This is a genomic window from Streptococcus sp. SM5, from assembly GCF_027497975.1.
Map to the genome: position 1 here is coordinate 57,672 of NZ_JAJNSC010000006.1, position 57,332 is coordinate 115,003.

60 protein-coding genes and 1 pseudogene (2 of these 61 cut by a window edge) are annotated in these 57,332 nt (G+C 40.5%); 47 read left to right on the plus strand and 14 right to left on the minus strand.

Annotated elements, in window-relative coordinates; all coding sequences use genetic code 11:
* From PAN07_RS06080 to PAN07_RS06135, 12 genes are all read left to right on the plus strand, one after another.
* Positions 1–33, plus strand: the final stretch of a protein-coding gene (locus PAN07_RS06080; RefSeq protein WP_020902151.1) for an MIP/aquaporin family protein. 672 nt of this gene lie to the left of the window's left edge; the window shows 33 of its 705 coding nt (coding positions 673–705); its start codon lies off the left edge, out of view; the stop codon is at positions 31–33.
* Positions 34–273: 240 nt separating this feature from the next.
* Positions 274–1,452: a ryptide export MFS transporter gene (locus PAN07_RS06085; RefSeq protein ID WP_269797492.1), complete on the plus strand. Its 1,179-nt coding sequence runs from the start codon at positions 274–276 to the stop codon at positions 1,450–1,452.
* A gap of 309 nt (positions 1,453–1,761) precedes the next feature.
* Positions 1,762–1,893 (plus strand): teichoic acid D-Ala incorporation-associated protein DltX, encoded by a 132-nt coding sequence (locus PAN07_RS06090; protein ID WP_000813667.1) that lies wholly within the window; start codon positions 1,762–1,764, stop codon positions 1,891–1,893.
* A gap of 20 nt (positions 1,894–1,913) precedes the next feature.
* Positions 1,914–3,464, plus strand: coding sequence for a D-alanine--poly(phosphoribitol) ligase subunit DltA (gene dltA, locus PAN07_RS06095; protein ID WP_269797493.1), 1,551 nt, complete (start codon positions 1,914–1,916; stop codon positions 3,462–3,464).
* Positions 3,461–4,705 carry a D-alanyl-lipoteichoic acid biosynthesis protein DltB gene (dltB, locus tag PAN07_RS06100; RefSeq protein WP_269797494.1) on the plus strand — a complete coding sequence of 415 codons (1,245 nt, stop codon included), beginning with the start codon at positions 3,461–3,463 and terminating at the stop codon, positions 4,703–4,705. Before dltA ends, dltB begins: the two co-directional genes overlap by 4 nt.
* A gap of 13 nt (positions 4,706–4,718) precedes the next feature.
* Positions 4,719–4,958, plus strand: coding sequence for a D-alanine--poly(phosphoribitol) ligase subunit DltC (dltC, locus tag PAN07_RS06105; protein WP_000351967.1), 240 nt, complete (start codon positions 4,719–4,721; stop codon positions 4,956–4,958).
* Positions 4,951–6,219, plus strand: a complete 1,269-nt coding sequence (gene dltD / locus PAN07_RS06110; protein ID WP_084862648.1) for a D-alanyl-lipoteichoic acid biosynthesis protein DltD — start codon at positions 4,951–4,953, stop codon at positions 6,217–6,219. Before dltC ends, dltD begins: the two co-directional genes overlap by 8 nt.
* Positions 6,220–6,370: 151 nt before the next feature.
* Positions 6,371–6,811, plus strand: coding sequence for a zinc-dependent transcriptional regulator AdcR (adcR, locus tag PAN07_RS06115; RefSeq protein ID WP_001249308.1), 441 nt, complete (start codon positions 6,371–6,373; stop codon positions 6,809–6,811).
* Positions 6,811–7,515 carry a metal ABC transporter ATP-binding protein gene (locus PAN07_RS06120; RefSeq protein ID WP_001269496.1) on the plus strand — a complete coding sequence of 235 codons (705 nt, stop codon included), beginning with the start codon at positions 6,811–6,813 and terminating at the stop codon, positions 7,513–7,515. Before adcR ends, PAN07_RS06120 begins: the two co-directional genes overlap by 1 nt.
* Positions 7,508–8,314 (plus strand): metal ABC transporter permease, encoded by an 807-nt coding sequence (locus PAN07_RS06125; protein ID WP_084862649.1) that lies wholly within the window; start codon positions 7,508–7,510, stop codon positions 8,312–8,314. The genes PAN07_RS06120 and PAN07_RS06125 overlap by 8 nt, the downstream gene beginning before the upstream one ends.
* Before the next feature lie 9 nt (positions 8,315–8,323).
* Positions 8,324–9,829, plus strand: a complete 1,506-nt coding sequence (adcA, locus tag PAN07_RS06130; RefSeq protein ID WP_084862651.1) for a zinc ABC transporter substrate-binding lipoprotein AdcA — start codon at positions 8,324–8,326, stop codon at positions 9,827–9,829.
* A 477-nt stretch (positions 9,830–10,306) separates the two neighbouring features.
* Entirely contained in the window at positions 10,307–11,191 is an 885-nt protein-coding gene (locus PAN07_RS06135) for an SPFH domain-containing protein (protein ID WP_004235732.1), read from the plus strand.
* A 262-nt stretch (positions 11,192–11,453) separates the two neighbouring features.
* Here the strand turns inward: PAN07_RS06135 and PAN07_RS06140 are convergent, their stop codons facing one another.
* The 4 genes from PAN07_RS06140 to PAN07_RS06155 all read right to left on the minus strand — a co-directional run bounded on the left by PAN07_RS06140 (position 11,454) and on the right by PAN07_RS06155 (position 16,885).
* Positions 11,454–13,541, minus strand: a complete 2,088-nt coding sequence (locus tag PAN07_RS06140; protein WP_084862653.1) for a GH92 family glycosyl hydrolase — start codon at positions 13,539–13,541, stop codon at positions 11,454–11,456.
* 191 nt (positions 13,542–13,732) lie between these two features.
* On the minus strand, positions 13,733–14,899 hold the full coding sequence (locus PAN07_RS06145; RefSeq protein WP_084862654.1) for a site-specific integrase: 1,167 nt from the start codon (positions 14,897–14,899) through the stop codon (positions 13,733–13,735).
* A 434-nt stretch (positions 14,900–15,333) separates the two neighbouring features.
* Positions 15,334–16,311, minus strand: coding sequence for an Abi family protein (locus PAN07_RS06150; protein WP_084862656.1), 978 nt, complete (start codon positions 16,309–16,311; stop codon positions 15,334–15,336).
* A 124-nt stretch (positions 16,312–16,435) separates the two neighbouring features.
* Positions 16,436–16,885 (minus strand): helix-turn-helix transcriptional regulator, encoded by a 450-nt coding sequence (locus PAN07_RS06155; RefSeq protein WP_001080845.1) that lies wholly within the window; start codon positions 16,883–16,885, stop codon positions 16,436–16,438.
* Positions 16,886–17,094: 209 nt separating this feature from the next.
* On the opposite strand from PAN07_RS06155, the gene PAN07_RS06160 reads away from it, so the two are divergent.
* The 27 genes from PAN07_RS06160 (at position 17,095) to PAN07_RS06290 (ending at position 40,617) form a co-directional block, all read left to right on the plus strand.
* Positions 17,095–17,295 carry a helix-turn-helix domain-containing protein gene (locus PAN07_RS06160; RefSeq protein WP_000040966.1) on the plus strand — a complete coding sequence of 67 codons (201 nt, stop codon included), beginning with the start codon at positions 17,095–17,097 and terminating at the stop codon, positions 17,293–17,295.
* 121 nt (positions 17,296–17,416) lie between these two features.
* Positions 17,417–17,725, plus strand: coding sequence for a hypothetical protein (locus PAN07_RS06165; RefSeq protein ID WP_084862658.1), 309 nt, complete (start codon positions 17,417–17,419; stop codon positions 17,723–17,725).
* 21 nt (positions 17,726–17,746) lie between these two features.
* Complete coding sequence (locus PAN07_RS06170; RefSeq protein ID WP_084862659.1) at positions 17,747–18,373, plus strand: Rha family transcriptional regulator; 627 nt, start codon at positions 17,747–17,749, stop codon at positions 18,371–18,373.
* Positions 18,374–18,707: 334 nt separating this feature from the next.
* Positions 18,708–19,208, plus strand: coding sequence for a hypothetical protein (locus PAN07_RS06175; RefSeq protein WP_084862661.1), 501 nt, complete (start codon positions 18,708–18,710; stop codon positions 19,206–19,208).
* A gap of 11 nt (positions 19,209–19,219) precedes the next feature.
* Complete coding sequence (locus tag PAN07_RS06180; protein ID WP_084862665.1) at positions 19,220–19,420, plus strand: hypothetical protein; 201 nt, start codon at positions 19,220–19,222, stop codon at positions 19,418–19,420.
* Position 19,421: 1 nt separating this feature from the next.
* Positions 19,422–19,637 carry a hypothetical protein gene (locus PAN07_RS06185; protein WP_084862667.1) on the plus strand — a complete coding sequence of 72 codons (216 nt, stop codon included), beginning with the start codon at positions 19,422–19,424 and terminating at the stop codon, positions 19,635–19,637.
* Positions 19,634–19,975, plus strand: coding sequence for a DNA-binding protein (locus tag PAN07_RS06190; RefSeq protein ID WP_084862668.1), 342 nt, complete (start codon positions 19,634–19,636; stop codon positions 19,973–19,975). The genes PAN07_RS06185 and PAN07_RS06190 overlap by 4 nt, the downstream gene beginning before the upstream one ends.
* A complete protein-coding gene (locus tag PAN07_RS06195) occupies positions 19,968–20,249 on the plus strand; it encodes a transcriptional regulator (RefSeq protein ID WP_084862670.1) in 282 nt (93 codons plus the stop codon). The genes PAN07_RS06190 and PAN07_RS06195 overlap by 8 nt, the downstream gene beginning before the upstream one ends.
* On the plus strand, positions 20,236–21,102 hold the full coding sequence (locus PAN07_RS06200; RefSeq protein ID WP_084862672.1) for a primase alpha helix C-terminal domain-containing protein: 867 nt from the start codon (positions 20,236–20,238) through the stop codon (positions 21,100–21,102). The genes PAN07_RS06195 and PAN07_RS06200 overlap by 14 nt, the downstream gene beginning before the upstream one ends.
* A 79-nt stretch (positions 21,103–21,181) precedes the next feature.
* On the plus strand, positions 21,182–22,618 hold the full coding sequence (locus PAN07_RS06205; RefSeq protein WP_084862674.1) for a DNA primase family protein: 1,437 nt from the start codon (positions 21,182–21,184) through the stop codon (positions 22,616–22,618).
* Between the two features lie 331 nt (positions 22,619–22,949).
* A complete protein-coding gene (locus PAN07_RS06210) occupies positions 22,950–23,114 on the plus strand; it encodes a hypothetical protein (protein ID WP_084862676.1) in 165 nt (54 codons plus the stop codon).
* Positions 23,115–23,134: 20 nt separating this feature from the next.
* Positions 23,135–23,668 (plus strand): hypothetical protein, encoded by a 534-nt coding sequence (locus PAN07_RS06215; protein ID WP_084862678.1) that lies wholly within the window; start codon positions 23,135–23,137, stop codon positions 23,666–23,668.
* A gap of 101 nt (positions 23,669–23,769) precedes the next feature.
* Complete coding sequence (locus PAN07_RS06220; RefSeq protein ID WP_192856293.1) at positions 23,770–24,279, plus strand: hypothetical protein; 510 nt, start codon at positions 23,770–23,772, stop codon at positions 24,277–24,279.
* 748 nt (positions 24,280–25,027) lie between these two features.
* Positions 25,028–25,450, plus strand: coding sequence for a DUF1492 domain-containing protein (locus tag PAN07_RS06225; protein WP_084862681.1), 423 nt, complete (start codon positions 25,028–25,030; stop codon positions 25,448–25,450).
* Positions 25,437–25,775, plus strand: coding sequence for a hypothetical protein (locus PAN07_RS06230; RefSeq protein ID WP_084862683.1), 339 nt, complete (start codon positions 25,437–25,439; stop codon positions 25,773–25,775). Before PAN07_RS06225 ends, PAN07_RS06230 begins: the two co-directional genes overlap by 14 nt.
* 697 nt (positions 25,776–26,472) lie before the next feature.
* Positions 26,473–27,753: a glycoside hydrolase family 125 protein gene (locus PAN07_RS06235; protein ID WP_084862686.1), complete on the plus strand. Its 1,281-nt coding sequence runs from the start codon at positions 26,473–26,475 to the stop codon at positions 27,751–27,753.
* Between the two features lie 196 nt (positions 27,754–27,949).
* Positions 27,950–30,595: an alpha-mannosidase gene (locus PAN07_RS06240; protein ID WP_084862688.1), complete on the plus strand. Its 2,646-nt coding sequence runs from the start codon at positions 27,950–27,952 to the stop codon at positions 30,593–30,595.
* Between the two features lie 83 nt (positions 30,596–30,678).
* The gene (locus tag PAN07_RS06245) at positions 30,679–31,548 is read left to right on the plus strand and encodes an ROK family protein (protein ID WP_192856294.1); all 870 of its coding nucleotides are present in this window, start codon (positions 30,679–30,681) and stop codon (positions 31,546–31,548) included.
* Positions 31,542–33,422, plus strand: coding sequence for a beta-N-acetylhexosaminidase (locus PAN07_RS06250; protein ID WP_084862691.1), 1,881 nt, complete (start codon positions 31,542–31,544; stop codon positions 33,420–33,422). The genes PAN07_RS06245 and PAN07_RS06250 overlap by 7 nt, the downstream gene beginning before the upstream one ends.
* Positions 33,423–33,631: 209 nt before the next feature.
* On the plus strand, positions 33,632–34,561 hold the full coding sequence (locus PAN07_RS06255) for a sugar ABC transporter permease (protein WP_049515574.1): 930 nt from the start codon (positions 33,632–33,634) through the stop codon (positions 34,559–34,561).
* A 13-nt stretch (positions 34,562–34,574) separates the two neighbouring features.
* Positions 34,575–35,498 carry a carbohydrate ABC transporter permease gene (locus PAN07_RS06260; protein ID WP_000818353.1) on the plus strand — a complete coding sequence of 308 codons (924 nt, stop codon included), beginning with the start codon at positions 34,575–34,577 and terminating at the stop codon, positions 35,496–35,498.
* Between the two features lie 104 nt (positions 35,499–35,602).
* Positions 35,603–37,087, plus strand: coding sequence for an ABC transporter substrate-binding protein (locus tag PAN07_RS06265; protein ID WP_269797495.1), 1,485 nt, complete (start codon positions 35,603–35,605; stop codon positions 37,085–37,087).
* Positions 37,088–37,247: 160 nt separating this feature from the next.
* Positions 37,248–37,937, plus strand: coding sequence for a CPBP family intramembrane glutamic endopeptidase (locus PAN07_RS06270; RefSeq protein WP_268721068.1), 690 nt, complete (start codon positions 37,248–37,250; stop codon positions 37,935–37,937).
* 56 nt (positions 37,938–37,993) lie between these two features.
* Positions 37,994–38,290 (plus strand): bacteriocin immunity protein, encoded by a 297-nt coding sequence (locus PAN07_RS06275; RefSeq protein ID WP_269797496.1) that lies wholly within the window; start codon positions 37,994–37,996, stop codon positions 38,288–38,290.
* Positions 38,291–38,421: 131 nt separating this feature from the next.
* Positions 38,422–39,408 carry a rhodanese-related sulfurtransferase gene (locus PAN07_RS06280; protein WP_084862700.1) on the plus strand — a complete coding sequence of 329 codons (987 nt, stop codon included), beginning with the start codon at positions 38,422–38,424 and terminating at the stop codon, positions 39,406–39,408.
* A 121-nt stretch (positions 39,409–39,529) separates the two neighbouring features.
* Entirely contained in the window at positions 39,530–40,390 is an 861-nt protein-coding gene (locus PAN07_RS06285; RefSeq protein WP_084862702.1) for a DUF4299 family protein, read from the plus strand.
* 74 nt (positions 40,391–40,464) lie between these two features.
* A complete protein-coding gene (locus PAN07_RS06290) occupies positions 40,465–40,617 on the plus strand; it encodes a hypothetical protein (RefSeq protein WP_084862703.1) in 153 nt (50 codons plus the stop codon).
* Here the strand turns inward: PAN07_RS06290 and PAN07_RS06295 are convergent.
* The 5 genes from PAN07_RS06295 to PAN07_RS06315 all read right to left on the minus strand — a co-directional run bounded on the left by PAN07_RS06295 (position 40,614) and on the right by PAN07_RS06315 (position 44,895).
* Complete coding sequence (locus PAN07_RS06295) at positions 40,614–41,678, minus strand: DUF6574 domain-containing protein (RefSeq protein ID WP_084862705.1); 1,065 nt, start codon at positions 41,676–41,678, stop codon at positions 40,614–40,616. The two genes, PAN07_RS06290 and PAN07_RS06295, sit on opposite strands and share 4 nt — an antisense overlap.
* Positions 41,679–41,740: 62 nt before the next feature.
* Positions 41,741–42,691, minus strand: a complete 951-nt coding sequence (locus PAN07_RS06300) for a DUF4097 family beta strand repeat-containing protein (protein WP_084862707.1) — start codon at positions 42,689–42,691, stop codon at positions 41,741–41,743.
* Positions 42,684–43,277: a DUF1700 domain-containing protein gene (locus PAN07_RS06305; RefSeq protein WP_084862708.1), complete on the minus strand. Its 594-nt coding sequence runs from the start codon at positions 43,275–43,277 to the stop codon at positions 42,684–42,686. Before PAN07_RS06305 ends, PAN07_RS06300 begins: the two co-directional genes overlap by 8 nt.
* Entirely contained in the window at positions 43,264–43,590 is a 327-nt protein-coding gene (locus tag PAN07_RS06310) for a PadR family transcriptional regulator (RefSeq protein WP_000273858.1), read from the minus strand. Before PAN07_RS06310 ends, PAN07_RS06305 begins: the two co-directional genes overlap by 14 nt.
* Positions 43,591–43,728: 138 nt before the next feature.
* A complete protein-coding gene (locus tag PAN07_RS06315; protein WP_084862711.1) occupies positions 43,729–44,895 on the minus strand; it encodes an MFS transporter in 1,167 nt (388 codons plus the stop codon).
* A 150-nt stretch (positions 44,896–45,045) separates the two neighbouring features.
* Here PAN07_RS06315 and PAN07_RS06320 point away from each other — a divergent pair.
* Positions 45,046–46,097, plus strand: a pseudogene (locus PAN07_RS06320) (glycosyltransferase family 2 protein).
* A gap of 53 nt (positions 46,098–46,150) precedes the next feature.
* Entirely contained in the window at positions 46,151–48,001 is a 1,851-nt protein-coding gene (locus PAN07_RS06325; RefSeq protein WP_084862713.1) for a nucleoside-diphosphate sugar epimerase/dehydratase, read from the plus strand.
* A 216-nt stretch (positions 48,002–48,217) separates the two neighbouring features.
* Here PAN07_RS06325 and PAN07_RS06330 read toward each other — a convergent pair whose 3' ends face one another.
* The 3 genes from PAN07_RS06330 to sdaAB are packed head-to-tail and all read right to left on the minus strand — an operon-like array spanning position 48,218 to position 50,424.
* Positions 48,218–48,850 (minus strand): HAD hydrolase-like protein, encoded by a 633-nt coding sequence (locus tag PAN07_RS06330; RefSeq protein ID WP_078238069.1) that lies wholly within the window; start codon positions 48,848–48,850, stop codon positions 48,218–48,220.
* Positions 48,851–48,871: 21 nt separating this feature from the next.
* A complete protein-coding gene (gene sdaAA, locus PAN07_RS06335) occupies positions 48,872–49,744 on the minus strand; it encodes an L-serine ammonia-lyase, iron-sulfur-dependent, subunit alpha (protein ID WP_000500041.1) in 873 nt (290 codons plus the stop codon).
* Positions 49,745–49,752: 8 nt separating this feature from the next.
* Positions 49,753–50,424 (minus strand): L-serine ammonia-lyase, iron-sulfur-dependent subunit beta, encoded by a 672-nt coding sequence (gene sdaAB / locus PAN07_RS06340; protein WP_000838909.1) that lies wholly within the window; start codon positions 50,422–50,424, stop codon positions 49,753–49,755.
* A 239-nt stretch (positions 50,425–50,663) separates the two neighbouring features.
* Between sdaAB and PAN07_RS06345 the strand changes: the two genes are divergently transcribed.
* The gene (locus PAN07_RS06345) at positions 50,664–51,314 is read left to right on the plus strand and encodes a LysM domain-containing protein (protein WP_000843470.1); all 651 of its coding nucleotides are present in this window, start codon (positions 50,664–50,666) and stop codon (positions 51,312–51,314) included.
* Between the two features lie 51 nt (positions 51,315–51,365).
* Here the strand turns inward: PAN07_RS06345 and PAN07_RS06350 are convergent, their stop codons facing one another.
* A complete protein-coding gene (locus PAN07_RS06350; protein ID WP_269797497.1) occupies positions 51,366–52,229 on the minus strand; it encodes a helix-turn-helix transcriptional regulator in 864 nt (287 codons plus the stop codon).
* Positions 52,230–52,551: 322 nt separating this feature from the next.
* On the opposite strand from PAN07_RS06350, the gene PAN07_RS06355 reads away from it, so the two are divergent.
* Positions 52,552–53,139, plus strand: coding sequence for a hypothetical protein (locus PAN07_RS06355; protein ID WP_269797498.1), 588 nt, complete (start codon positions 52,552–52,554; stop codon positions 53,137–53,139).
* 185 nt (positions 53,140–53,324) lie between these two features.
* Here the strand turns inward: PAN07_RS06355 and PAN07_RS06360 are convergent, their stop codons facing one another.
* A complete protein-coding gene (locus PAN07_RS06360; protein WP_261012769.1) occupies positions 53,325–54,197 on the minus strand; it encodes a hypothetical protein in 873 nt (290 codons plus the stop codon).
* Positions 54,198–54,498: 301 nt separating this feature from the next.
* On the opposite strand from PAN07_RS06360, the gene mnmA reads away from it, so the two are divergent.
* The 4 genes from mnmA to mnmG all read left to right on the plus strand — a co-directional run.
* Complete coding sequence (gene mnmA, locus PAN07_RS06365; RefSeq protein ID WP_269797499.1) at positions 54,499–55,620, plus strand: tRNA 2-thiouridine(34) synthase MnmA; 1,122 nt, start codon at positions 54,499–54,501, stop codon at positions 55,618–55,620.
* 140 nt (positions 55,621–55,760) lie between these two features.
* The gene (locus PAN07_RS06370) at positions 55,761–56,216 is read left to right on the plus strand and encodes an NUDIX hydrolase (RefSeq protein ID WP_261069045.1); all 456 of its coding nucleotides are present in this window, start codon (positions 55,761–55,763) and stop codon (positions 56,214–56,216) included.
* 8 nt (positions 56,217–56,224) lie between these two features.
* Positions 56,225–56,656 carry an NUDIX hydrolase gene (locus PAN07_RS06375; RefSeq protein WP_261069044.1) on the plus strand — a complete coding sequence of 144 codons (432 nt, stop codon included), beginning with the start codon at positions 56,225–56,227 and terminating at the stop codon, positions 56,654–56,656.
* A protein-coding gene (gene mnmG / locus PAN07_RS06380) for a tRNA uridine-5-carboxymethylaminomethyl(34) synthesis enzyme MnmG (protein WP_269797500.1) crosses the window boundary here: on the plus strand, positions 56,646–57,332 show its start. It continues 1,227 nt past the right edge of the window; 687 of the gene's 1,914 nt are visible here — the first part of the coding sequence; its start codon is at positions 56,646–56,648; the stop codon falls past the right edge of the window. The genes PAN07_RS06375 and mnmG overlap by 11 nt, the downstream gene beginning before the upstream one ends.

Consider the following 57,332-nt stretch of genomic DNA (forward strand, 5'->3'; position numbering starts at 1 on the left):
GCCTTGGCCGTGCTTGTATTCTCGCTTTTCTAATCTAGAAAACAATTATGTTGAAAAGCTTGAGATGAAAATCTCAGGCTTTTTTTCATTGAGTATAACTAATTAGTACTATCCAATCAACGATAATAATTCCTTCAAAAAATAGGAATAATAAAGGCAATAGTTTTTGCTTTTTTATGTGAAAAATCTCACTTTTGTTTTCTGCTATTTTATGCTAAAATATTAAAAATCAAATTTTAATTCCAAAGTTGGCAACTAAGATAGGAGAGCTATATGTCTAATTCATTTATCAAATTGTTAGTCTCTCAATTGTTTGCAAATTTAGCAGATATTTTCTTTAGAGTAACAATCATTGCTAACATATACATTATTTCAAAATCAGTAATTGCCACATCATTAGTTCCTATTTTAATAGGGATATCCTCTTTTGTTGCTAGTCTTTTAGTTCCTTTAGTTACTAAAAGACTAGCGTTAAATAGGGTTTTATCTTTATCCCAATTTGGAAAGACTATATTATTGTCGATGCTGGTAGGAATGTTTATACTAATGCAATCAGTAGCGCCTTTGGTGACCTATCTATTTGTTGTTGCAATTTCCATATTGGATGGTTTTGCAGCACCTGTTTCCTATGCTATTGTGCCGCGCTATGCGACCGATTTGGGTAAGGCTAATTCAGCCTTATCAATGAGTGGTGAAGCTGTTCAATTGGTGGGTTGGGGATTAGGTGGACTCTTATTTGCAACAATTGGTCTGTTACCTACCACGTTTATCATTTTAATCTTGTATATCATTTCTAGCTTTCTGATGTTATTTCTGCCTAACGCTGAAGTGGAGGTGTTAGAGTCAGAAACTAATCTTGAAATTTTGCTCAAAGGTTGGAAGTTAGTTGCTAGAGATCCTAGATTAAGACTTTTTGTATCAGCAAATTTATTTGAAATTTTCTCAAATACGATTTGGGTTTCGTCTATCATACTTGTCTTTGTAACTGAGTTATTAAATGAAACGGAAAGTTACTGGGGATATTCTAATACAGCATATTCTATCGGGATTATAATTAGTGGCTTAATTGCTTTTAGGCTATCTGAAAAGTTCCTCGCTGCTAAATGGGAAAGTATTCTTTTTTCTCTGGTAGCTATGGCAATAGTGACACTGACTATTCTACTTTTTCCAAATGCACAGGTGTTTTTAGTATTTTCGGCTTTAGTTGGTATGTTATCGCAGCTAAAAGAAGTTCCTGAAAGTGTATTTCTTCAGGAAACAGTAGAGGAAAATAACTTGGTTAATGTCTATTCCGTTCTGGAAGTGATTTCGACATTAGCATTTTCAGTATTTGTTTTGCTAATGAGCTATATTACTGAGAATTTTGGTATTAGCATCAGTTTTTGGCTATCAGCAATTTGTCTGATGATAGAAGCTATTTTAATTTATATCAGACGAGATTATTTTAAATGAGAGACTAGTTAAAAAGTCTTGAAAAATTAGAAAAGCGCATAATATCGGGTGTTGAAACTTGATATTGTGCATTTTATTATGGAAAGATTTACTTCATTTTCTTCTAAAATTGAGTTTTTGCCCAGGGACACTCTATTTGAAATATTCATAGAAAAACCGCATAATCTTTAAAATTAGCTTAAATGTAGTGAAAATGTACGGTAAACAATTGAAAAAATACTATATAAAGTGGTACAATGGTAGAAAAATAAGCTAGTAAGAATCACTCTTATTTTAGCGAAAAATTACAGAAATGAATGGTTTTTCTTGATGAAACAGAGAAAAGAATTGTACCTCTTTCTTGGTCGGACAGCCTTGTATTTTCTTATCTTTCTGGGGCTGCTTTACTTCTTTAGCTATCTTGGTCAGGGTCAAGGAAGCTTTATCTATAATGAATTTTAACTTGAAGGAGAATTCCTATTGTGTCAAATAAACCAATAGTAGATATGATTGAAACCATTGAGCATTTTGCTCAGACACAGCCTAGCTATCCTGTTTACAATGTTTTGGGGCAGGAACACACTTATGGAGATTTAAAGGCTGATTCGGATAGTTTGGCTGCAGCCATTGATCAACTGGATTTGCCAGAGAAGTCTCCTGTGGTTGTTTTTGGTGGCCAAGAATATGAAATGTTGGCAACTTTTGTAGCGCTGACTAAGTCAGGTCATGCCTACATTCCAATTGACAGCCATTCGGCCTTGGAGCGAGTTTCAGCTATTTTAGAAGTAGCGGAGCCAAGTTTGATTATTGCCGTTTCAGACTTCCCATTGGAGCAGGTTTCTACGCCGATGATGACTCTAGCTCAGGTTCAAGAAGCCTTTGCTCAAGGGTCTAGATATGAGATCACGCATCCAGTCAAGGGAGATGATAACTACTACATTATCTTTACTTCTGGTACGACTGGTAAGCCAAAGGGAGTACAGATTTCACATGATAATCTCCTCAGCTTTACCAACTGGATGATTACGGACAAGGAATTTGCGACGCCAAGTCGTCCGCAAATGCTGGCTCAGCCCCCTTATTCTTTTGACCTGTCCGTCATGTACTGGGCGCCGACCTTGGCACTGGGAGGTACGCTTTTTGCCCTTCCTTCAGCTATTACTCAGGACTTTAAGCAACTCTTTGCGACCATTTTTTCATTGCCAATCGCTATCTGGACTTCAACGCCTTCTTTTGCGGATATGGCTATGTTGTCAGAAGACTTTAATAGCGAGAAAATGCCTGGCATCACGCATTTCTACTTTGATGGTGAAGAATTGACGGTTAAAACGGCTCAAAAACTGCGCGAACGTTTCCCAAATGCCCGTATTATCAATGCTTACGGCCCAACAGAAGCGACAGTGGCCCTGTCAGCAGTTGCCGTGACAGATGAGATGCTAGCGAATCTCAAACGTCTACCAATTGGCTATACCAAGGCTGATTCTCCAACCTTTATCATTGACGAGGAAGGAAATAAACTGCCAAATGGCGAACAGGGAGAAATCATTGTTTCTGGACCAGCTGTTTCAAAAGGATATATGAACAATCCTGAAAAAACAGCAGAAGCCTTCTTTGAGTTTGAAGGTCTGCCAGCCTATCACACAGGTGATGTGGGAACCATGACAGATGAAGGCTTGCTTCTCTACGGCGGACGCATGGACTTCCAGATTAAGTTCAACGGTTACCGCATTGAGTTAGAAGATGTCTCTCAAAACCTCAATAAGTCTCGCTTTATCGAGTCTGCTGTTGCAGTACCGCGCTATAATAAAGACCACAAGGTGCAAAATCTTCTAGCCTATGTCATCTTAAAAGATGGTGTTCGTGAGCAGTTTGAGCGTGATATCGATATTACCAAGGCCATTAAGGAAGACTTGACAGATATTATGATGTCTTATATGATGCCGTCCAAATTCCTTTATCGAGACAGTTTGCCACTGACTCCAAATGGAAAAATTGATATCAAAGGATTGATTAATGAGGTAAATAGGAGATGATGGAGTTTTTTAAACAGCTTCCTCATTTAGAGCCATACGGCAATCCTCAGTATTTTGTCTATGTGATTGCTGCAACCTTGCCCATCTTTATCGGCCTCTTTTTCAAGAAACGCTTTGCCTGGTACGAGGTATTGGTTAGTCTCTTCTTTATCGTTACCATGCTGGTAGGTGGGAAGACTAATCAATTGGCTGCCTTGGGCATTTATCTGTGCTGGGAAATATTGCTCTTGCTTTTCTATAAGCACTATCGAAAAAGTAAGGATGGTAAGTGGGTTTTCTACCTAGTTAGTTTTCTGTCCCTACTGCCGATTATCTTTGTCAAGGTGCAGCCAGCTATCAATGGAACGCAGTCTTTGCTTGGATTTTTGGGAATTTCTTACCTGACCTTTCGTTCGGTTGGGATTATCATCGAGCTGAGAGATGGAGTGATTAAGGATTTTAGCCTCTGGGAATTCCTCCGCTTCCTACTCTTCATGCCGACTTTTTCAAGCGGGCCAATCGATCGCTTTAAGCGGTTTAATGAAAATTATCAGACCATTCCTGAGCGAGATGAGTTGATGGATATGCTGGATGAATCTGTTCGCTATATCATGTGGGGATTTTTGTATAAGTTTATCCTAGCTCATGTTTTAGGAGAAACCTTACTCCCTCCTCTAAAGAATCTAGCCTTACAGTCAGGTGGTTTCTTTAACCACTATGCCTTGGCAGTCATGTATACCTTTGGTCTGGAGCTATTCTTTGACTTTGCAGGGTACTCTATGTTTGCCTTGGCCATTTCAAATTTGATGGGAATTCGTAGCCCTATCAACTTTAATAAGCCTTTTTTATCAAGGGATTTAAAGGAATTTTGGAATCGCTGGCACATGAGTCTCTCTTTCTGGTTCCGTGACTTTGTCTTTATGCGAATGGTGATGGTACTGACTAGAAAGAAGGTCTTTAAAAATCGCAATGTAACCTCAAGCGTGGCCTATATTGTAAATATGCTGATTATGGGATTTTGGCACGGTGTGACCTGGTACTATATCGCCTATGGACTCTTTCATGGGATTGGACTGGTTATCAATGACGCTTGGATTCGCAAGAAAAAAACGCTCAATAAGGAACGGAAAAAAGCAGGGAAGCCTACTCTACCTGAGAATCGCTGGATTCAGTTGCTTGGCATGGTTGTTACCTTCCATGTCGTCATGCTGTCATTCTTAATCTTTTCTGGATTTTTGAATGATTTATGGTTTAAAAAATAAAAGGAAATAAAATATGGATATCAAATCAGAAGTTATCGAAATTATTGATGAGTTGTTTATGGAAGATGTTTCTGACATGATGGATGAAGATCTTTTTGACGCAGGTGTCTTGGATAGTATGGGAACGGTTGAATTGATTGTGGAGATTGAAAACCGTTTTGACATTCGTGTCCCTGTAACAGAATTTGGTCGTGATGACTGGAATACAGCCAATAAAATCATAGCTGGCATTGTGGAGCTACAAAATGCTTAAACGCTTATGGATGATCTTCGGACCGGTCTTGATAGCTGGCTTGTTGGTTTTTCTGCTCATTTTCTTTTATCCTACTGAGATGCATCATAATCTAGGAGCTGAAAAGCGTTCAGCGGTGGCTACTACTATCGATAGTTTTAAGGAGCGAAGTCAAAAGGTCAGAGCCCTATCTGATCCAAATATGCGTTTTGTTCCCTTCTTTGGCTCCAGTGAATGGCTTCGTTTTGATGGTGCTCATCCTGCAGTTTTGGCTGAGAAGTACAATCGCTCCTACCGTCCCTATCTTTTAGGACAGAGAGGAGCTGCATCACTCAATCAGTATTTTGGGATGCAACAGATGTTGCCACAGCTAGAGAATAAACAAGTTGTGTATGTTATCTCACCACAGTGGTTCAGTAAAAATGGTTATGAACCAGCAGCTTTCCAGGAATATTTTAATGGAGACCAGTTGACCAGTTTTCTGGAAAATCAATCTGGAGATCAGGCTAGTCAATATGCAGCGACTCGCTTACTACAGCAGTTTCCCAACGTAGCTATGAAGGAACTGGTTCAGAAGTTGGCAAGCAAAGAAGAATTGTCGAATGAAGACAATGAAATGATTGAATTATTGGCTCGGTTTAATGAACGCCAAGCTTCCTTTTTTGGTCAGTTTTCTGTTAGGGGCTATGTCAATTATGATAAGCATGTGGGTAGATATTTAAAAACCTTGCCGGACCAGTTTTCTTATCAAGCCATAGAAGATATTGTTAAAGCAGATGCCGAAAAGAATACTTCTAATAATGATTTAGGAATGGAAAATTATTTCTATACTACTCAGATTAAAAAGGATTTGAAGAAATTAAAAGGTTCTCAGAAAACACATACCTATCTCAAGTCGCCAGAATATAATGATTTGCAGTTGGTGTTGACACAGTTTTCTAAATCCAAGGTAAACCCGATTTTTATCATTCCACCTGTTAATAAAAAATGGATGGACTATGCTGGTCTACGAGAGGATATGTACCAACAAACGGTACAGAAGATTCGCTACCAGTTAGAAAGTCAAGGTTTTACTAATATAGCAGATTTTTCTAAGGATGGAGGGGAGCCTTTTTTTATGAAGGATACCATTCATATTGGTTGGTTGGGTTGGTTGGCTTTTGACAAGGCAGTTGATCCTTTCCTATCCAATCCCACCCCAGCTCCGACGTACCATTTGAATGAGCGCTTCTTCAGTAAAGACTGGGCAACTTATGATGGAGATGTCAAGGCATTTCAATAGATAATAGTATAGAAGAGTTCAAGGATGAAACTAGTTTTCACGTTTTTTCTTGACTCTTTTTTTGCTTGTGATATAATTAACTGGTAAATAAAATTCCAAAGAATAGTATTTTTCTCATAAAAAGAGAAGTCCAAAAGGAAAGGAGTCAGATATGAGACAGCTAGCGAAGGATATCGATGCCTTTTTGAATGAGGTGATTTTACAGGCGGAAAACCAACATGAAATCCTAATAGGTCATTGTACTAGCGAGGTAGCTCTGACCAATACTCAGGAGCATATCCTCATGCTTTTGTCAGAGGAATCTTTAACAAATTCAGAGTTGGCTCGTCGTCTCAATGTCAGTCAGGCGGCAGTTACCAAGGCCATTAAGTCTTTGGTCAAGGAAGGAATGTTGGAAACGTCTAAAGATCCTAAGGATGCGCGTGTGATTTTTTATCAGTTGACTGACTTGGCTCGTCCAATTGCTGAGGAGCACCATCATCACCATGAGCATACGCTTTTAACCTATGAACAAGTGGCGACTCAGTTTACTCCAAATGAACAAAAAGTGATTCAGCGGTTTTTGACTGCTTTAGTAGGAGAAATCAAATAATGAGATATATTACGGTAGAGGATTTGTCCTTCTATTATGATAAGGAGCCTGTTCTTGAGCATATCAATTATAGTGTTGATAGTGGGGAATTTGTTACCTTGACGGGGGAGAATGGAGCAGCTAAGACGACACTCATCAAAGCCAGTCTTGGGATTCTCCAACCACGCATTGGTAAGGTGACTATTTCAAAGACAAATACTCAGGGAAAAAAATTGAGAATAGCCTATCTTCCTCAACAGATTGCCAGTTTTAATGCTGGTTTTCCAAGTACGGTTTATGAATTTGTCAAGTCGGGCCGCTATCCGCGAAAGGGTTGGTTCCGTCGCTTGAATGCTCATGATGAGGAGCATATTAAGGCTAGTCTAGACTCAGTTGGCATGTGGGAACACCGAGATAAACGCTTGGGGTCTCTCTCTGGGGGGCAAAAGCAGAGAGCGGTGATTGCGCGTATGTTTGCCTCTGATCCAGATGTGTTTATCCTAGATGAGCCGACAACGGGGATGGATGCAGGAAGTAAAAATGAATTTTACGAACTGATGCACCACAGCGCCCATCATCATGGCAAGGCTGTTTTGATGATTACTCATGACCCTGAAGAAGTTAAGGACTATGCGGACCGCAATATTCATCTAGTCCGTAACCAAGACTCGCCATGGCGTTGTTTCAACGTTCATGAGAATGACCAGGAGGTGGGCCATGCTTAGTTTATTATCTTATGACTTTATGCAGCGTGCCTTTATAGCCGTCATTGCTATGAGTCTTTTCTCGCCAGTTCTTGGAACATTCCTGATCTTGCGTCGTCAGAGTTTGATGAGTGATACTCTTAGCCACGTCTCACTTTCAGGTGTAGCCTTTGGTTTGGTTCTAGGGATTTCTCCGACTGTTTCTACGATTGCCATTGTCTTGATTGCGGCGGTCTTTTTGGAGTATCTCCGTACGGTTTACAAGAGCTTTATGGAAATCGGGACAGCTATCCTCATGTCGACAGGTCTGGCTGTTTCTCTGATTGTCATGAGCAAGGGTAAAAGCTCGAGTTCTATGAGTTTGGACCAGTATCTTTTTGGTTCAATCGTGACTATCAGCGAAGAGCAGGTTATTTCCCTTTTTGTCATTGCGGCGGTTGTTTTGATTTTGACCTTCCTCTTCCTTCGTCCGATGTACATTTTGACCTTTGATGAGGATACGGCCTTTGTGGATGGCTTGCCAGTTCGTACCATGTCTATTCTTTTTAACATGGTGACAGGGGTGGCTATTGCTCTGATGATTCCTGCAGCAGGAGCTCTGCTGGTGTCGACCATTATGGTCTTGCCAGCTAGTATTGCCCTGCGTCTGGGGAAAAACTTTAAATCGGTTATGTTGCTTGCCAGTGCGATTGGGTTTTTGGGAATGGTAGCAGGACTTTACATTTCCTATTATGCAGAAACACCTGCAAGTGCAAGTATTACCATTATTTTTGTAACTGTCTTTTTACTCATTAGTTTAGTAAGACGTTTTATCAAATAGGAGACTAACGTGAAAAAAATTAGCTTATTGTTCGCCAGTCTATGTGCCCTGTTTTTAGTGGCTTGTTCCAATCAAAAGCAGGCGGATGGCAAACTCAATATCGTGACAACCTTTTACCCTGTCTATGAATTTACCAAGCAAGTCGCAGGAGATACTGCTAATGTAGAACTCCTTATCGGTGCTGGTACAGAACCCCATGAATATGAACCATCTGCCAAGGCAGTTGCCAAAATCCAAGATGCAGATACTTTCGTTTATGAAAATGAAAACATGGAAACATGGGTCCCTAAATTGCTAGATACTTTGGATAAGAAAAAAGTGAAAACCATAAAGGCAACAGGCGATATGTTGCTCTTGCCAGGTGGCGAGGAAGAAGAGGGAGACCATGACCATGGAGAAGAAGGTCATCATCACGAGTATGATCCCCATGTTTGGTTGTCACCAGTCCGTGCTATCAAACTGGTAGAGCACATCCGTGATAGCTTGTCAGCAGATTATCCTGATAAAAAAGAGACCTTTGAGAAGAATGCTGCTGCCTATATCGAAAAATTGCAAGCCTTGGATAAGGCTTATGCAGAAGGCTTATCTCAAGCTAAACAAAAGAGCTTTGTGACTCAGCACGCAGCCTTTAACTACCTTGCTTTGGACTATGGACTCAAGCAGGTCGCAATCTCAGGCCTCTCTCCAGATGCCGAGCCATCAGCTGCTCGTTTGGCAGAATTGACAGAATACGTCAAGAAAAATAAAATCGCCTATATCTACTTTGAAGAAAATGCTTCACAAGCTCTTGCTAACACACTTTCAAAAGAAGCAGGTGTCAAAACAGATGTCCTTAATCCTTTAGAAAGTTTGACAGAAGAGGATACCAAGGCTGGAGAAAATTACATCTCTATCATGGAGAAAAACCTCAAGGCTCTAAAACAAACAACAGACCAAGAAGGCCCAGCAATTGAGCCTGAAAAGGCAGAGGATACCAAGACAGTTCAAAATGGTTACTTTGAGGATGCAGATGTCAAGGACCGCACCTTGAGTGACTATGCAGGTAACTGGCAATCAGTTTATCCTTTCCTTGAAGATGGTACGTTTGATCAAGTCTTTGACTACAAGGCTAAGTTGACTGGTAAGATGACCCAGGCTGAGTACAAGGCTTACTATACAAAAGGCTATCAGACAGATGTGACTAAGATTAACATTACTGATAACACTATGGAATTTGTTCAAGGTGGACAAAGTAAGAAATATACTTACAAGTATGTCGGCAAGAAAATCTTGACTTATAAGAAAGGCAATCGTGGCGTGCGCTTCCTCTTTGAAGCCACAGATGCTGACGCTGGACAATTCAAGTATGTTCAGTTTAGTGACCACAATATCGCCCCAGTTAAGGCAGAACATTTCCATATCTTCTTTGGAGGTACAAGCCAAGAAGCTCTCTTTGAAGAGATGGATAACTGGCCAACCTACTACCCAGATAACCTATCTGGACAAGAAATCGCCCAAGAAATGTTGGCGCATTGATGAGAAAACCGACTAGTTCATAGGAGCTAGTCGGTTTTTGGATACCAGATGGTGACTTCATTATAGACCTTTCAGATACCTAAGGAACGTAATTGGTAACCGATGACAAAAATAGTATACACATCAAATTTAGATCATCAACCTTACTTGATGCTTGAACTATTGGAGTGCGGTTCACTTCAATGATGTTTTTTGTGAGTCTTTTAAAGGGATTAACCGTTACTTGTTTCGTTTCTTTGTCCACGACTTGTAAAGCTCAGATAGTATGTTGATAATCAACGGAGTTAGAGAGAACTAGCATGGTGCACCTAATTCTTTACCAGTTGGTTTAGCAAGAAATCAGACGACAATGTGACAATTCACCTCTAATTATTGACATTTCAGGAAAAATCGCAGTAAAAACTGCACAGCCTTCTTTAAATGTGCTATAATACAGGAAAAATAATGATGGAGGTCACGATAATGGCAACATTTTTGATGATTTTTGTGGTGGTTTGTGTGCTCCTATTGGTGATAGTCACACTGAGTACAGTTTATGTAGTTCGTCAGCAGTCGGTGGCGATTATTGAACGCTTTGGGAAATACCAAAAGGTTGCCAATAGCGGTATTCATATTCGCTTGCCTTTTGGGATTGACTCGATTGCAGCGCGGATTCAGTTGCGTTTGTTGCAAAGTGATATTGTGGTTGAGACTAAGACCAAGGATAATGTGTTCGTTATGATGAATGTGGCGACTCAGTACCGTGTCAATGAGCAGAGCGTGACAGATGCCTACTATAAACTCATGCGTCCAGAATCTCAGATTAAATCTTATATCGAAGATGCTCTTCGCTCTTCTGTTCCCAAATTAACCTTAGATGAATTGTTTGAGAAAAAAGATGAGATTGCCCTCGAAGTTCAACACCAAGTGGCGGAAGAAATGACTACTTACGGTTATATTATTGTGAAAACCTTGATTACTAAGGTCGAACCAGATGCAGAAGTCAAGCAATCCATGAATGAAATCAATGCGGCGCAACGCAAACGGGTCGCAGCGCAAGAATTGGCGGAAGCCGACAAGATTAAAATCGTCACTGCAGCTGAAGCCGAAGCAGAAAAAGACCGCCTCCATGGTGTGGGGATTGCCCAACAACGTAAGGCGATTGTGGATGGATTGGCAGAGTCTATCACAGAACTCAAGGAAGCCAATGTTGGTATGACAGAAGAGCAAATCATGTCTATCCTCTTGACCAACCAGTATTTGGATACCTTAAATACCTTTGCCTCTAAAGGAAATCAGACTATCTTTTTACCAAATACGCCAAATGGTGTGGATGATATCCGTACACAAATCTTGTCAGCCCTTCGCGCTGAGAAGAAATAATAGACTAAAGAGCCTGGAGTCAGGCTCTTTTTAGTGTTCGTGAGAGATAAGTCTTAGCTATTCATAAAAGTTACTAACAGGTTGTGGATAAGTGTGGATAACTTCTGATTATTTTAGTGATATTTCTTATTTGTGTGACCAATTTAGTAACTTTTGAGGATTATAAAGTAGTTTTAATTGCTGCAACTCAAGAGTTAAGCACAGCTTGGGATAGTTATTCACAGATTGTGGATAACCTTGGGGATTGCAGATTTTTTATTATTTAGCGATGACTTGGTAACCAGCTAAGTGTGAAGGTTAGTTGTTCAGCTTTTAAGAGGTTTTGGTGTTGAATAGTTGATACGAGTGTTTTATCCAGTCGGCATTCTTTTACAAAGTTAAAATGGCTGTGGTTTTGCTCAGCATGAATATCTAGCCATTTATCTTCTTTGGCAAGATAGACTCGGAGATGGTCAAAGAGAGGAATTCCGAGATCATAGCTTGGTTTTCCTGGACAGGTCGGATAAAATCCGAGAGCTGACCAGATGTACCAGGCTGAGAGACTGCCATTGTCTTCATCGCCAGGATAGGCTTCCCAACTTGGGTGAAAAGCTTTCTGACGGAGCGTCTTGATGAGAAGGGCAGTGTAGTAAGGGTAATCGCTGTAGCGGAAGAGATAAGGAATGTGGAAGCTTGGCTGGTTGGAAATGGCGAGTTGCCCAAAAGGAGCAGTAGACATTTCGCTCATTTCGTGAATCTCGTAGCCATAGCCTATTGTCTCAAAGAGGGGAGCATCTTGACAGGTTTTCAAAAGATAGTTGCTGAAGGTTTCTTTTCCACCCATAAGTTGGATTAAGTCTGGGATGTCGTGAAGGACGCCTAAAGTTGCTTGGATGGCTGAACATTCGGCATAATCACGTCCCCAACTATAAGGAGAGAAGTCAAGGCGGAAGTTGCCTTGACTATCACGCGCTCGCATGTAACCTGTCTCAGCGTCAAATAGATGTCGGTAATTGTGTGAAGTAGTCTTATAAGTCTCAGCAATCTCTATTTGCCCCAGTTTTTCGGCACAGCTTGCGATACAAAAGTCACTATAGGCATAGTCTAGGGTGTGGCTGACGCTTTCGTGGTGGTCGGTAGATAGGTAGCCTAGTTCTTGGTATTGGGCTAGTCCGTGGCGGCCATTGATGCCAAGAGGGTCGGACTTGCTGGCTGTTTCAAGCATGGCTTGAAGGAGTTCTTCTTCCAAGTCGGGAGCCATGTCCTTGCAGGCGCTATCTGCGATAATGCCATCTAGCAGGGTACCCGGCATCATGCCACGTTCATCTGGGGCCAGCCATTTTGGAAGAAATCCGGTATCGCGGTAGCTATTGAGGAAACCTTCTAAAAAGAGACGATAATGCTCTGGTATGATAAGGGCAAAGAGGGGGAAGGTGGTGCGGAAGGTATCCCAGAAACCATTGTTGCTAAAGAGGACACCGGGCTTGACAGTTCCAGTAGCCAGATCTTTGTGGATTGCTTGCCCTGATTCATCAACCTCATAAAAAGTCTGTGGGAAGAGGAAGAGTCTGTAAAGGCAGTGGTCAAAGAAGGTTCGGTCAGCCTCTCCTGTCTCGATAACGTCAAAACGATGGAGGAGATTTTCCCAGTTCGCTTGGGCACTTGCTTTACTGCTATCAAAATCTTCTTGAGGTAGATTGACTAGAGCTTGAGAAGGGGAGATGAAAGAAGTGCCTAGTTGAATCTCAGCATGGCTGCTTGCTAAGTCAATTCGCCAGTCTCCACCTTCTTGGCTGATAGCAAGAATATCCGTATTCGACTGTAGAGCAGTGAACATCGTTAGCGAATTTTTATTGGTTTCAGTTTTACCTTCTTGTCGCAGGGCAAGAGTCCGCTTATTTACTTGTTCTACTGTCAGTTCATCTGCTGCGTGAAGATAGAGGGAGAGGGCTTTACCTTGCTTTTGCTCCAAACGAATAGAAGCTCCGTAGCAAGTCGGTGTGAGCTGGCTTTCAATCTGATAGCGCAGGGAGAAAATCTTCAGATAATGAGGCTGGAAAGTAGCCTTATTCATATCATAGGAAGATTGGCGGTGGAAGAGACTGTCTCCACCTAGTTGACCTGTGACAGGTGTCAGGAGGAGCCAAGAGTAGTCCCCAATCCAAGGACTGGGTTGGTGGGTTAGTCGAATCCCCTGAAAGATAGGCAGATGCGGATCGAAAAACCAAGAGCCCTCCTGGTCACTGGTCTGGGGCACAAAGTAATTCATCCCAAAAGGAAGGCCTGTATAAGGCAGGGTATTTCCTCGGGAAAAGGCATGCTTGCTGGCAGTTCCAAAGCGAGTATCGATGGTTTCAAGTAGTGGTTTCATAGTCTTTCCTTTAGCTGTTTTTCTACATTATATCAGAAAAAGAAGGCCTTTAGAAAAGGAGTTTCAAAGATAACTATTTTGTAGAAAAATGAGCCTTTTTTAAAATAAATCTAACAAAAACCCTGTTGCTATTGGCTTTTTGCTTTGTCTTGAATTGTTAATTTTTGAATTTGCTCCCCTTTTTGCTCCCCTTATAGTGCTTTTAGTGCAGTTTCGTAGAATGATACTGCTTTTTTTGCGTTCTCTTTTGAGAGGTGGCTATATGTGTCCATGGTCATGCTGATTTGAGAGTGACCTAGACGGTGTTGGAGTTCTTTGTATGGTATTCCAGAGTTAAGCAAGAGACTAGCGTGAGTGTGCCGGAATCCGTGAAAGCCAATGTTAGGAACGTCAGCACGCTTAAAATGTGTTAGTAATCTTTTTTTAAGTTTTACAATGCTAGTATATTCATGAATGAAGTCAGAAAATACGACACTTTCACGTTGCCCTATCTTCCAAGCTTCTTTAGTTTGGCGTAGTTTGTACTGCTTCAGCATGCTAACAGTCTCTTGATCTATATCTATATCCCGATAACTAGACTTCGACTTTGGGCTATTGATTTCTAAATACCGATTTAGTGTTTTGGTGACATGCACGATAGCATTATCTAAATCTATATCAGACCAAGAAAGGGCTAAAGCTTCATTGATACGACAACCAGTTGCCAGTAGGAACTTATAGAGCGTTACATCATAGTAATAACGATATTTACAACTATCTAAATTATCAAGATAAACAAGAAACTTTTTTAACTCTTGATTATCAAAGTGCTTTAGCTTTTGTCGCTTTGCTTTCTGAGTGTTGCGAGGTAAAACCACATCACGCGCAGGATTGGACGGTATAGCTTGCATGGTTACGCCATACTGTAAGATACGTTTGTTTAAAGCGTGTATCTTGTCATAATGTAGAAAAGCCCCTTTTTCCCCTCTATTAGTCTTATCAGCAAGTTCGTTGATAATGGACTGGATAAGTGGAGTAGTGAGCTTATCGAGCTTATACTCCCCGAATGTAGGCAATATGTGATTATCTATTAGCGCTCTAACGTTTCCTTGAGTGTTTGGCTTAACTGTATTCTTATAGCTTTCCCACCAGAGAGTTGCCAATTCTTGATAGTTTTTTATGGTAACAGCCTTTTGTCTGGTAGATCCTGCTTTTTGAAAAGCTATTTTTTCTTTAGTGGCCTTTTGCTTTACCTCTTTATGTGTCCGACCTGTTACTTTGGTTTTTACTTTCTTTCCTGTTACCTGGTCAACTCCTAGATATATATTAGCACGATAGACTTTACTACCGTCTTTTTTTATAACTTCAGTTATTTTCATGATGATAAACCTTTCTAAAATACATCAGCAGGCAAGCCATTATCAAAAAGGTTTTATATCATGCTAGGGGATTCACAGTTTGCCCTGTATTCAATTTTAAGCAGTCAGACGGTAAATAATACCAGAGTTGGAAACAAGGCGGATATGGGGCTTATATGGGCAATAGAAAAAGTGTACCGACTAAAAAGCTGATACACTTAATTTCTTGTTGTAACCCTGACCTATATAGAGATACAGGTATAGAGCAGTGTAACCCATAGGGTTTCTTTTACGATTAAGAATTACGGTATCACTTTTTAGAAAGTTTTACAAAATAAAAAAACACCGGTGTTTTAAGTCCGATGTTTTTAGATAAGTTCCGAAAAACGTTATCGCGATTAATAGTTACTATTCTATCAATAAGTTACATTTTTTGCAACAAAAACATCGAAAATTTATAGATTTTTTAAAAATAGCTTTATTTTTGCGAAACTATCTACTCCAAGGATTAAATGGACATCGTGGGGGTTTTTGATAGTTTGAGAATACTCTTTAATTATTTTTTCATAACGAGTAATGAAACTCCGTATTTCTATCTTACTAAAACGTAGTAGTTTTAAATAATAAGCAATCAAAATTACATAATCAGTAATTGTTTTGAAGTTTATATTTTTAACTTTAGTATGTTTCTCAAGGTGTTTAATGATCATGCCCTTAATTTTAAAAGTATTAAAACGACAATCAAAAACAACGTTATTATGAGCGATTGCATTGCGTAAATCTTTAATAATGAAGATGTGTTTGGATAGTAATTCAAGATTGGTATCTAGACTAGTGTCTAAACAACCTAAATCTTCTTGAATTTTACGGCGGGTGTGATTATTTAGTCTCTCAATAATACTCCCTAAGTCTCCCATTGTAGTATGCTCAAAAATTGCCCAGAATGGTATTGATTTATTTTGATGGACATAATGCTGAATGATGGAACTTTTAGTGTAATTATTTGCTATTGTGCCTTCCATATTACGACGTAGATTTAGAAATTTACCCATTTCTTTCTTATACTCTTTTGAGTTTTTTGGAAAATCATCGAAGTGATTCAATTTTTGTTTAAAGATAGAATCCATGTAAATATCGGAATCTGTTACAAGAACTTCGAGCGTGTAATTGTTGATTGCTGTTTCAACTTTCATAACTTCAGGATATAATAGCGCCTTTAATGTATTATCGAAATTATAAGTTTTTTTGATTTCATCAAAAGTTGTAAAACTAAGCAAATTATTCTTTTTACGAACAAATCTGTAAGCCTTGTAACCGTGGTAATATCCTATGTTTCTGAGAGTTCTTTTTTGAGAACTCCCCTTTATTTTAATTTTATGACTTTTTCTAATATGACGCATCAGGCCGTCGATGCTTTTTCCTTTTTCGCTCATGATTCTCCTTTCTATTTGTAAAATTCGCTCAATTTTGCGCTTTAGTCTGTAAAATCGGCTTTCTATTCTTCAATTTCCCCCGTTTTTGCACTTTAGAGAGTGGAAAGTGGAAATTTATTTGCTATTAATCGTTGTCTTTTTTAAATGATACTGCATCTTTCTTTGCAAATTTTTTTGCAATAGTTCTAAGTAGTTCTCTCTCATCATCTGTGCAGAAAAAGTAGTTAAGCATCAATTCTAGGGCGAATGGTTCAAGATGCTTTCTTAATTTTTCATAGTCATAAAAATCTAAATCGGTTTTTGATAATTGCATATAGTCAAATTCTTGCCATGAACGATACTCTCTTGGTGTTGGAATGTAACCATCAAATGGGTCTTTTTTACTATTTGTGTAATTTAGTAAGTATCCAACACTTACCCCAAAGTAATCAGCTAATTGTTTTGCTTTTTCTGGTTTGATTTGGCTTTCTCCGTTTTCCCAATTTTGAAGAGTCCGATAATGAACCCCAATATTCTCAGCTAACTCTTTTTGAGATAGCTTTTTTTCTTGTCTTAATTCTTTCAATCTATTCATGCTTTATCACACCTTTCACAGATGATTATATACTATATCTTAAAAAAAGTACAATTTTTTTGTGCAAAAAATTAAAAAAACAGTTGACAATAGAAAAAATATTGTGTATCATACAAATCAAGCATAGAAAAATTGTGCATAACCTCCTCCAACCTTTCACACTTTCAATCTATTCATGGAGGGGGATTTTTTTAGAAAGGGGGAAACCTATGAGCAAACTACGAGGCTATCGAGTTATGTTAGGGCTAACTCAACAACAGATGGCGGACAAGCTAAAAATTTCTTTGCAGTCATACAATAACAAAGAATTAGGTAAAACGCCATTCAATGACAAAGAACGCCTAGCAATTAAATCAATGGTTGCAGAAATCAAATCAGATATAACCATAGATGAACTATTTTATAGCTAGAAAGGAGCGAATCAATCGCAACACTACAATACATATACAGATTTCTTATGTGGTGCTTTACCACTGGGGATTGACCTGCTCGGAAGAAATATCCGACCTAGAACATAAAGGAGAAAACAACATGAACAATAAACAAGTATATCAAGCACAAACAACTGACCACGGTATCGCTAGAGCATTAGGCGAAGAAATTCGCATGATCACAGACGTTGAAGAAACAGCTTACAATGGACACGGTGAAATCATTGTTGAGTACACCAGTGGCGTTGCATTGACAAAACTATTTGACCGTATTAAATCACTTTACGAAAAAGGCGAAAGCTACGAAACAAAACCATTCTTACATTTTAAAGTATTGGAAGATGATATTGAATCAAGCCCAAATGGAGTTTTCACTGCTAAAGAGGTGGCGGAGTTTTTAGGAATTTGATTAACAATAAGGAGCAAACCAATGGAATTAGTCTATATGGACGGTAAAAAAGAGCCGTATACACTGAGCAGTATTGTGGCAGAGTGCACGGGATTGCAACATCACACAATAACCAAGACGATCCGCAAACATCAAGTAAGGTTTGAACAGTTCGGAAAGGTTGGATTTAAAATCCAAGCTATGGAGAGTGGCCAGAATACCAAGGACTATATTTTGAATGAGCAACAAGCGACCTTGTTAGTTACATTTTTAAAGAATACCGAGCAAGTGGCCAACTTCAAAACCAACCTAGTCAAAGCCTTCTTTGAAATGCGTGAGGAGCTTTCTAAGTTTCGTATGCAGAGGGAGCTAGAAAAGCCAAAAAGAAAAACACTGCATGACAGTATTGAAACATGGGAGGCAAAACCCAAGCACGCGCATAGCACCATGAACAACCTGCTACTAAAAGCAGTAACCGACAGGAACGCTAAGCAGTTAAGGGAAGAACGTGGGGGCTATAATGGCATCGATAGCTTGACCAGTGAGGAGCTGGAGCAGTACCAGGCATTTGAAGACATGGTAATAGCCATGATTGGCTTGAATATGAGTTATCAGGAAATCAAAGCTATGGCATTCAGAAATAAAAAAACACGCCAAAGAAGCGCGTGATTGCAACAAAAAAGGCTTAGCAATAACCACACCGCAGAGCCTTTCACACTAACACTAAAACGAATTTAACAAAAAGCAGGCAAGCTATTATCAAAGAGGTTTTAGTAAAGATTTATACCTAGATTATAGCATATTTAGGGCAATTTGACCATACGGAGAGCGCCAACTCTTTAAACTGGTACTTTCTCACGCTTTCAATTTGGCGACTCTGAGTGTGAGGATATCGTCTATAAGAAACAACTCAAAAATCCCCACACTCTCCGACCGCCAAGTTTTTGAGTGTGAGGATATCCTGGATAGTAAACGACAATTAAAAGGCCAACGGAGGAAAAACATGATAGCAGATCAATTAGAAGCTATTTCAACAAATTTAGAAGAAATACAAGAAATTCTTGTAGGAGATGGAACTGCATTAGCTAAAAGAGAAATTAGTAGAGTATTGAACGACTTGGATGATGTCTACAATGAACTAACTAGCACAGAATACCGTGAACAACAGGAAACACTTAAGGAACAGACGGAAAGGATGAAACAGAGAGTAGTTGCTGAAGTAATAGGAGAACTAGAAGAACGAGAAGAGTCTTATTACAGAAATTATTGGGGTGATACTAAGTTTATAAAGCTACTTTCCAACTTTGATGGATTTCTTTTCTTAAACACTTACCTAGCTGAAATAACTAAAGAGAATACCTACCCAATGGAACAAAGCCAATTATTGAATTATGTATGGGAAGTCATAGCGGTTGATATCGCAAAGAAAAAACGAGGGAAAAAGAACGTTTTGGATTCATGGACAGACTCATCCTTATATACTCGTGGAATGATGATTGATTAGGAGGCAATGCAATGACATTAGACCTAGACAACATGACACAAGCAGAATTTGATAAACAAATGGCTGAAATCAAGGAGAGAAATCCGAATCTCTTCCAGTTTATTGCTGATTTTGTAGATAGAAAGGTAAGTACCGAAGAGGTAGATGAGTTTTTGAAGATGGAGCGAACTGATCAAGTGGAATATATCAAGAATTACAAAGCGAGGGCATAGCATGAATGAACTAGATTTGACCAATACACAAGCGGTTGTCTTTATGATGGTATTGATTGGCTTACTGCTTTATCTAAACCACCGAGACCGCAAAAAAAGCGCCCAATTTGAGCGAGAAAACCAACAGACGATAGAAACACCTAGCGAAGATTTAAGCCCTGATTATGGGCGTTATATCCAGCTTGCAGGGGTCAACGTATGGGGAGGAACTGAATGAGTCTATCAGAGAATGACAAACGAGTATTAAGACTAATCAAGGTAGGGGCTGAGAACTCCATAACAGGGGCAGAAATCAGCCTGATCACTAAGCTAGCAGAAAGAACCGTGCAAGATATTATCAGCCGTCTAATCACGCGCCATAGCGTTCCTATTGTTGGGGTTCGCCATGGAATATTTAGAGGATATTTTATCCCAGCTAACAAAGAGGAGCTACTGGACGGAGCAAAAACATTTTACAATCAAATACGAGAAGAAGAAAAGCGCCTAGCGGTGTTGATGAACAGCGACTTAGAAAGTTATAAGGATTTACTAAAGGGGGTATGTGGATATGTTTAGCCTAAGTCGAGAAAGTGAGCAAGACCTAGCGCATGGCATTCTGGAGGTAGTGGAAAGATACCTGGAAGCGCGTGATATACACAAACCACGACTGACAGGTTTAATATCAGCCCAGGAAGTCATGGATGAGTTAGATATAAAATATATGACACTCCAAAAATGGGAAAAAGCAGGGCTAAGGCGATACCAGCCCCCACTAGAAGATACTCGGAAAATCTATTATAGAATTTCTGATTTGATGAAGTTTCTGGGGGTGGAGAATGACAATTTATGAGGCTAAAGGCTTTCAGAGTAATCTTGTCTATCCATTTGATAAAATTGAGCCGTTCCAGTACATTGAACGCTTTAACCCTTTGGTAGTTCCTGAAGGGGCAAACATTGAAGAATTTAAACGTACACAAGCGCCTTACTGTATCAGTGGGAAAGTAACGCCAGAAAAGAATGGCAGTTACAAGCGAAACAACTCCAGTCTAATCTATCGGGATTTGATTTTCCTTGATTATGACGATATACAGGGGACGTCTGAGGGCTTTATAAAGGCTGTTTCTAGCGCTTTATTTGGCTACTCCTATATCTTATACCCGACTATTAAACATAGCTTAGAAAAGCCCCGTTTTCGCCTTGTAGTGAAGTCTGACAACGTGATGAACGAGGCAACCTATAAGCAGGTAGTGAAAGAGATTGCTGATAAGATTGGGCTACCCTTTGACATGGCAAGTCTAACCTGGTCACAACTCCAAGGGCTGCCAGTAACAACAGGCGACCCAGCAAGTTATCAAAAGATTGTAGAGCATGGACTTGATTATCCAGTCCCACAGACAACGGCTGAACTAGTTAAACAGAATGCTACAAGCCTTCCATATACTCCAAGGCCAAGCGGTCAGAAATCTATGACCATGAGGATCATTGACACGCTTTTCAACGGATTTGGAGACGAGGGAGGGCGAAACGTAGCATTGACACGCTTTGTAGGTTTACTCTTTAATAAGTGGGTTGATTGTGACCTAGAGACCGCTTATGAACTTACAAAGATAGCCAATAGCGTGACAGTTGAACCATTGCCTATTGAAGAGCTAGACCGCACTTTTAGCAGTATAGCACGGGCTGAATATAGAAAGAGAGGTTAGAACCATAGAACTAGAAGAATTAGCAAACCTAAAAAGTGAAATCTTGGAGGTCAGAGAGCAAGAACAACCTCCTAGAACGATGAAGGAGCTTGAAAATCGTATCTTTAAAGCTGGTGAAGAATGGCGGAAAGAGAATACTGAGATTAAAGAAAAAGATGGGAATATTAAGGAGTCAGTTCCACTCCCTAGCACTTTTACAGTAGCAAAAATACTGAGCGAGATTGTCACATTTACTTTTATCAGCAAGAGCAATATACCTGATTATAGCCTACTCTATATCTATGATTTAGACGAGGGTATCTATACCGCTAGTAATGATCTTTTCAATCTTTTGTGTAAAACTTTTGATGTTAGAATTAAACCCAGAGAGTGGCCACAGATTAAATTAATGGTTAGAACATTAGCAAAGATACGAAAACCTTTAGAAAGTTCTAACCTCATTCCCGTACAGAACGGTATTATCAACTTAGAAACTAAGGAACTGCTCCCTTTTAGTCCTAAGTATGTAATTACAAGTAAGATAAGCACGGCCTATAAATCTCCTACACGAGTCCCAAGAGATAGAGAAGGCAAAACGTTTGATGATTGGCTAAACTCAATCGCTTGTAATGACAGTGAACTGGTAACACTACTTTGGCAGATTATCCTTGAAGCTATTAACCCTAACCATACCCGAAATAAGTTTGCTATCTTCTACGGGGACGGTAACAATGGTAAAGGGACATTTCAGCGCTTCCTTATCAATCTGATAGGGGAAAGTAATATATCAGCCTTAAAGCCTGCACAGTTCGGAGAAAAGCATAACTTGGAGACCTTGGTAGGTAAGGTTTGTAATATTGGAGACGAAGCGCCAAACGAATACTTAAAAAATCCGTCTGATTTAATGAGTATCACTAGTGGCGATACAGTCCTAGTCAATCCAAAAGGACGCCCAGCCTTTGAAGCTACTTTCAAGCTATTCAATATCTTTTCAGGGAATTATATCCCCAATGGTGGCAACAAGACAAAAGGTTGGTATCGTAGAATTATGATCGTCCCTTTTAATGCTGACTTTAACGGGGAGAAGGAAAAACCTTGGATAAAAAATGAATTTTTGGCCAATGATGAAGTCCTAGAATATGCCCTCTACAAAGCTATCAATCAAGAGCCATTTACACACTTTATCGAACCTAAAGCAGTCAAAAACCTGTTAAAAGAGTATCAAGAGGATAATGATTACTTACTTTCATGGGTTAAGCATGAATACATGGAAAGAGGTTGGCATGAGCTGGACGTAGTACCTGTTTTTATACTGACCAGATCGCTGAAGCATTATGCTGAAGATATGGGAATATCGAAGCCTAATGTTTACGGGGCAGGAAAAGAGACTATCAAACATTTACAACAGTTAACACCTTATCATTACGATATTAAAAAGAAACGTGTGAATCCTTCAGATTTTGAGAAACTAGATGTTTGGAGTAGCGATAAGATGAAGTTGAAGTCACCTCAACACTCTATTACTAAAAATAAATAGTGTGACATTCTTTTTATGACTAAACGCTTGATAATACAGTGTTTTTAGTTAAAGGTGTGACATTGTGTGACGTTCTCAAAAAAGAAGGTCACACCCCTTGAAGCATTGATATATCTAGCTTTAGGGAGATAGGTGTGACATTGTGACATTCTTTCCAACTCTTATATATAGAAAAAATGCAGTATTTATATATAGGAACGATAAAACAAAAGAATGTCACATGGTCACAAGGTAGTGAAACACCTAGAGCCTCAAGGGTTTGAACGTGTGACGTTCTTTGTCACACGAAGGTCACAAAAACGACTTAAACACCAATTAAAGGAGAAAATACATGAAAACAAAAATATTTATTTATGACAATTGGAAGCAACCTCTTGAAGAATTTGAGCAAATAGTAAACGACTTCATGGCAACCGTGCAGGTAATTGATGTAAAACATTCAACAACGATTTCAGACACATGGATTACATTCACCATGGTAGTATTATACAAGTAGCAATGAAGGAGACAAACAACATGATGTTAAAAACAGTTTCAAATAAAGCAAAAACATTTACTTTTACTTACGAATTTAAAGACCTAGATACTGCTATGGTAGCAGGTCACGCGCTACTGGGATATATGACTGGGACATATTGCCAGCCTACAATCTCATTGACCTACAAGGATAAGGGAACGCTTGTAGCTGAGTATGTGGAGGATAGCAAACTAAACAAGACCTTCAAGCGTATTTGTGACAGTTTCAAAGATTATTACAAACAACCAGAGGGAGATGAAGCGTTTGAAGAACGTTACAAACAGGAGCGCGTGCTTCAACTCAAAGAGTCAGAGGATTTTGAGAGTTTGCTGAATAAGGTCACAGACTACGAGCTGGAACTATTAGACTATGCTGATCGCTTGCTTTCTGATAAGCCTATCCCTATGGACTCTATGACTGCTTTTGGTACGTTGGAAATGCTGGACGATGAAAGTATTAGCCTACTCCAAAAATTGGACGTAGAGGGCGAATATAAAGGCCTTGCTGATTATGTGGCAGAGGCAGAAAGCTAGAACTATCAAGAGAGGCACCAGCCTCTTTTTGTGGTTTTATTACTACTAACCCAATCGATTTGGGTTTTTCTATATAAAGGTATTTTGAATGAATGGAAATTATAGAATCAATAACCATAGAAACGTTTATAAAGCCAATGAAAGACAAGAACATTAGTCATGGTATAGCTGAGTTGGACGGTAGAAAACTAGAAATAGACTTAAATAACCTGTACATCATCTTTGAATGCAATCATTTTGATTTAGCAAGAATACCAGGAACCAAGGGAGGTAATCGATATTTCTTTATCTGTCCTATTTGTGGTAATCGTTGCAGAAAGCTTTATAAGAGACTTTTGCTCTATGGTTGTGGATTATGTCAGAAAATACACAAGCAAACACTGAACCGAAGCAAGACAGATTGCCAATACTATTGGGAGAGAGCACTGAGAGAAGCTAGAAAGGTAGAACCAAATTGGAGTCCTAGACGTGGTGGATATATGTTTGATAGTTTCCCAGAAAGACCAAAGTATATGAAACAGAAACGATATTACAAGCATTATCAAAAGTTTGTTTACTATACTAGAAAGGGAGATAGATTTTGGTTGAATGGATTGAGTAATCTGAAGTAGTGATTTGGAGGATTTACAAACAAATCTAAATAAAGATCATGGTTAGAAAAAAATGATATAAATATTGTTTAGCGTTATAGTTACAACAGTCGATTACAAGATACTAAACAGGCATGAAGGCTAGACAGGAGGCAGAAATACCCCCTTGATTTTTGAACGGGGGTATATAATGTTCGGGAATAGGAACGCTGCCCTCTTCCTTGCAAAAAATTCCCTTTTTGAAATGTTTTTAATTTTTGTAGAATGCAGCATTACTAAGTGTTTAGCTTGATTTTTTGACCGATAAAGCTACTCCAATTTTATAACATAGTGGGGGCTATCTCCCTCCCCACGCGCTTCTATGAGCTTCACCCGTCATTGTACATTTTTTCTCACGGGAAAGCACTTGAACCTAGAGCGAACATAGAGAAAGTGGCCATATCCCCCTATCATTTATCAAGCAGATAAGAGCAATAAAAACCCTCCTTAACTCCCTGAGAAACGATAAGCAGATAAGCCAAGACTTACCACCTCAGAATGATTAGGTTTTGATTAGGTTTTGGTTAGGTTTTACATTTTAAAATAGCAAGGTACAGGACTTTATTCTAGAGATAAAATACTAAGATTTCCTAAGATACAAATACTTTTAGAGATAAAGAACGTTAAGGGGGGACAATCGAACTCCTAGAAAACGCAAAAAAAGCCAGCACAGGGCTGACTCCTTTATAAATTATTCCTTAAAATTATTATACCATAAAGGAGTAGCAACTTGACTATTAAAGAAATAGAGGAACAACTAAAAAGAGTAAGGAAAGGGAACGAACTTATCCAGAGATTGCAACTAAAGTACCAGAGTTTAGACAATGGGCTATTATCAGGATCCAATCAATTCACTACAAGGGTAAGCACAAGCAAAACAAACAACGCTGAAAATAAACTGATTGAGACTTTGGAATTAAGAGATAAGATAGTGGAGCAGATACAAGCTATTATGGATGAACGATTTGAAGTTTTGAACATGATCAATCAGTTAGATGATGTAGTAGAAAATTTGGTTTTGGTAATGTTATATGTGAACAACCTACCTATGGCTCAGGTTTGTAAGGAGTTAGATTTTAGCAAGGTACAGATTTACAGAATTAGGAAAAAAGCCATTGAGAACTTGGCCAAGGTGGAAAATGCCAATCGATAAAGAAGAGACGATAAAACAAGCATACAAATTTCTAAAAAGCTATCACTCGTTGGTTAAACTGAGCCTAGGCGGTCAAGATGGAGCATTTGAAGCCAAAGCGATGGAGCTACTGCGCGTGATCGAAGCCTTCAGGGACAATCTGGACGATGTACGACGTGAGATATTCGCCAATCTCTTTACAAGACGAACTGGAGAGAGGTTAAAGTTATGGCAGATATACGAGACACTAGACATTGATAGGGCTGAGTATGAACGTCTCAAAGCTGAGATACTGCTAGACTTTGCTAAAAGCTATCGTGGTGGTGTTTTGTTGAAAAAAATTTGAGATTTAAGCGAGAGAACATGGACATTTATGGACACATATCGCCAGTTGTTGAACAGCTAATAAAATGTTAGCAGGTATGAACAAGTATGAACATATTCCACCAGTCGTTGAAAAACTAAAAAATGCTCTCTGGGTCTGAAAAGTTCCTACATATTCCACCAGAACGGAGAGTTAGAAGAGTAAATGTTGGTAAATGTAGGCTGAGGCTTCATATTCACCCTCTATTTTGCTTTGTTTCGTACTGGACAACTAAAACACCACGGATAAACTACAAGCCCTTAGAAACGAATCTGGGGGCTTTTGTGAGGTCATAATCTTATAAATCACGCGCTCCATGGTATAATATATCTATCAGCAATCAGAAACCAAAGTATGGAAAAGTATGTACATATTTCATCAGAAAACAAAAAAGCACGTTTGACCGTGCTAGTTTCTTGCCTGCTGAACTCGTCAAATCTTAGCCCTTTTGTGGGGCTTTTTTTGCTCCCCTTTTTGCGTACTTTGGGGGAGCAAGTAGTAAAAAGTAATGTTAGTAATTTTTATTAAAAAGCGCGTGATATAAGGGTCAGGAAGCCCTAAGGAAACCTAAAATAATAATTCTTTTATTATGTAGAAAAACGACTATCATTTGTGTATGTATTTTCTGTCCCAAAAGCTATATACTGAAAATGAAACTTGTTTGAAAGAGGACTGATACATGATTTATTCGAAAGAAATTGTTAGAGAGTGGCTTGATGAAGTAGCAGAGCGGGCCAAAGACCATCCAGAGTGGGTGGATGTCTTTGAGCGTTGCTATACAGACACCTTGGACAATACGGTTGAAATCCTAGAAGATGGCTCAACTTTTGTCTTGACTGGGGATATTCCTGCTATGTGGCTTCGGGATTCAACGGCCCAGCTACGACCCTACCTTCATGTGGCTAAAAGAGATGCCCTCCTGCGTCAGACCATTGCAGGTTTGGTCAAGCGTCAGATGACCTTGGTGCTCAAGGATCCTTATGCCAACTCTTTTAATATTGAGGAAAACTGGAAGGGGCACCACGAGACTGATCACACCGACCTCAATGGCTGGATTTGGGAACGCAAGTATGAGGTGGACTCGCTTTGCTATCCTTTGCAGCTGGCTTATCTCCTCTGGAAAGAGACTGGCGAGATTAGTCAGTTTGATGAGACTTTTATCGCAGCTACTAAGGAAATTCTTCATCTGTGGACGGTAGAACAAGACCACAAGAACTCTCCTTATCGTTTTGTCCGAGATACGGACCGCAAGGAAGATACCTTGGTAAATGATGGCTTTGGACCTGATTTTGCAGTGACTGGTATGACCTGGTCAGCCTTCCGTCCAAGTGATGACTGCTGTCAGTATAGCTACTTGATTCCGTCCAATATGTTTGCAGTTGTAGTCTTGGGTTATGTCCAAGAAATCTTTGCAGAACTAGACCTAGCTGATAGCGAGAGTATTATTGCTGATGCTAAGCGTCTCCAGGCTGAAATCCAAGAAGGCATCGAAAACTACGCCTACACCACCAACAGCAAGGGTGAAAAGATTTACGCCTTTGAAGTGGATGGTTTGGGAAATGCTAGTATTATGGATGATCCAAACGTACCAAGTTTGTTGGCGGCGCCTTATCTGGGCTATTGCGACATTGAAGACGAAGTCTATCAAGCCACTCGTCGTACCATTCTGAGCCCTGAAAATCCATATTTCTACCAAGGAGAATACGCTAGTGGGCTCGGAAGTTCTCATACCTTCTATCGCTATATCTGGCCAATTGCTCTTTCTATCCAAGGCTTGACAACAAGAGATAAGGCAGAGAAGAAATTCTTGCTGGATCAGCTGGTTGCATGCGATGGTGGGACAGGTGTTATGCATGAAAGCTTCCACGTGGATGACCCAACTCTCTACTCTCGTGAATGGTTTTCTTGGGCCAACATGATGTTCTGCGAGTTGGTCTTGGATTACCTAGATATCCGCTAATACTCTTCGAAAATCAAATTCAAACCACGTCAGCTTCGCCTTGCCGTACTCAAGTACAGTCTGCGTCTAGCTTCCTAGTTTGCTCTTTGATTTTCATTGAGTATAAGGAGCTCGCTTTAGTTTCACCGATTCGTGTCAGAATCATACTTTTACATTTAAAACGTTAAAATTTAAATTTAGAATGAGGTTTTACTTCATGGAAAATGTTGTTGTACATATTATCTCACATAGTCACTGGGACCGTGAGTGGTACTTGCCTTTTGAAAGCCACCGTATGCAGTTGGTGGAATTATTTGACAATCTCTTCGATCTCTTTGAAAATGACCCTGAGTTCAAGAGTTTCCACTTGGATGGACAAACTATTGTCCTTGATGACTACTTGGAGATTCGCCCTGAAAATCGCGACAAAGTCCAACGCTACATTGACGAGGGCAAACTTAAAATTGGTCCCTTTTATATCTTGCAGGATGACTACTTGATTTCAAGTGAAGCCAATGTCCGCAATACTCTTATTGGTCAGCAAGAAGCTGCAAAATGGGGCAAATCAACCCAGATTGGTTATTTTCCAGATACCTTTGGAAATATGGGGCAAGCGCCTCAAATCCTTCAAAAATCAGGCATTCACGTGGCAGCCTTTGGCCGTGGTGTGAAGCCGATTGGATTTGACAACCAAGTCCTCGAAGATGAGCAGTTTACATCTCAGTTTTCAGAAATGTACTGGCAGGGTGCAGATGGTAGTCGTGTTCTCGGTATCCTATTTGCCAATTGGTACAGTAATGGGAATGAAATTCCAGTTGATAAAGACGAGGCCTTGACCTTCTGGAAACAAAAATTGTCAGACGTGCGTGACTATGCTTCGACAAACCAATGGTTGATGATGAACGGATGTGATCACCAGCCTGTACAGAAAAATCTGAGCGAAGCCATTCGTGTGGCCAATGAACTCTTCCCAGATGTGACCTTTGTTCACAGTTCCTTTGATGAATATGTCCAAGCTGTGGAAGGTGCCCTTCCTGAACACCTATCATCGGTGACAGGTGAGTTGACCAGTCAGGAAACAGATGGTTGGTACACACTTGCCAACACTTCTTCATCCCGCATTTACCTCAAACAAGCCTTCCAAGAAAATAGCAACCTTCTAGAGCAAATAGTAGAACCCTTGACTATTATCACTGGGGGTCATAACCACAAGGACCAGTTGACCTATGCTTGGAAAACACTTTTGCAGAATGCGCCGCATGATAGTATCTGTGGCTGTAGCGTGGACGAAGTTCACCGCGAGATGGAAACTCGTTTTGCCAAGGTCAACCAAGTCGGAAACTTTGTTAAGAGCAATCTTATCAACGAGTGGAAGGGTAAAATCGCTACAGCTAAGGCTCAAAGTGACTATCTCTTTACCGTCATTAACACGGGCTTGCATGATAAGGTCGATACTGTCAGCACGGTGATTGATGTTGCGACTTGTGATTTCAAGGAATTGCACCCAACAGAAGGTTACAAGAAGATGGCTGCCTTAACCTTGCCAAGCTACCGTGTGGAAGACTTGGATGGTCGTCCTGTAGAGGCTAAAATCGAAGACCTTGGGGCTAATTTTGAGTATGATTTACCAAAAGACAAGTTCCGCCAAGCTCGTATTGCTCGTCAAGTGCGCGTGACCATCCCCGTTCACCTAGCATCACTTTCTTGGACAACCTTCCAATTGCTTGAAGGAAAGCAAGAACACCGTGACGGTATTTACCAAAACGGAGTGATTGATACACCATTTGTAACGGTCAGTGTGGATGACAACATCACAGTTTATGACAAGACAACTCATGAAGCTTACGAAGACTTTATCCGCTTTGAAGACCGTGGGGACATCGGAAACGAGTATATCTATTTCCAACCAAAAGGAACAGAGCCCATCTACGCCGAGCTTAAGGGCTACGAGGTCTTGGACAACACAGCTCGCTATGCTAAGATTTTGCTCAAACATGAATTGACAGTGCCTGTCAGTGCTGATGAAAAGCTAGAAGAAGAGCAAAAAGGGATCATCGAGTTTATGAAGCGTGAGGCTGGACGGTCAGAAGAATTGACAAGCATTCCTCTTGAAACTGAGTTGACTGTCTTTGTTGACAATCCACAAATCCGCTTCAAGACTCGCTTTACTAACACTGCCAAGGATCACCGTATCCGTCTCTTGGTCAAGACTCATAACACGCGTCCAAGCAATGATTCTGAAAGCATCTACGAGGTGGTAACACGACCAAACAAACCAGCAGCTTCATGGGAAAATCCTGAAAATCCTCAACACCAACAAGCCTTTGTCAGTCTGTATGACGATGAAAAAGGTGTGACTGTATCCAATAAGGGATTGAATGAATACGAAATCCTTGGAGACGACACCATTGCCGTGACTATTTTGCGTGCATCAGGTGAGTTGGGTGACTGGGGCTACTTCCCAACACCAGAGGCTCAGTGCTTGCGTGAGTTTGAAGTCGAATTTGCGATTGAATGCCACCAAGCCCAAGAACGCTTCTCAGCCTATCGTCGCGCTAAAGCCTTGCAGACACCGTTTACCAGCCTTCAGCTTGCTAGACAGGAAGGAAGCGTGGCTGCGACTGGTAGCCTCTTGAGCCATTCTGTTCTCAGCATACCGCAAATCTGTCCGACAGCCTTTAAGGTAGCTGAAAATGAAGAAGGCTATGTTCTTCGTTACTACAATATGTGTAATGAAAATGTACGTGTATCTGAAAGTCAACATCTCTTCCTTGACCTACTTGAACGACCATACCCAGTTCATAGAGGTCTCATTGCACCGCAAGAGATTCGTACAGAATTGATCAAAAAAGAAGAAATTTAATTTCAAAAAGTAAACATAAAGAGAAAGGAGGGGCGAAAAAGTAAGAACTAACTGCTGATTCGCCCCTTTTTATGGTAAAAACAATGACCATTGCAACGATTGATATCGGAGGGACTGGGATTAAGTTTGCTAGTCTGACTCCTGATGGGAAAATATTGGATAAGGAAAGCATTCCAACGCCAGAAAGTTTAGAGGATTTACTAGCTTGGTTAGACCAGCGCTTGTCAGAACAGGATTACAGCGGAATTGCTATGAGTGTTCCAGGAGCAGTCAATCAAGAAACTGGTGTGATTGATGGCTTCAGTGCTGTCCCTTATATCCACGGCTTTTCTTGGTATGAAGCCCTTGCCCATCATCAGCTGTCTGTCCATCTAGAAAATGATGCCAACTGCGTTGGGCTCAGTGAATTACTAGCTCATCCAGAGCTAGAAAATGCAGCCTGTGTCGTGATTGGGACAGGGATTGGTGGAGCCATGATTATCAATGGTAGACTTCACCGAGGTCGCCACGGCTTGGGTGGAGAATTTGGCTACATGACAACCCTTGCCCCTGCGGAAAAACTCAATAACTGGTCGCAACTAGCGTCAACTGGAAACATGGTGAGATACGTAATTGAAAAATCTGGTCAGACTGACTGGGATGGTCGAAAGATTTACCAAGAGGCTGCAGCTGGCAATGTTCTTTGTCAAGAAGCTATTGAGCGCATGAACCGTAATCTGGCGCAAGGCTTGCTCAATATTCAGTATCTCATCGACCCAGATGTCATTAGTCTGGGAGGCTCCATCAGTCAGAATCCAGACTTTATCCAAGGTGTCAAAAAAGCTGTTGATGCATTTGTCGAAACCTACGAAGAATATACGGTCGCACCTGTTATCCAAGCCTGCACCTATGATGCAGATGCCAATCTCTACGGTGCCCTTGTCAATTGGCTACAGGAGGAAAATCAATGGTAAGATTTACAGGACTTAGTCCCAAACAAGAGCAAGCAGTAGAGTTGCTTAAAAAGCACATTTCGCTACCAGATGTAGAGGTAGCTGTCGCCCAATCTGACCAAGCCTCTATCTCTATCAAGGGTGAGGGTGGACACTATCAACTAACCTACCGCAAACCTCACCAACTTTATCGTGCCTTATCCCTGTTGGCAACATCCCTAGCAGAAGGTGACAAGGTAGAGATTGAGGAGCAGGCGGCTTACGAAGATTTAGCCTATATGGCAGACTGTTCGAGAAATGCGGTGCTGAATGTGGCTGCTGCCAAGCAGATGATTGAGGTCTTGGCTCTCATGGGCTACTCAAGCTTTGAACTCTACATGGAAGACACTTACCAGATTGAAGGGCAGTCTTACTTTGGCTATTTCCGCGGGGCTTATTCAGCAGAGGAGTTGCAGGAAATTGAAGCCTATGCCCAGCAGTTTGACATGACCTTTGTGCCTTGTATCCAGACTTTGGCTCACTTATCAGCCTTTGTCAAATGGGGTGTCAAGGAAGTGCAGGAACTCCGTGATGTAGAGGATATTCTCCTTATTGGCGAAGAAAAGGTTTATGATTTGATTGATGGCATGTTTGCCACCCTGTCTAAACTGCAGACTCGCAAGGTCAATATCGGAATGGACGAAGCCCACTTGGTTGGTTTAGGACGTTACTTGATTTTGAATGGTGTAGTAGACCGTAGTCTCCTCATGTGCCAACACTTGGAGCGCGTGCTGGATATTGCTGACAAATATAGTTTCCACTGTCAGATGTGGAGTGATATGTTCTTTAAACTCATGTCAGCGGATGGTCAGTACGACCGTGACGTGGAAATTCCAGAGGAAACGCGAGTCTACCTAGACCGTCTCAAAGACCGTGTGACCTTGGTTTACTGGGATTATTACCAAGATAGCGAAGAAAAGTACAATCGTAATTTCCGCAATCACCACAAGATTAGCCATGACCTTGCCTTTGCAGGAGGTGCTTGGAAGTGGATTGGTTTTACACCCAATAACCATTTCAGCCGTCTCATCGCTCTTGAAGCCAATAAGGCCTGTCGTGCCAATGACATCAAAGAAGTTATCGTGACAGGTTGGGGAGATAATGGTGGGGAAACTGCCCAGTTTTCTATCCTACCAAGCTTGCAAATCTGGGCAGAACTCAGCTACCGCAATGACCTAGACCGTTTGTCTGCACACTTCAAAACCAATACTGGTCTATCGGTTGAAGATTTTATGCAGATTGACCTTGCCAACCTCTTGCCAGACCTACCAAGTAATCTCAGCGGGATCAATCCTAACCGCTATGTCTTTTATCAGGATATTCTCTGTCCGCTCCTTGATCAGCACATGACACCTGAACAGGACAAACCGCATTTCGCTCAGGCAGCTGAGATTCTTGCTGACATTAAAGAAAAAGCAGGAAATTATGCTTACCTTTTTGAAACTCAGGCTCAGTTGAACCAGATTTTAAGCAGTAAAGTGGATGTGGGACGACGCATCCGTCAGTCCTACCAAGAGGGTGATAAAGAAAGGCTGCAAGAAATCGCAAGACAAGAATTACCAGAACTCAGAAGCGAGATTGAACATTTCCATGCCCTCTTTAGCCACCAATGGTTGAAGGAAAACAAGATCTTTGGCTTGGATACAGTTGATATCCGTATGGGCGGACTCTTGCAACGCGTCAAGCGTGCAGAAAGTCGCATCGAGGCTTATTTGGCTGGTCAGCTGGACTGCATCGACGAGCTAGAAGTTGAAATCCTGCCATTTACTGACTTCTACGCAGACAAAGACTTCGCAGCAACAACAGCTAACCAGTGGCATACCATTGCGACAGCTTCAACCATTTATACAACTTAAGAAACAAGAACAGTATCCCTTGTTCAGAGTGTTTCTCGTGAAACATCCCTTTCTTAAACAAGTACTCCACATAAAATAATTTGTGGAGTTTTTTCTATAATTAGTAGTTTAACCTAACCTTCAAATAGGAGTATACTAATAATGTAATCGTTATCAAAAGTCTAAAAAGGAATTTTTAGATAGATATCAAAATAAAAAGGGAGGAAATTATGAATAAGTTTTCAAAAACCTTGAGAGACAACTGGATCTTTCTCTTGATGGTTTTGCCAGGGGCACTCTGGTTGACTCTATTCTTCTACATTCCAGTATTTGGGAACGTGGTTGCCTTTAAAGACTACCACATGACCAGTAATGGATTTATAGATAGTATCGTGAATAGTAAATGGGTCGGACTCGATAATTTCAGATTCTTGTTTAGTTCAAAAGATGCCTTTATTATCACACGAAATACTGTCCTCTACAATCTCGGCTTTATCTTTATCGGTTTGATTGTATCTGTAGGGATTGCTATCATCCTCAGTGAACTCCGTTCTAAGAGAATGGTTAAGATCTTCCAAACTTCTATGTTGTTCCCTTACTTCTTGTCTTGGGTTATCATCAGTTTCTTTACAGATGCCTTCCTAAACATTGATAAAGGGGTATTCAACCATTTCCTAGAATCTATCGGAATGAAGGAAGTCAATTTCTACGCTGACTTGGGCATCTGGCCATATCTCCTACTTTTCCTAGGTATTTGGAAAGGTTTTGGATATAGCAGTGTCATGTACTATGCGACAATCATGGGAATTGATCCAACCTACTACGAAGCAGCAACAGTGGACGGAGCCAGCAAATGGCAACGAATTCGCAATGTAACCATTCCGCAGTTGACACCATTGGTAACTGTATTGACCATCCTTGCAGTCGGAAATATCTTTCGTGCAGACTTCGGTCTTTTCTACCAAATCCCCCACAATGCTGGTCAGCTTTATAACGTAACCAACGTCTTGGACGTATATGTTTATAATGGTTTGACTCAGACAGCAGATATCGGGATGGCTTCAGCGGCAGGTCTCTATCAATCAGTAGTCGGTTTGATTCTGGTTATCCTATCAAACTTACTGGCAAGACGAGTTGATCCAAACTCAGCCTTGTTCTAGAAAGGAGGAGAATATGGCAGAAAAGAAAATTAAAAAAGAAAAAATTGATAATGTCGGCATTCACTCCTTCAGTAAGAAAGCAGATATCTTCTTTAGTACCATTTCTGGTTTGGTTGCCCTCTCTTGTATCCTACCCTTTGTATTCGTTATCGTTATTTCGGTGACAGATGAAAAGAGTATCCTCCAAAATGGATATAGCTTCTTCCCATCCCAATTTGGATTAGACGGTTTTGAGTTTTTGGCACAGTTTAAGGATAAAATTCTCCAAGCCCTCTTCATCTCAGTCTTTGTAACAGTGGTGGGGACTATCACAAACGTTTTTATCACAACAACCTATGCCTACGCTATCTCACGGACAACCTTTAAGTATCGCAGATTCTTTACAATCTTTGCCCTTCTTAGTATGTTGTTCAATGCTGGTTTGGTACCGGGCTATATCGTGGTAACTCGTTTACTTCAACTTGGTGATACAGTTTGGGCCTTGATTGTTCCAATGCTTCTCTCACCATTTAACATCATATTGATGCGTTCCTTCTTCAAGAAGACCATTCCAGAAGCTATTCTAGAATCCGCTCGTATCGATGGTGCTAGTGAGGCTCGGATCTTCTTCCAAATCTGTTTGCCATTGTCACTACCAGGTATCGCAACCATCACGCTCTTGACAGCTCTTGGTTTCTGGAATGACTGGTTCAACGCCCTTCTTTACATCAAGAGTGACAACTTGTATCCATTGCAATATTTGCTCATGCAAATCCAGCAAAATATGGACTACATCGCCAAAGCAGTCGGTCTATCTGGTCAACTGGGAGTTGCTCTTCCAAAAGAAACAGGTCGTATGGCCATGGTTGTAGTCGCAACCCTTCCAATCGCGATTCTGTATCCATTCTTCCAACGCTACTTTGTAAAAGGTTTGACTATCGGTGGTGTGAAAGAATAGTACTTGTCGAGAAAAATCATTTCTCATTTCCAAACTTCCCTTGCGTGAAGTTAAGATCATTACATTGTTTATAAGTTTAAAAATAAAAAAAAGGAGTTTTTGTCATGAAAAACTGGAAAAAATATGCTTTTGCATCTGCTAGCGTAGTCGCTTTGGCTGCTGGTCTCGCTGCTTGTGGAAACCTTTCAGGTAACAGCAAAAAAGCTGCTGACTCAGCTTCAGGTGAAAAAACTGTTATCAAAATGTACCAAATCGGTGACAAACCAGATAACTTGGATGAATTGCTAGAAAATGCTAACAAAATCATCGGTGAAAAAGTTGGTGCTAAATTGGATATCCAATATCTTGGATGGGGTGACTATGATAAGAAAATGTCAGTTATCACATCATCTGGTGAAAACTACGATATCGCCTTTGCATCTAACTATGTTGTAAATGCTCAAAAAGGTGCCTATGCTGACTTGACTGACTTGTATAAGAAAGAAGGGGCAGAGCTTTATAAAGCACTTGACCCAGCTTACATCAAAGGTAACAGTATTAACGGTAAAATTTACGCAGTTCCAGTTGCAGCCAACGTTGCATCATCTCAAAACTTCGCCTTCAACGGAACTCTCCTTGCTAAATACGGTATCGATATTTCAGGTGTCACTTCATATGAAACACTTGAACCAGTCTTGAAACAAATCAAAGAAAAAGCTCCAGATGTAGTGCCATTTGCGGTTACTAAAAACTTCATCCCATCTGATAACTTTGACTACCCAGTACCAAATGGACTTCCATTTGTTATTGACCTTGAAGGAGACACTACTAAGATCGTAAACCGTTACGAAGTACCTCGTTTCAAAGAACACTTGAAGACTCTTCACAAATTCTATGAAGAAGGATACATTCCAAAAGACGTAGCAACAAGCGACACTTCATTTGACCTTCAACAAGATACTTGGTTCGTTCGTGAAGAAACAGTAGGACCAGCTGACTACGGTAACAGCTTGCTTTCACGCGTTGCGAACAAAGACATCCAAATCAAACCAATCACTAACTTTATCAAGAAAAACCAAACAACACAAGTTGCCAACTTTGTTATCTCAAACAACTCTAAGAACAAAGAAAAATCAATGGAAGTGTTGAACCTCTTGAACACGAACCCAGAACTCTTGAACGGTCTTGTTTACGGTCCAGAAGGCAAGAACTGGGAAAAAGTTGAAGGTAAAGAAAACCGTGTACGCGTCCTTGATGGCTACAAAGGAAATACTCACATGTCAGGTTGGAACACTGGTAACAACTGGATCCTTTACATCAACGAAAACGTTACAGACCAACAAATTGCAGATTCTAAGAAACAATTGGCAGAAGCTAAAGAATCTCCAGCGCTTGGATTCATCTTTAACACTGACAGTGTGAAATCTGAAATCTCAGCAATTTCTAACACAATGCAACAATTCGATACAGCTATCAACACTGGTACTGTAGACCCAGATAAAGCTATTCCAGAATTGATGGAAAAATTGAAATCTGAAGGTGCCTACGAAAAAGTATTGAACGAAATGCAAAAACAATACGACGAATTCTTGAAAAACAAAAAATCATAAGATCGATTGATTTCGTGTATTCATTCCTAATTCCTAAAAATGTGATCACTGCCTTCCTTAGTTTTATAGGGGAGGTAGTGATTTTTAGGATGTAAAAATGAAAAGAGTGGTTCTGAGGGTTTATACGATGTGATACACATACATCTATAGAGGATTTATTATGAAAAAATATCGCTTTCTTTTCAAAATGAGTGCTGTCTTCTCTTACCTATTTTTCGTATTTGGCCTTTCTCAGCTGACGCTTATTGTCCAAAACTATTGGCAATTTTCTTCCCAGATAGGCAATTTCTTCTGGATTCAAAATATCTTGAGTTTGCTATTTAGCGGAGTCATGATTTGGCTTCTGGTTAAGACAGGGCACGGCTATCTTTTTCGCATTCCAAGAAAAAAATGGCTTTGGTATTCGATTTTGACAGTATTAGTGGTAGTACTCCAGATCTCTTTTAACGTTCAGACAGCTAAACATGTTCAGTCAACTGCGGAAGGTTGGGCTGTATTGATTGGTTATAGTGGGACTAACTTTGCAGAGCTAGGTATCTATATAGCTCTGTTCTTTCTGATTCCACTGATGGAAGAGTTAATCTATAGAGGATTACTGCAACACGCCTTTTTTAAAGATTCGCGATTTGCTCTTGATTTGCTTCTTCCTTCTATTTTATTTGCTCTCCCTCATTTTTCAAGCCTGCCTAGTCTGTTAGATATCTTCGTCTTTGCAACAGTTGGAATCATCTTTGCTGGTTTGACCCGCTATACCAAGAGCATTTATCCATCCTATGCGGTGCATGTTATCAATAATATCGTAGCGACATTACCATTTTTGCTGACTTTTTTACATAGGGTATTTGGGTAAAATATTGGTACGAGAGTTAGGAATGATAGCTTTTCAATTTAAGGAGGAAAATAAGTATGACACCATTAAAATGGTTTGCTGGAGGAAGCGAAAGACGTTGTGAAGCCATGACTATCATAGATTATCTATTGGAAGATATAAAGGATACGCCTCAACTGACTCCTTTGAAAAATCAGTTAGTGAGTTATAAAAGACGATTAGAGGACGATGGGACCTCTACCCCATTTATATTGAGTCAAATGAATGTTGACATCTCACGTGTATTGATTGACAATAAGCTGATGTTATCAGAAAGTCAATCCGAGCAGATCAAAAAATTGAGAGAATTATCTGCTATTCGCTATGGTTACTGATGAAGTGCAGGGATAAGCATCTTTCTACAATTTCCAGTCAAATAAATTGCATTCGTTTTCTCAAGCAGGTATACTAGTATAGTTAGATGAAAAATTCTGAAAATTTAAGAATAGAAAAGAGAACAAATCTTATGGCAAAAGATATTCGTGTCTTACTTTACTACCTTTATACTCCAATTGAAAATGCAGAGCAATTTGCTGCAGACCACTTGGCTTTCTGTAAATCAATCGGCCTTAAAGGCCGTATCCTAGTCGCTGACGAGGGAATTAACGGAACAGTTTCAGGGGATTATGAAACAACTCAAAAATACATGGACTATGTTCACAGCCTCCCAGGTATGGAAGACCTCTGGTTCAAGATTGACGAAGAAAGTGAACAAGCCTTCAAGAAGATGTTTGTTCGCTACAAGAAAGAGATTGTCCACCTTGGTTTGGAAGACAACGACTTTGACAATGACATCAACCCACTTGAAACAACAGGTGCTTACTTGTCTCCAAAAGAGTTCAAAGAAGCTCTTCTTGACGAAGATACAGTTGTCCTTGACACACGTAACGATTATGAGTACGACCTAGGACACTTCCGTGGGGCTATTCGCCCAGATATCCGCAACTTCCGTGAGTTGCCACAATGGGTCCGTGATAACAAGGAAAAATTCATGGACAAGCGTGTCGTGGTTTACTGTACAGGTGGGGTTCGCTGTGAGAAATTCTCAGGCTGGATGGTCCGTGAAGGCTACAAAGATGTCGGCCAATTGCACGGAGGAATCGCAACTTACGGTAAAGACCCAGAAGTCCAAGGTGAGCTTTGGGATGGGAAAATGTACGTCTTTGACGAGCGTATCGCAGTCGATGTCAACCATGTCAACCCAACCATCGTAGGGAAAGACTGGTTTGATGGAACACCATGTGAACGTTATGTCAACTGTGGAAATCCATTCTGTAACCGTCGTATCTTGACATCAGAAGAAAATGAAGACAAGTACCTTCGTGGATGTTCACACGAGTGTCGTGTTCACCCACGTAACCGCTATGTTTCAGAACATGAATTGACACAAGCTGAAGTTATCGAGCGCCTAGCCGCTATCGGTGAAAGCTTGGACCAAGTAGCTACTGTATAAGATTAAACAGTCCTTAGGGGCTGTTTTTCTATGCTTTTTACTCAAAAATCTAAAGTTTGTTTCTGTATCTTTCAGGAAAATAAGGTATACTATATGTAAACGATTTCAAAGGAGTTCAGTTATGACGAAAACATTTTTTATTCCAAATAAACAGAGCATTTTAGGAGAACAGGAAATTTTGACTGCCAAGTCGCTCTTGGCCTTGGTAGATGGTTTGGAGTCACATAGCTATGATACTGTCTATCTCCGTCAGCCTCTTAATCGTCTCGAGTATATCGAGTGTGCGATAGTGGGGCAATCACAATTCCTTTTTAAGGTCAGTTATGCTGATGGTCAAAAGGCTTACCGTGTCGATCTTCCTGACCTACTCACGAAGACAGACTGGCAGATTATCAAATCATTTTTAGATGCTCTGCTTGCTTATACAGGAACTGAGATTGAAGGACTAGATGGTTTTGATTTTGAAGCTTATTTCCAAGCAAGTATTCAAACTCATATTGCAGACGCTGCAGCTCGTTTTACGATTTGTCAAGGAATCTTTAATCCTGTTTTCTTTAGTCATGAGGACTTGAAGAGCTTTTTAGAGGCAGATGGCTTGGCTCAGTTTGAAGCACGTGTACGTGCGGTTCAAGAGACAGATGCCTACTTTGCAAGAGTTTCCTTCTATCAGGATGGAGAAGGACAAGTTCACGGTGTTTACCATCTGGCTCAAGGAGTCAAGACAGTATTACCGAGAGAACCATTTGTTCCTGCAGCCTATATTGAGCAATTGGTGGATAAGGAAGTCCAGTGGGAAATTGACTTGGTTCAAATCACAGGAGATGGCTCTAAACCAGAAGACTATGAAGCCATTGCTCGCTTGGACTATGCAAAATTCCTAGAGTCACTACCATCAGCATCTTACCACCAACTAGACGCCAATCAATTAGAAATCCAACCCATCTTAGAAAAAGATTTTAAAGCATTAGCACAAGAAAAGTAAAGTAGAAGCAGGTCAATCGACTTGCTTTTTTGACATAGAAAAAATCCTGCCATGGAAGACAGGATTGCTACTCAATGAAAATCAAAGAGCAAACTAGGAAGCTAGCCGCAGGCTGCTCAAAACACTGTTTTGAGGTTGTAGATGAAACTGACGAAGTCAGTAACCATACATACGGTAAGGAGAAGCTGACGTGGTTTGAAGAGATTTTCGAAGAGTATGAAGTTTAAAGAAAGGCCAAGATACGAAGATAATCCCCAATCAGTGCTACTTCAGCTACAAAGAAGAGGAGGATAATCACTCCGTTCACAAGGACAGACAAGAATAATTGATAGAAGGAGTCGGTTTCACTGGCTTGACTTGGTCTTGTAATGATATGGAGACTGGCAAGCAGAATGATTCCAATGCTAATCACACACAAGAGGGCTGTAAATCGTAGGCTGTCAAAGAAGGCAAAGAAACTAGCAATAGCAGTGAGGATGATTGGAATGGCTAAGAGTTGACTATATTGTTGGAGAACATTTTCTAGCGTCCAGTCCTTTTCTTGGTAGATAAATCGTCTCACAACGAAACTGCCCAAGAGGAATGAAAAGAAGAAGAGCGTTGTTGCTACTAGGATAGAGATAATCGAAAAGAGATTTAATGAAGCAAATTGTTCAGGGAAGTGATTATGCATAGTTGCTATATGTCCATAGTAAGCATGTTTGATGTGGTAGATACTAAAGAAAAAGGAAGATGCAGAAAACAGAATGAGCAAAAGAAAGGCTGTGTAACTGTGTGTGCTACTTGTTTCAAGACTGCTTGTAGGAGATTTGATTGCTTCCACTAGCCAAGACCAAAAATCAAGCGCTTGCTCTTTCCATCTATCCGTAGATTTTGGAGCTTGGTCGGGGATATAGGGACTTTCTAAGGATTGACTGATAAGAAGGGGCTCTTTCGTGGTTGGTTTTTGCTGAGGAAGTGCTTCTTGACTCTCTTCAGCTATAGTGACTTTTTCTGTTTCTTTAGAAAGGTCTGGCTCTTCTTCAGTAGAATTGGATGCTTTCTTTTCTTCTATTTCTGTTCTCGTTTCACCGTCTTCAGGCGTTTCAATTGTCTCTTTTTGCTGGCTTTCCAGTTTGACTTCAGCTTGAGAGACTTCCTCCTCTACTTGAGTATTTTTTTCAATTGGTGTATCGAGATCGGCTATCGTTTCTTCAGTCTTGTCTGCAACCTCTTGAGCTTGCTCTTCAGGTTTGTTCTTGCTTGTTGTTTTTACAAAATCATTACTTTCAAACCATTCTTGTTTCATGGTAGAACCTCCTTTTTAGTTAGATAAATATGCTTCCATAGTAGCAGATGTAAGCGCTTTTGTCAACGATTTCTAGAAGAAGACTCGTGTTCCTCTGATTTGAGTAGATAGATATCCTGTTCTGCTCTGGCGATGAGTTGATCTTTTGCATCTGCTTTTTCTGTCTTATAAGGATTGCTTAATCGTTCATCTTTGTTTTTTTCGTTTTTAAACGAACGCCTTCCTTCTCTTAAAAAATGAAGAATAGAACCATGTTTTGTTGAAAGATCTAAGTTGATTCTTTGTTTTTCTTCTTCGGAAAGTAGCAGTTGTAGGTCTGTTTTCGCCACCAATTCCACCTTGCCGTGAACTTGGATATTTTCAGCGTGGAAGTGATGTTCTGTTGACTCTAGCTGACTATCTGTAAGGTCTGTATCAAAGATATTAATAATATTTGGTGTTGTGAGTTTACTGTTTTTGATACGACTTCCTTCAATTCGGAGGAGATAGCTATTATTGGTATTGATGGTCGCATTTTCAAGACTAGCATTAGTGATACTGGTTTGACCGCGATTTGCTGAGATGTTGATCCCTTTTAGACTTCTTCCTTTTGGAACTTGGAGAATAACTTCATTAAAACGACTAGAGTAGCTACTTGCGATATGGAGAATCCCGCCAATTCCAGAAGAGAGCAATGGACTTTCAGACAGTTTCTTATCAGTGAGGCTTAGAGTTTTGTCGTTTTGATTTGTGACAAGATCATGGTTAGCAGAAATAGATGGATGATAAGAAATGTGGATTTGATCATCGAAAGAGTCTGTGATGGTGAGCGCGTGTTGGTGGAGCGTAATATCTAGGTTTTCGACTTCCTTGCCAAAGGTCAGCTCTTCCATCTGACTATCATAGACAGGTTCCTTGGACATGGCAAGTAGGCTCTTGATTCCGTCAGATTGGATGCCTACAAAGAGCAGGATAAATCCGATAACGGTAGTCACCACACCAAAAATGAGAAATCCTTTTGTCAATTTACGCATGCTGGTCACCTCTCTTTCCTTTTTTGAGAACAAATTGCACCAGGCGAACAATGAGTAGACCGAAGAAGCGAGCTACATAGGAAATACCTAGTAAGACTAGTGAAGAAGCACCGATAGCCAGTAAACCAGCACCAAAAATCAAGATAAAGGCTGATTTAGCTTGGGCTAAGACAGTGAAACTTTCAACTAAAAATAGGAATCCGCCGATGATACCAAGTATGGAAACCGCAAAGAAAGCCAAGATGACAGTCAAGGCTGCCACAAGGATTGCGAACAGGGTCACGAGGATGGCGATTCCCAGAGGAATACCGATAGGGGCTGCAAGGAGAGCTAACAAGGCGATATGCAAAATTTGTCGGTTATTCTTTTGAGCGGGTGCTTCATTGATTTTTTTATCGAGAAGATTGGAGAGAACTTCGTGGGCCGCTTCTTTGGGAGTTCCCAAGCTAGCGATGAGTTTTTCTTCTCCTTCGACTCCAGCATCGTCAAAGAGTTCCCTGAAATAGTCCATGGCTTCAATTTGGTCAGCCTGAGGCAGTTTTTTGAGATAGAGTTCTAGCTGAGTCAGGTATTCAGTTCTTGTCATGGCGGATACTCCCTTCTATGATGCCATTAATGGTGTCTGTATAGAGTGCCCATTCATCTTTCAGGGTCACGAGCTGTTCTATACCACCATTTGTCAAGGAGTAGTATTTGCGCATGCGACCTTGGAACTCTCTAGAATAGGTTGTCAGAAAGCTATTGCCTTCCAATTTTTTTAGGATAGGATAGAGTGTAGATTCTTTGATATTAGCGATCAGCTTAATGGTCTGGCTAATCTCATAACCATAAGAATCATCCTGCTCCAGTACGGCCAAGATGAGAAATTCAATCAAGGCAGAGGATGTTGGAAAGTACATGGGAAACCTCCTTTTCTAATGTGTAAGATTTTTATATATAATTTTTCTACACATACATTGTACATCTAAATGAAAGCCCTGTCAAGAGAAATGTGTAAAATTTTTATATATAAAAAACTTCTAGGAAAAACTAGAAGTTTAGAGGATTTTATCAGCTCTGTCCACTGTAAAGAGGGCCACAGTCATCAGGATATCGACGAGCAAGAGGGCCGCTACAGCTGGTACCCATGAGTGGAAAAGGTCAAAACTGTAACCAAAGAGGGTTGGCCCAAAGGCTGCTAGGATATAGCCTCCTGTTTGAGATAAGCCAGACAATTGGGCAGTCTTTTCAGGGGCGCTTGTCTTGAGTGAAAAGTTGACCATGAGATAAGGGAAGAGGGCGCTGGTTGCGGTTCCGATGAGGAGATGGATGGCAAGCCAGTAAATGAAATTATTGAACGGGAAAAAGAGCATGGAAATGCCGACCACACCAGCTAGTGAGACCAAAGTGAGCATGAGTTGACGGTTGCGAGTAGATAAACTAGTTGTCAGGCTTGGGATGGTCATTGAAAAAGGAATGCTAATCAGAGAGAAGATAGAGGTCAGCAAGCCAGCTTCGTGACTGGATAGGCCTGCATGGATAGCCATGGTAGGTAGCCAGGTCATAGCGGTGTAAAAGAGTAAGGATTGAAAACCTGCAAAGACAATAACTGCCCAGACCTGTTTATTATGCATGACCTTTGTTTTGCTTTTTTGTTTGGTTTGTGGAGCCAGTCTGTGATTATAGCGGTGATTTGGGAGCCATACTAAAAAAGTTGCTAGACAGAGCAGGGTGAGGAGGATGATAAGTCCTTTCCAAGAACTGGCTTGTGTAATAGGCACAGCCAGATAGGAGGCCAGAGCCGTTGCAATCCCCATAGAGGTTACATATAAGGTGGTCAGAAAACCAATTTTCTTGGGTTGATTGGCTTGGATAAGACTAGGAAGCAGAACATTGATGACTGCGATGCTTGCCCCAACCATCAAGGTTCCTAGATAGAGCAAGGGCAGATTGATTAGTCGAATGAGAGAACCGATAGTCAAGAAGAAAAGGCTGTAGGTGAAGAGATGCTCCAAGCCGATTTTCTGAGCCAGTCGGGTAGAAAATAGCGAGAAGAGAGTAAACATGAGGAGGGGAAGGCTGGTCAAGACACCAAGCGAACTAACTTCTACTCCCAGCCCTTGCGAAATATCTCCCAAAATAATGGGTAAAACAGTAAAAGGAGTCCGCAAGGAAACACCAATCAGGATAATACCTGGAACAAAAAAGAGTGATTGCTTTTTCATATATTACCTCTTCTAGCTGATTTTAATAACAGCTTATTTTAAGGTTTTTTCCTTATAATGTCAAGTAAGGTTTTGGGCTTTCAAGATAAAAATGGGAAAGTCTTGAAAATTATGATAAAATAGTGGAAGGAAAAATTCAGGAGAGTAGTAGTGACTCAAAATGTTGAAAGTCTTCTCGTATCCATTGTAATCAGTGCATACAATGAAGAAAAATATCTGCCTGGTCTAATTGAAGACTTAAAAAATCAAACCTATCCTAAAGAAAATATTGAAATTCTATTTATAAATGCTATGTCTGCAGATGGGACAACAGCCATCATTCAGCAATTTATAAAAGAAGACACAGAGTTTAACTCAATCAGATTGTATAACAATCCTAAGAAAAATCAAGCTAGTGGTTTTAACCTGGGAGTTAAACATTCTGTAGGGGACCTTATTTTAAAAATTGATGCTCATTCAAAAGTTACTGAGAGTTTTGTAATGAATAATGTGGCTGTTATTCAACAAGGTGAATCAGTCTGTGGGGGACCTAGACCGACGATTGTTGAAGGAAAGGGAAAATGGGCAGAGACCTTGCATCTTGTTGAGGAAAATATGTTTGGCAGTAGCATTGCCAATTATCGAAAGAGTTCCGAGGATAGATATGTTTCTTCTATTTTTCATGGGATGTATAAACGAGAGGTTTTCCAGAAGGTTGGTTTAGTAAATGAGCAACTTGGCCGAACTGAAGATAATGATATTCATTATAGAATTCGAGAACATGGTTATAAAATCCGCTATAGCCCAAGTATTCTATCTTATCAGTATATTCGACCAACATTCAAGAAAATGCTGCATCAAAAGTATTCAAATGGTTTGTGGATTGGCTTGACAAGTCATGTTCAGCCTAAGTGTTTATCATTATTTCACTATGTTCCTTGTTTATTTGTTTTGAGTCTTGTGTTTAGTCTAGCATTGTTACCGATCACATTCGTATTCATAACTTTACAATTAGGTGCCTATTTTCTACTTTTGTCATTACTCACTTTGCTGACTTTATTAAAACATAAAAATGGATTTCTAATTGTGATGCCCTTTCTTTTATTTTCCATTCACTGTGCTTATGGCCTTGGAACGATTGTAGGTTTGATTAGAGGATTTAAATGGAAGAAAGAGTACAAGGGAACAGTAATTTATTTGGAAAAATAAGCCAAATAAATTAAAATGTGCTACAATAACAATATAGTAAAACTCTTTTAAGGAGGAGTAAATTTCTATGAATAAAAAACTCACAGATTATGTGATTGATCTGGTGGAAATTTTAAATAAACAACAAAAACAGGTTTTCTGGGGAATATTTGATATTTTGAGTATGGTGGTTTCCATCATTGTATCTTATATTTTATTCTACGGATTGATTAATCCAGCACCTGTTGACTACATTATATATACAAGTTTGGCCTTCCTGTTCTATCAATTGATGATTGGATTTTGGGGGTTGAACGCTAGTATCAGTCGTTACAGCAAGATTACGGATTTCATGAAAATCTTTTTTGGTGTGACTGCTAGCAGTATCTTGTCATATAGTATCTGCTATGCCTTCTTGCCCCTCTTCTCTATCCGTTTTATCTTCCTCTTTATCTTGTTGAGTACTTTCTTGATTTTATTGCCACGGATTACTTGGCAGTTAATCTACTCCAAACGCAAAAAGGGAAGTGGTGATGGAGAACACCGTCGGACTTTCTTGATTGGTGCCGGTGATGGTGGAGCTCTCTTTATGGATAGTTACCAACATCCAACTAGTGAATTAGAACTTGTCGGTATTTTGGATAAGGATTCTAAGAAAAAGGGCCAAAAACTTGGTGGAATTCCTGTTTTGGGTTCATATGATGATCTGCCTGAATTAGCCAAACGCCATCAAATCGAGCGTGTCATCGTTGCGATTCCGTCGCTTGACCCGTCAGAATATGAACGTATCTTGCAGATGTGTAATAAGCTGGGTGTCAAATGTTACAAGATGCCTAAGGTTGAAACCGTTGTTCAGGGACTTCACCAAGCAGGTGGAGGATTCCAGAAGATTGATATCACAGACCTTTTGGGCCGTCAGGAAATTCGTCTTGATGAATCGCGTCTGGGCGCAGAACTGACAGGTAAGACAATCTTGGTTACAGGTGCTGGTGGCTCAATCGGTTCTGAAATCTGTCGACAAGTTAGCCGTTTCAATCCTGAACGCATTGTTTTGCTCGGTCATGGGGAAAACTCAATCTACCTTGTTTATCATGAATTGATTCGCAAGTTCCAAGGGATTGATTATGTACCAGTTATTGCGGATATTCAAGACTATGACCGCTTGTTGCAAGTCTTTGAGCAGTACAAGCCAGCTATTGTTTATCATGCGGCTGCCCATAAGCACGTTCCTATGATGGAGCGCAATCCAAAAGAAGCCTTTAAAAACAATATCCGTGGAACTTACAACGTTGCTAAGGCTGTTGATGAAGCCAAAGTACCTAAGATGGTTATGATTTCGACAGATAAGGCGGTTAATCCACCAAATGTTATGGGAGCAACCAAGCGCGTGGCTGAGTTGATTGTCACTGGCTTTAACCAACGTAGCCAATCGACCTACTGTGCAGTTCGTTTTGGAAATGTTCTTGGTAGCCGTGGTAGTGTCATTCCAGTCTTTGAACGTCAGATTGCTGAAGGCGGTCCTGTAACGGTGACAGATTTCCGCATGACCCGTTACTTTATGACTATTCCAGAAGCTAGCCGTTTGGTTATTCACGCTGGTGCTTATGCCAAGGATGGGGAAGTCTTTATCCTTGATATGGGTAAACCAGTCAAGATTTATGACTTGGCCAAGAAAATGGTCCTTCTAAGTGGCCACACCGAAAGCGAAATTCCAATCGTTGAAGTTGGAATCCGCCCAGGCGAAAAACTTTACGAAGAACTCTTGGTATCAACCGAACTTGTTGATAACCAAGTTATGGATAAGATTTTCGTTGGTAAGGTTAATGTCATGCCTCTAGAAGCCATCGATCAAAAGATTGAAGAGTTCCGCACTCTTAGTGGAGATGAGTTGAAGCAAGCCATTATTGCCTTTGCCAATCAAACAACCCACGTTGAATAAAAAAGAAAAACGCATATTATCAGGTCTTGAAAAACCTTGGTAATATGCGTTTTGTTATGTGTAAACTTGCTTCATTTTATTCTGATACTCAATAAAAATCAAAGAGCAAACTAGGAGGCTAGCCGAAGGTTACTCAAAGCACAGCGTTGAGGTTACAGAGAAAACTAACGTGGTTCGAAGAGTATGAAATTGAGTATTTGCCCAGTCTCCGTTATATTATTGAAAATACTCCAAAACTTCTATGGGTTTGTGGGCGATATAATCAGGCTGATAGTTTAGCAAGTCTGCTTGCTCTCCAAATCCCCAAGTGACGGCCAATTTCTGAATGCCTGTTTCTTGAGCTCCCATCATATCAAACTTGGTATCTCCGATGATGATGGCCTGTTCTGGTGCTAGTTGATGTGTATGTAAGGCTTGGCGAATGACATCTGCCTTATGAGGTGCTTCAGGGCTGGAGCCATAAATGCCATCAAAGAAATGATGGATTCCCAAGTTTTTAGTCATATCTTGAGCGGTAGGGGTATTCTTTGTAGTGGTGATATAAAGAGGATATTTGCTTGATAGCTCCTTAAGCAAGACTACAATCTGAGGAAAGAGTTGAGCTTCATGGATGCCTTTCTCCTTATAGTAAGAACGGTATATCTGAACTGCCTCAGAGATTAGTTCTTTGGGAAGGCAGGTCGCAAAACTACTTTCGAGGGGTGGTCCCATAAAACCACGAATCGTTTTGGTATCAGGACTAGGCACCCCCAGCTCCTTAAAGGTATGGGCAAAGGCATTGTGAATCCCGATAGAACTGTCAACGAGGGTTCCGTCCAGATCGAAAAAGATCGCTGTGATAGAGGTCATGGTTTCTCCTATTTGATAAACTTATTCTCCGAAAATTTCTTTTTGGAGGCGACGACCAGTAGGGGTGGCAGCGAGACCACCTTCAGCTGTTTCACGGAAGGCAGTTGGCATGCTTGCTCCTACTTGGTACATGGCATCGATAACTTCATCCACAGGAATTTTAGATTCGATACCTGCCAAGGCCATGTCTGCTGCGATGAAGGCAAAGCTAGCTCCCATAGCATTGCGCTTGACGCAGGGAACTTCGACCAAGCCGGCAACAGGGTCACAGATGAGGCCTAGCATATTTTTAATGACAAAGGCAATGGCCTGACTGGCCTGATAAGGTGTTCCACCGGCAGCTAGAGTCAAGGCTGCAGCACTCATAGCAGAGGCCGAACCAACCTCGGCCTGACAGCCACCTTCAGCCCCTGAGATAGAGGCATTGTTTGCGATGACTAGTCCAAAGGCACCAGCAGCAAAGAGGAAATCCAGCTGTTGCTCGTGGCTGAGGTCTAATTTTTCAATAGCAGCTGTTAGAACTGAGGGCAGACAGCCAGCACTTCCTGCGGTCGGAGTGGCACAAACCAAGCCCATTTTAGCATTGTGTTCATTGACTGCAATGGCATTTCGGGCAGCAGAGAGAATCGTGTAATCTGACAGAGTTTTTCCGTTTTTGATGTAGTGATCCAATTTGGCAGCATCTCCACCTGTCAGGCCACTACGAGATTTATTTTCATTGAGGCCAAGTTGGACAGAGGCTTTCATGACTTCCAGATTGCGTTCCATGAGAAGGAAGACTTCTTCACGTTCGCGACCGGTCAATTCAAACTCTGTTGTAATCATGAGTTCTGCGACATTTCCTTGAAAGTCCAGATCTGCTTGCTCGACCAATTCTTTGATAGAATAAAACATGCTTCCTCCTATTTAAAGAAATTGACATTGTGGAGATGAGGGATTTTTCGAATTTCTTCGATGGCCTCATCACAGTTGCGACTGTCAACTTCGATAATCATAATGGCTTTTTCACCAGCTTTTTCACGAGTAACATTCATCTGGGCGATATTGATATCATAGCGGGAAAGTGCCTCTGTTACGAGGGCAATCATACCTGGAATATCTTGATGAACAATGATGATAGTCGGTGTATTCATATTGAGAGAGACGGCAAAGCCATTGAGTTCGGTTACCTGAATATTTCCTCCACCGATAGAAATACCAGTCACACTGATGGTCTTGTGAGCATTTTTGACGGTAATTTTAGTGGTGTTTGGATGAGGAGCATTACTGTCTTTCTGAATGGTCCAGACAATCTTGATGCCACGCTTGTGGGCAATTTCCAGGCTGTTTGGGATTTCAGGATCATCTGTATCCATGCCCAAAATACCTGCAACAAGGGCTAGGTCTGTTCCGTGACCACGATAGGTTTTGGCAAATGAGTTAAATAGTTGGAATTCGACTTCTGTCGGAGTATCATCAAAAATGGAAGAGACAATCTTCCCAATACGAACAGCACCAGCTGTATGGCTACTAGATGGGCCAATCATAACTGGTCCGATGATATCAAAGACAGATTGAAAACGAAGTGATTTCATCAGTTTCCCCTTATAAAAATTCTTATCTCTATTATATCAAAGAATGAAGGTCTTGGCTTTAATTGTGGATGAAAACCTTTTTACACTACAAATAGCATAAAAAAGCATCTTTTGTAACAAAAAATGGCTTATTTAGAGAAATAAAAAATAATTTTGTAATATTTCTACATAAAAGTGTCAAGAAACGGTAATATTTAAAGGGTATGATAGAACTATAGAAAGAAGGAGAATTTTCAAATATGAAATCAACAACTAAAAAGATTAAAACAACTCTTGCAGGAGTAGCTGCCTTGTTTGCAGTATTTGCTCCATCATTTGTATCTGCTCAAGAATCATCAACTTACACTGTTAAAGAAGGTGATACACTTTCAGAAATCGCTGAAACTCACAACACAACTGTTGAGAAATTGGCAGAAAACAACCACATCGACAACGTTCATTTGATTTATGTTGGTCAAGAGTTGGTTATCGATGGTCCTGTAGCACCTGTTGCAACACCAGCGCCAGCTACTTATGCGGCACCAGCTGCTCAAGATGAAACTGTTTCAGCTCCAGTAGCAGAAACTACAGAAGTAGTAGAAGAAGCAGCACCAGCTGCAAGCGCTCCTGTAGCAGAAGAAACTGTTGCTGCAGCAGAAACTTCAGCACCAGCTGCAACTGTAAGTGGATCTGAAGCAGAAGCTAAAGAATGGATCGCTCAAAAAGAATCAGGTGGTAGCTATACAGCTACAAACGGCCAATACATTGGACGTTACCAATTGACAGATTCATACTTGAACGGTGACTACTCAGCTGAAAACCAAGAACGTGTAGCAGATGCTTACGTTGCAGGACGTTACGGTTCATGGTCAGCTGCTAAAAACTTCTGGCTTAACAACGGCTGGTATTAAGAAATAATGAACAGAATAATTTGAAAAAGTCGAGGAAATCCCTCGACTTTTTTATATTTCTTTCGGTTGATAATAGATCTCCACTTCTTTTTTGAGAAAGGCTAGAATGGAAGTTTCATCGGTCAGCTCTAGAAGGGAGAACCCTTTTTGGATAAGTTTAGCATCATCCCTACAAATCCCAATACGGACATAGCAGATAGCAAGCATATCGTAGCTTTTCTTGTTCTTGGCATCCTCTAGTAAAGTATAGCAGATTTGTTGACACATGTTTTTGTCTTGATGGTATAAGTAAATGGTGGAAAGGTTGAGTAGGATTGCCATTCGTAAGTCATATAAATGTTGGTAGTTTTTATAGACTTCCAAGCGTTGCAGGATTTTTCCAGTGATGAGATGGAGGTGTTCAATAGGAAAGCTGAAAAGGATGGTATTGAGGATTTTTAGGTCACTTTCATACCATGTATCTTGTTTTTCAATTTTTTCCCAAAGTTTTTTGACAGTTTGTTTCACTTGGTCTGACAGTTGCTCTGTACCATGTTGGCGAATATGAATGACAACTTCCAGCATATCCCTGATTTCTTCTATAGGCAGGTCGTGATGGGTCTTGAGATAGTTTTGGCATGTTTCAAAAAAATGAACTAGACCACTGCCACCAATGATGGAATTCATATTGAGATAAGTTTGCATGATTTCTGTCCGTTGGCTCGGCTGATAGAGATGGCAGATGTAGTCAAATTCTTCAAAACTCATATTCATTTGCCGAAGAAGAAAATCCATATTTTCATATTTAGGAGTTGCCTTACCACTTTCAATCTTTGATAGGCTGGTTCTTGATAGGACATCTCCGCAGACCTCTTCTTGGGTTAATCCTTTTGACTCACGTATTTCTTTATAGACCTTTCCAAAATCATAACGCATGATTTTCTCCTTTTAGTGAAAAAAGTTAACAAACAATAAAATCCTATTAAAAATATTGTATCATAGTAATATAAAAAGTAAAAAAGAAAGCTAAAATAAGTTTGGTGTAATTTTAATATGGGGTTAATGAGTACTATGATGTAGCTAGAAAAGGGGTGGAAAAATGTTTAAAAATAAGGAACTTTTTCGAGTAGTCATGATATTTGTGATAGGAATTATCCTAATTTTAATGACACCCGTCTTATTTAAAGTTATGATGGACCTATTTTCAAAATAAATAGGCTTCTGTTTTAGGCAGAGGTGTGAATCAGGAGGTTAAGCGATGAACTACAATTTAAAATATCTTTTATCAGGAATATTTGTCCTAGTCTTTATAGGTTTCCTAGTCTGGATGCGTTATGTTAATCAGAGGAAGGAAGAAGAGCATTCGGATGTGTCTTTTGAAGCGAGGTTAGATAGTGAAGTCAAGACCTTGTATAAACAACTAGGATTGGGTGAGGAGCCTCATTATTTCTTAGCCTATCGCTACCTACATCCTTGGTTTGATTTGGCGATTTTACCACCAACAGTTGAAATTTTCTTAACTAAAATAGCGCTGGTGATGGTAACTCCAGATGAACTGCTGATAAGAAATCTTGGAAATGGGATGACTTTCACAAGTGAGCATCATCGTGATTTGCGACAAGGACTTATCGGTATTCCCAAATCAGAGATAAAAGAATTTGAGATTCGCAACTGGAAAAGAGCTTTTGTATTTGGAGACTTTTTGACGATTAAAACAAGCCAACATAGCTATTATTTGCAGGTCAGAGATGATGGACTTCAAAAGGGAAGTCTTTCCGCCAAACATTTCTCCGACTTGAAACGACAAGATTTTTTAGGATTATTGACAGATAAAAGGACATTTTGATAGACAATTGCCCCAAAAATGGAATCTCTGAATGTTCAACAATTCAAAAACCACACAGTATCCCTTTCAATTTGATTATGTTCAATATTGGAATGACTGTGTGGTTTTATTTAGAAGTTAGTTTTTGTTAGACTTTTATATACTTTGTTCGATAAAAGACAATTAAATTAGTGATAGCCGATTGCTTACTGCTGACCGAATGATGTAACTCCGCCACCTAAACTAGCGAGATCATCACTGTTTGTTGTGGGAACTTCAGCATTGTTACTATTGGTATTAGTTTCTGCTTGAGCTTCTGAAGTATTAGCTGCTTGATTTTGTGTACTTGCCACATCATTTCCGCTGCTGCCAGCACTATCAGATGAAGGTTGTTCGCTTGCAGGCGCTTGTGAACTGTATCTGCTCCCATTTGACTCAGTATAGGTTGGAGTGTAGCTCCCTCCTCCTGAAGAATAGGTTTCTCTTTCCCCCTCGCTACTAGTCGTTCCTGTTTCTTTTTTGTCAGTCTTTTGTCCTTCTTTTTTGGTCAAGACTTCAACTTGCTTTTGGAATTTAGAAATTAGTTCTTGGATGGGTTTTATTTTTTCATCAATAGTGGTTTGTTCGCTTGTGGAGTTAACACTTTTAATGATTTCTAGTATTTTTTGTAAGGAAGTGATGGCTGTTTCAAGTGTTTGTTTATCTTCAAACTGACTATCGGATTCCTTTATATCCATTTTTAAAGCTTTTTCGCTATAATGATTGGTGATTTTATCGGACGTAGTAGTAAGAAAGTCTGCTAATGTTTGCTTGCCTTCGTCAGTGTTTGGCTTCAATTCTTGAATTCTTTTCCAATCTTCTATAATTGTTTCAGAATCGATATTAAAATCTTTGATGGCTTTTTTTACTTGTTCGACATCTTGTTCATTTTTTTGCCGTTTGAAGAAAGCAATATTGCCTCTTTCTGTTAAGATGTTTTCTTGGTGAATGACTAGACCAATTAAAAGTCCAATACTTGCGACAATGATAATAGTAAAAATGGTATTTTTTGATTTTAGAATATCTTTGTAGTTTTTCACAATCGTTCTACGTACATGGATGGTAGTATCTTAAAGGGATCATGTACGACTTCCTCCTCATTACAGTATATCATTTTTAGCTTATTTTATAAATAAGTTTATAAGTAGAATCGAGATTTAACTGTTCATTGCCCTTTTTGTAATTATATTTCTGTTTCTATCAAATAGAATGTCAGATTATCAGCCTCTCTCTTGTCTTCTCCAACCAAGCATGTTATAATGAATACTGCTCAAGCGACCTTTAATCGTGAAGCACACACGACCTTCAATCGTGAATAAACGAATAGATGGGAGACTTACCATGAGTGATAACTCTAAAACACGTGTTGTCGTGGGGATGAGTGGTGGTGTTGATTCGTCGGTGACGGCTCTTCTTCTCAAGGAGCAGGGCTACGATGTGATCGGTATCTTCATGAAGAACTGGGATGACACAGATGAAAACGGCGTCTGTACGGCGACCGAAGATTACAAGGATGTGGCTGCGGTGGCAGACCAGATTGGCATTCCTTACTACTCTGTCAACTTCGAAAAAGAGTACTGGGATCGCGTTTTTGAGTATTTCCTAGCGGAATACCGTGCAGGACGCACGCCAAATCCAGATGTTATGTGCAACAAGGAAATCAAGTTTAAGGCCTTTTTGGACTATGCCATGACCTTGGGGGCAGACTATGTAGCGACTGGGCATTATGCCCGAGTGGCGCGTGATGAGGATGGCATCGTTCACATGCTTCGTGGCGTGGACAATGGCAAGGATCAGACTTATTTCCTCAGCCAACTTTCGCAAGAACAACTTCAAAAAACCATGTTCCCACTAGGACATTTGGAAAAGCCAGAAGTTCGCAGACTAGCAGAAGAAGCAGGCCTTGCAACTGCTAAGAAGAAAGACTCGACAGGGATTTGCTTTATCGGAGAAAAGAACTTTAAAAATTTCCTCAGTAACTACCTGCCAGCTCAGCCTGGTCGCATGATGACTGTGGATGGTCGCGATATGGGCGAGCATGCTGGGCTTATGTACTATACGATTGGTCAGCGTGGTGGACTTGGTATCGGTGGGCAACACGGTGGTGACAATGCCCCTTGGTTCGTTGTCGGAAAAGACCTAAGCAAGAATATTCTCTATGTAGGACAAGGATTCTATCATGATTCGCTCATGTCAACCAGTCTAGAAGCCAGTCAAGTTCACTTTACTCGTGAGATGCCAGAGGAATTTACGCTAGAATGCACAGCAAAATTCCGCTACCGTCAGCCTGATTCGAAGGTGACCATCCATGTCAAAGGAGATAAGGCAGAGGTTATCTTTGCAGAACCGCAACGCGCGATTACACCAGGTCAGGCAGTTGTCTTTTACGATGGCGAAGAGTGTCTAGGTAGTGGTTTGATTGACAATGCTTACCGCGATGGACAAGTTTGTCAGTACATTTAGATTGACAAATTTTCTCAATTTGCTACAATAATAAAAGCAATAGAAATGATGGTCAAAGCTCATGGATGTTGCAGGCTTTTTTGTCCTGCACTTCTTTGGAGTTTTGACTGTTTTTGTGTCGTTTAAAGGAAAGGATAAAAATGACTCAACAAGACTTTCGGACAAAAGTGGGAAATACGGTTTTTGGAGTTCGGGCGACAGCCTTGATTGTCCAAAATCGCAAGCTCCTAGTTACCAAAGACAAGGGCAAGTATTACACAATTGGCGGTGCGATTCAAGTCAATGAAAGTACGGAAGACGCAGTAGTCCGTGAAGTGAGGGAAGAACTGGGTGTTAAAGCTCAAGCTGGGCAGCTAGCTTTTGTGCTTGAAAATCGTTTTGAACAGGACGGTGTTTCCTATCACAATATCGAGTTTCATTATCTGGTGGACTTGCTTGAAGATGCCCCGTTGACCATGCAGGAAGATGAGAAACCGCAGCCCTGTGAATGGATTGACTTGGACCAGCTTCAGGATTTCCAACTAGTCCCAGCCTTTTTAAAAACAGCCTTACCAGATTGGGACGGCCAACTAAGACACATTCATCTTGAGGAATAGGAGAAAAAATGATGGTTAAGCTTATTGCCCATGTACTTGTTCATAGTGGTGATGATTATTTGCTCATTCAGCGTTCGGAAATTAAAAGAGGGCAACCCAACGTTTATCCAACTTACTGGGATATTCCTGGTGGTGGGGTTGAAAAGGGTGAACTTCCGCGAGATGGAGCTCTTAGAGAATGTATTGAAGAAGCGGGAGTTAGGCTAGATAGCAGTTCGCTCAAACTTCTTCACGAAGATAGTCAACTGGATACCTCTAAGGATACTGTCTTTACTCGCTTAGTTTATAAAGCAGAGTGGGTTGGGGAGAAGCCAATTATCAGATTAGATCCTGAAGAGCATACACGCTTTAAATGGGTCACTATGAATCAAGCTCTAGAGGAGGAGAAGTTAGTTCCTTATTTGCGAGAAATTTTTGAAAGGTTAAGAAATGACATATAATTTTACTGAAGAATACGATATTATTGTAATTGGTGCGGGACACGCTGGGGTCGAGGCTTCCTTGGCTGCTAGCCGTATGGGTTGTAAGGTCTTGCTTGCGACTATCAACATTGAAATGCTGGCTTTCATGCCTTGCAATCCTTCTATCGGTGGTTCTGCTAAGGGGATCGTTGTGCGTGAAGTTGATGCCCTCGGCGGCGAGATGGCCAAGACCATTGACAAGACTTACATCCAGATGAAGATGCTCAATACAGGGAAGGGGCCAGCTGTCCGTGCCCTTCGTGCGCAGGCTGACAAGGAACTTTACTCTAAGGAGATGCGCAAGACAGTTGAAAATCAAGAGAACCTGACACTTCGTCAAACCATGATTGATGAGATTTTGGTTGAAGATGGCAAGGTTGTCGGTGTGCGTACGGCGACCCATCAAGAGTATGCTGCCAAGGCTGTTATCGTGACCACAGGAACTGCTCTCCGTGGGGAAATTATCATCGGAGACCTTAAGTACTCATCAGGTCCTAACCACAGCTTGGCTTCTATTAACCTTGCTGACAACCTCAAGGAACTGGGCCTCGAAATCGGTCGTTTCAAGACAGGAACTCCTCCACGTGTCAAGGCTTCTTCTATCAACTATGATGTGACAGAGATTCAGCCAGGAGACGAAGCGCCTAATCACTTC

Excerpts from the sequence above, each read along its gene's own strand:
- sdaAA (WP_000500041.1), bottom strand. The coding sequence starts at position 49,744 with ATGTTTTATTCTATCAAAGAATTGGTCGAGCAAGCAGATCTGGACTTT.
- PAN07_RS06375 (WP_261069044.1), top strand. The coding sequence starts at position 56,225 with ATGATGGTTAAGCTTATTGCCCATGTACTTGTTCATAGTGGTGATGAT.
- PAN07_RS06145 (WP_084862654.1), bottom strand. The coding sequence starts at position 14,899 with ATGAAAATAACTGAAGTTATAAAAAAAGACGGTAGTAAAGTCTATCGT.
- PAN07_RS06190 (WP_084862668.1), top strand. The coding sequence starts at position 19,634 with ATGAGTCTATCAGAGAATGACAAACGAGTATTAAGACTAATCAAGGTA.
- PAN07_RS06215 (WP_084862678.1), top strand. The coding sequence starts at position 23,135 with ATGATGTTAAAAACAGTTTCAAATAAAGCAAAAACATTTACTTTTACT.
- PAN07_RS06150 (WP_084862656.1), bottom strand. The coding sequence starts at position 16,311 with ATGAGCGAAAAAGGAAAAAGCATCGACGGCCTGATGCGTCATATTAGA.
- PAN07_RS06200 (WP_084862672.1), top strand. The coding sequence starts at position 20,236 with ATGACAATTTATGAGGCTAAAGGCTTTCAGAGTAATCTTGTCTATCCA.
- PAN07_RS06290 (WP_084862703.1), top strand. The coding sequence starts at position 40,465 with ATGAAAATCAAAGAGCAAACTAGGAAGCTAGCCGCAGGCTGCTCAAAA.
- PAN07_RS06305 (WP_084862708.1), bottom strand. The coding sequence starts at position 43,277 with ATGACAAGAACTGAATACCTGACTCAGCTAGAACTCTATCTCAAAAAA.
- PAN07_RS06280 (WP_084862700.1), top strand. The coding sequence starts at position 38,422 with ATGGCAAAAGATATTCGTGTCTTACTTTACTACCTTTATACTCCAATT.
- PAN07_RS06125 (WP_084862649.1), top strand. The coding sequence starts at position 7,508 with ATGCTTAGTTTATTATCTTATGACTTTATGCAGCGTGCCTTTATAGCC.
- PAN07_RS06270 (WP_268721068.1), top strand. The coding sequence starts at position 37,248 with ATGAAAAAATATCGCTTTCTTTTCAAAATGAGTGCTGTCTTCTCTTAC.
- PAN07_RS06325 (WP_084862713.1), top strand. The coding sequence starts at position 46,151 with ATGAATAAAAAACTCACAGATTATGTGATTGATCTGGTGGAAATTTTA.
- dltD (WP_084862648.1), top strand. The coding sequence starts at position 4,951 with ATGCTTAAACGCTTATGGATGATCTTCGGACCGGTCTTGATAGCTGGC.
- PAN07_RS06255 (WP_049515574.1), top strand. The coding sequence starts at position 33,632 with ATGAATAAGTTTTCAAAAACCTTGAGAGACAACTGGATCTTTCTCTTG.
- PAN07_RS06175 (WP_084862661.1), top strand. The coding sequence starts at position 18,708 with ATGATAGCAGATCAATTAGAAGCTATTTCAACAAATTTAGAAGAAATA.
- PAN07_RS06265 (WP_269797495.1), top strand. The coding sequence starts at position 35,603 with ATGAAAAACTGGAAAAAATATGCTTTTGCATCTGCTAGCGTAGTCGCT.
- PAN07_RS06300 (WP_084862707.1), bottom strand. The coding sequence starts at position 42,691 with ATGCGTAAATTGACAAAAGGATTTCTCATTTTTGGTGTGGTGACTACC.
- PAN07_RS06165 (WP_084862658.1), top strand. The coding sequence starts at position 17,417 with ATGAACAATAAACAAGTATATCAAGCACAAACAACTGACCACGGTATC.
- PAN07_RS06140 (WP_084862653.1), bottom strand. The coding sequence starts at position 13,541 with ATGAAACCACTACTTGAAACCATCGATACTCGCTTTGGAACTGCCAGC.
- PAN07_RS06185 (WP_084862667.1), top strand. The coding sequence starts at position 19,422 with ATGAATGAACTAGATTTGACCAATACACAAGCGGTTGTCTTTATGATG.
- PAN07_RS06170 (WP_084862659.1), top strand. The coding sequence starts at position 17,747 with ATGGAATTAGTCTATATGGACGGTAAAAAAGAGCCGTATACACTGAGC.
- PAN07_RS06245 (WP_192856294.1), top strand. The coding sequence starts at position 30,679 with ATGACCATTGCAACGATTGATATCGGAGGGACTGGGATTAAGTTTGCT.
- PAN07_RS06275 (WP_269797496.1), top strand. The coding sequence starts at position 37,994 with ATGACACCATTAAAATGGTTTGCTGGAGGAAGCGAAAGACGTTGTGAA.
- PAN07_RS06235 (WP_084862686.1), top strand. The coding sequence starts at position 26,473 with ATGATTTATTCGAAAGAAATTGTTAGAGAGTGGCTTGATGAAGTAGCA.
- PAN07_RS06310 (WP_000273858.1), bottom strand. The coding sequence starts at position 43,590 with ATGTACTTTCCAACATCCTCTGCCTTGATTGAATTTCTCATCTTGGCC.
- PAN07_RS06345 (WP_000843470.1), top strand. The coding sequence starts at position 50,664 with ATGAAATCAACAACTAAAAAGATTAAAACAACTCTTGCAGGAGTAGCT.
- PAN07_RS06180 (WP_084862665.1), top strand. The coding sequence starts at position 19,220 with ATGACATTAGACCTAGACAACATGACACAAGCAGAATTTGATAAACAA.
- PAN07_RS06350 (WP_269797497.1), bottom strand. The coding sequence starts at position 52,229 with ATGCGTTATGATTTTGGAAAGGTCTATAAAGAAATACGTGAGTCAAAA.
- mnmA (WP_269797499.1), top strand. The coding sequence starts at position 54,499 with ATGAGTGATAACTCTAAAACACGTGTTGTCGTGGGGATGAGTGGTGGT.
- PAN07_RS06090 (WP_000813667.1), top strand. The coding sequence starts at position 1,762 with ATGAAACAGAGAAAAGAATTGTACCTCTTTCTTGGTCGGACAGCCTTG.
- PAN07_RS06210 (WP_084862676.1), top strand. The coding sequence starts at position 22,950 with ATGAAAACAAAAATATTTATTTATGACAATTGGAAGCAACCTCTTGAA.
- PAN07_RS06240 (WP_084862688.1), top strand. The coding sequence starts at position 27,950 with ATGGAAAATGTTGTTGTACATATTATCTCACATAGTCACTGGGACCGT.
- PAN07_RS06295 (WP_084862705.1), bottom strand. The coding sequence starts at position 41,678 with ATGAAACAAGAATGGTTTGAAAGTAATGATTTTGTAAAAACAACAAGC.
- PAN07_RS06120 (WP_001269496.1), top strand. The coding sequence starts at position 6,811 with ATGAGATATATTACGGTAGAGGATTTGTCCTTCTATTATGATAAGGAG.
- PAN07_RS06285 (WP_084862702.1), top strand. The coding sequence starts at position 39,530 with ATGACGAAAACATTTTTTATTCCAAATAAACAGAGCATTTTAGGAGAA.
- PAN07_RS06155 (WP_001080845.1), bottom strand. The coding sequence starts at position 16,885 with ATGAATAGATTGAAAGAATTAAGACAAGAAAAAAAGCTATCTCAAAAA.
- PAN07_RS06330 (WP_078238069.1), bottom strand. The coding sequence starts at position 48,850 with ATGACCTCTATCACAGCGATCTTTTTCGATCTGGACGGAACCCTCGTT.
- PAN07_RS06195 (WP_084862670.1), top strand. The coding sequence starts at position 19,968 with ATGTTTAGCCTAAGTCGAGAAAGTGAGCAAGACCTAGCGCATGGCATT.
- PAN07_RS06260 (WP_000818353.1), top strand. The coding sequence starts at position 34,575 with ATGGCAGAAAAGAAAATTAAAAAAGAAAAAATTGATAATGTCGGCATT.
- PAN07_RS06135 (WP_004235732.1), top strand. The coding sequence starts at position 10,307 with ATGATTTTTGTGGTGGTTTGTGTGCTCCTATTGGTGATAGTCACACTG.
- adcR (WP_001249308.1), top strand. The coding sequence starts at position 6,371 with ATGAGACAGCTAGCGAAGGATATCGATGCCTTTTTGAATGAGGTGATT.
- PAN07_RS06230 (WP_084862683.1), top strand. The coding sequence starts at position 25,437 with ATGCCAATCGATAAAGAAGAGACGATAAAACAAGCATACAAATTTCTA.
- PAN07_RS06250 (WP_084862691.1), top strand. The coding sequence starts at position 31,542 with ATGGTAAGATTTACAGGACTTAGTCCCAAACAAGAGCAAGCAGTAGAG.
- PAN07_RS06160 (WP_000040966.1), top strand. The coding sequence starts at position 17,095 with ATGAGCAAACTACGAGGCTATCGAGTTATGTTAGGGCTAACTCAACAA.
- dltB (WP_269797494.1), top strand. The coding sequence starts at position 3,461 with ATGATGGAGTTTTTTAAACAGCTTCCTCATTTAGAGCCATACGGCAAT.
- PAN07_RS06205 (WP_084862674.1), top strand. The coding sequence starts at position 21,182 with ATGAAGGAGCTTGAAAATCGTATCTTTAAAGCTGGTGAAGAATGGCGG.
- PAN07_RS06370 (WP_261069045.1), top strand. The coding sequence starts at position 55,761 with ATGACTCAACAAGACTTTCGGACAAAAGTGGGAAATACGGTTTTTGGA.
- PAN07_RS06085 (WP_269797492.1), top strand. The coding sequence starts at position 274 with ATGTCTAATTCATTTATCAAATTGTTAGTCTCTCAATTGTTTGCAAAT.
- PAN07_RS06315 (WP_084862711.1), bottom strand. The coding sequence starts at position 44,895 with ATGAAAAAGCAATCACTCTTTTTTGTTCCAGGTATTATCCTGATTGGT.
- PAN07_RS06355 (WP_269797498.1), top strand. The coding sequence starts at position 52,552 with ATGAACTACAATTTAAAATATCTTTTATCAGGAATATTTGTCCTAGTC.
- dltC (WP_000351967.1), top strand. The coding sequence starts at position 4,719 with ATGGATATCAAATCAGAAGTTATCGAAATTATTGATGAGTTGTTTATG.
- sdaAB (WP_000838909.1), bottom strand. The coding sequence starts at position 50,424 with ATGAAATCACTTCGTTTTCAATCTGTCTTTGATATCATCGGACCAGTT.